At 44.7% G+C, this 57,671-nt stretch carries 53 protein-coding genes (2 of these 53 cut by a window edge); 11 read left to right on the plus strand and 42 right to left on the minus strand.

Translation table 11 applies throughout. From position 1 onward, the window contains the following. From AC5ELV_RS13665 to AC5ELV_RS13685, 5 genes are all read right to left on the minus strand, one after another. Positions 1-135 carry the 5' portion of an NfeD family membrane protein gene (locus tag AC5ELV_RS13665; RefSeq protein WP_493430639.1) on the minus strand. The gene continues 384 nt to the left of window position 1, outside the view, so 135 of the gene's 519 nt are visible here — the first part of the coding sequence; its start codon is at positions 133-135; the stop codon falls past the left edge of the window. A gap of 173 nt (positions 136-308) precedes the next feature. Continuing rightward, positions 309-1,472: an iron-containing alcohol dehydrogenase gene (locus AC5ELV_RS13670; protein WP_028542451.1), complete on the minus strand. Its 1,164-nt coding sequence runs from the start codon at positions 1,470-1,472 to the stop codon at positions 309-311. A gap of 186 nt (positions 1,473-1,658) precedes the next feature. Further along, the gene (locus tag AC5ELV_RS13675; RefSeq protein WP_493430640.1) at positions 1,659-3,302 is read right to left on the minus strand and encodes a UDP-glucose--hexose-1-phosphate uridylyltransferase; all 1,644 of its coding nucleotides are present in this window, start codon (positions 3,300-3,302) and stop codon (positions 1,659-1,661) included. Positions 3,303-3,319: 17 nt separating this feature from the next. Further along, positions 3,320-4,309, minus strand: a complete 990-nt coding sequence (gene galE, locus AC5ELV_RS13680) for a UDP-glucose 4-epimerase GalE (RefSeq protein ID WP_493430641.1) — start codon at positions 4,307-4,309, stop codon at positions 3,320-3,322. A 1-nt stretch (position 4,310) separates the two neighbouring features. Continuing rightward, a complete protein-coding gene (locus tag AC5ELV_RS13685) occupies positions 4,311-5,489 on the minus strand; it encodes a galactokinase (protein WP_493430642.1) in 1,179 nt (392 codons plus the stop codon). A gap of 220 nt (positions 5,490-5,709) precedes the next feature. Between AC5ELV_RS13685 and AC5ELV_RS13690 the strand changes: the two genes are divergently transcribed. Further along, entirely contained in the window at positions 5,710-6,576 is an 867-nt protein-coding gene (locus tag AC5ELV_RS13690) for a helix-turn-helix domain-containing protein (protein ID WP_493430643.1), read from the plus strand. Between the two features lie 224 nt (positions 6,577-6,800). Here AC5ELV_RS13690 and mgrA read toward each other — a convergent pair whose 3' ends face one another. The 4 genes from mgrA to AC5ELV_RS13710 all read right to left on the minus strand — a co-directional run bounded on the left by mgrA (position 6,801) and on the right by AC5ELV_RS13710 (position 10,212). Beyond that, a complete protein-coding gene (mgrA, locus tag AC5ELV_RS13695) occupies positions 6,801-7,799 on the minus strand; it encodes an L-glyceraldehyde 3-phosphate reductase (RefSeq protein WP_028542446.1) in 999 nt (332 codons plus the stop codon). Positions 7,800-7,883: 84 nt separating this feature from the next. Continuing rightward, positions 7,884-8,624 (minus strand): NAD-dependent protein deacylase, encoded by a 741-nt coding sequence (locus tag AC5ELV_RS13700; RefSeq protein WP_493430644.1) that lies wholly within the window; start codon positions 8,622-8,624, stop codon positions 7,884-7,886. After that, a complete protein-coding gene (locus AC5ELV_RS13705) occupies positions 8,621-9,391 on the minus strand; it encodes an HAD family hydrolase (RefSeq protein WP_493430645.1) in 771 nt (256 codons plus the stop codon). The genes AC5ELV_RS13700 and AC5ELV_RS13705 overlap by 4 nt, the downstream gene beginning before the upstream one ends. A 14-nt stretch (positions 9,392-9,405) precedes the next feature. Further along, entirely contained in the window at positions 9,406-10,212 is an 807-nt protein-coding gene (locus AC5ELV_RS13710; RefSeq protein ID WP_493430646.1) for an alpha/beta fold hydrolase, read from the minus strand. A 313-nt stretch (positions 10,213-10,525) separates the two neighbouring features. Here AC5ELV_RS13710 and AC5ELV_RS13715 point away from each other — a divergent pair, with 313 nt between their 5' ends. The 3 genes from AC5ELV_RS13715 to ilvD all read left to right on the plus strand — a co-directional run bounded on the left by AC5ELV_RS13715 (position 10,526) and on the right by ilvD (position 14,019). Beyond that, the gene (locus tag AC5ELV_RS13715; RefSeq protein ID WP_493430647.1) at positions 10,526-11,560 is read left to right on the plus strand and encodes an acyltransferase family protein; all 1,035 of its coding nucleotides are present in this window, start codon (positions 10,526-10,528) and stop codon (positions 11,558-11,560) included. A 176-nt stretch (positions 11,561-11,736) separates the two neighbouring features. Continuing rightward, positions 11,737-11,985, plus strand: coding sequence for a KGG domain-containing protein (locus AC5ELV_RS13720; protein ID WP_493430648.1), 249 nt, complete (start codon positions 11,737-11,739; stop codon positions 11,983-11,985). A gap of 345 nt (positions 11,986-12,330) precedes the next feature. Then, positions 12,331-14,019 carry a dihydroxy-acid dehydratase gene (gene ilvD, locus AC5ELV_RS13725; protein ID WP_039272868.1) on the plus strand — a complete coding sequence of 563 codons (1,689 nt, stop codon included), beginning with the start codon at positions 12,331-12,333 and terminating at the stop codon, positions 14,017-14,019. A 99-nt stretch (positions 14,020-14,118) separates the two neighbouring features. On the opposite strand, the gene AC5ELV_RS13730 is transcribed toward ilvD, so the two are convergent. After that, positions 14,119-15,504, minus strand: coding sequence for a polysaccharide deacetylase family protein (locus tag AC5ELV_RS13730; protein WP_493430649.1), 1,386 nt, complete (start codon positions 15,502-15,504; stop codon positions 14,119-14,121). Between the two features lie 178 nt (positions 15,505-15,682). Here AC5ELV_RS13730 and AC5ELV_RS13735 point away from each other — a divergent pair, with 178 nt between their 5' ends. Next, entirely contained in the window at positions 15,683-16,837 is a 1,155-nt protein-coding gene (locus AC5ELV_RS13735; protein ID WP_493430650.1) for an AI-2E family transporter, read from the plus strand. Here AC5ELV_RS13735 and AC5ELV_RS13740 read toward each other — a convergent pair. The 11 genes from AC5ELV_RS13740 to AC5ELV_RS13790 all read right to left on the minus strand — a co-directional run bounded on the left by AC5ELV_RS13740 (position 16,825) and on the right by AC5ELV_RS13790 (position 30,232). Further along, the gene (locus AC5ELV_RS13740) at positions 16,825-18,600 is read right to left on the minus strand and encodes a peptidoglycan D,D-transpeptidase FtsI family protein (RefSeq protein WP_493430651.1); all 1,776 of its coding nucleotides are present in this window, start codon (positions 18,598-18,600) and stop codon (positions 16,825-16,827) included. The genes AC5ELV_RS13735 and AC5ELV_RS13740 overlap by 13 nt on opposite strands. Before the next feature lie 239 nt (positions 18,601-18,839). After that, positions 18,840-21,086 carry a methyl-accepting chemotaxis protein gene (locus AC5ELV_RS13745; RefSeq protein WP_493430652.1) on the minus strand — a complete coding sequence of 749 codons (2,247 nt, stop codon included), beginning with the start codon at positions 21,084-21,086 and terminating at the stop codon, positions 18,840-18,842. A 224-nt stretch (positions 21,087-21,310) separates the two neighbouring features. After that, a complete protein-coding gene (locus AC5ELV_RS13750) occupies positions 21,311-22,642 on the minus strand; it encodes a peptidase U32 family protein (RefSeq protein WP_493430653.1) in 1,332 nt (443 codons plus the stop codon). 32 nt (positions 22,643-22,674) lie between these two features. Then, positions 22,675-23,604, minus strand: coding sequence for a peptidase U32 family protein (locus AC5ELV_RS13755; protein ID WP_250260671.1), 930 nt, complete (start codon positions 23,602-23,604; stop codon positions 22,675-22,677). A gap of 11 nt (positions 23,605-23,615) precedes the next feature. Further along, positions 23,616-24,644 carry an endolytic transglycosylase MltG gene (mltG, locus tag AC5ELV_RS13760; protein WP_493430712.1) on the minus strand — a complete coding sequence of 343 codons (1,029 nt, stop codon included), beginning with the start codon at positions 24,642-24,644 and terminating at the stop codon, positions 23,616-23,618. Positions 24,645-24,738: 94 nt separating this feature from the next. Further along, the gene (locus tag AC5ELV_RS13765) at positions 24,739-25,044 is read right to left on the minus strand and encodes a DUF1292 domain-containing protein (protein WP_493430654.1); all 306 of its coding nucleotides are present in this window, start codon (positions 25,042-25,044) and stop codon (positions 24,739-24,741) included. Continuing rightward, a complete protein-coding gene (locus AC5ELV_RS13770) occupies positions 25,041-25,343 on the minus strand; it encodes a DUF1292 domain-containing protein (RefSeq protein ID WP_023989904.1) in 303 nt (100 codons plus the stop codon). Before AC5ELV_RS13770 ends, AC5ELV_RS13765 begins: the two co-directional genes overlap by 4 nt. 13 nt (positions 25,344-25,356) lie before the next feature. Next, the gene (gene ruvX, locus AC5ELV_RS13775; protein WP_014282932.1) at positions 25,357-25,773 is read right to left on the minus strand and encodes a Holliday junction resolvase RuvX; all 417 of its coding nucleotides are present in this window, start codon (positions 25,771-25,773) and stop codon (positions 25,357-25,359) included. 9 nt (positions 25,774-25,782) lie between these two features. Beyond that, positions 25,783-26,043: an IreB family regulatory phosphoprotein gene (locus tag AC5ELV_RS13780; RefSeq protein WP_007431624.1), complete on the minus strand. Its 261-nt coding sequence runs from the start codon at positions 26,041-26,043 to the stop codon at positions 25,783-25,785. Between the two features lie 136 nt (positions 26,044-26,179). Further along, positions 26,180-28,813, minus strand: a complete 2,634-nt coding sequence (gene alaS, locus AC5ELV_RS13785; RefSeq protein WP_493430655.1) for an alanine--tRNA ligase — start codon at positions 28,811-28,813, stop codon at positions 26,180-26,182. 351 nt (positions 28,814-29,164) lie between these two features. After that, on the minus strand, positions 29,165-30,232 hold the full coding sequence (locus tag AC5ELV_RS13790) for an AI-2E family transporter (RefSeq protein WP_493430656.1): 1,068 nt from the start codon (positions 30,230-30,232) through the stop codon (positions 29,165-29,167). A 211-nt stretch (positions 30,233-30,443) separates the two neighbouring features. Between AC5ELV_RS13790 and AC5ELV_RS13795 the strand changes: the two genes are divergently transcribed. Then, positions 30,444-32,417: a methyl-accepting chemotaxis protein gene (locus AC5ELV_RS13795; protein ID WP_493430657.1), complete on the plus strand. Its 1,974-nt coding sequence runs from the start codon at positions 30,444-30,446 to the stop codon at positions 32,415-32,417. 164 nt (positions 32,418-32,581) lie between these two features. Here AC5ELV_RS13795 and AC5ELV_RS13800 read toward each other — a convergent pair whose 3' ends face one another. The 4 genes from AC5ELV_RS13800 to cymR all read right to left on the minus strand — a co-directional run bounded on the left by AC5ELV_RS13800 (position 32,582) and on the right by cymR (position 35,044). Further along, positions 32,582-32,794: a YrzR-like zinc ribbon domain gene (locus AC5ELV_RS13800; RefSeq protein WP_013311529.1), complete on the minus strand. Its 213-nt coding sequence runs from the start codon at positions 32,792-32,794 to the stop codon at positions 32,582-32,584. Between the two features lie 10 nt (positions 32,795-32,804). Then, positions 32,805-33,326, minus strand: coding sequence for a PRC-barrel domain-containing protein (locus tag AC5ELV_RS13805; protein ID WP_274482385.1), 522 nt, complete (start codon positions 33,324-33,326; stop codon positions 32,805-32,807). Between the two features lie 135 nt (positions 33,327-33,461). After that, the gene (locus AC5ELV_RS13810) at positions 33,462-34,613 is read right to left on the minus strand and encodes a cysteine desulfurase family protein (RefSeq protein ID WP_493430658.1); all 1,152 of its coding nucleotides are present in this window, start codon (positions 34,611-34,613) and stop codon (positions 33,462-33,464) included. Positions 34,614-34,624: 11 nt separating this feature from the next. Further along, complete coding sequence (gene cymR / locus AC5ELV_RS13815; RefSeq protein ID WP_013311532.1) at positions 34,625-35,044, minus strand: cysteine metabolism transcriptional regulator CymR; 420 nt, start codon at positions 35,042-35,044, stop codon at positions 34,625-34,627. Positions 35,045-35,348: 304 nt separating this feature from the next. Here cymR and mnmA point away from each other — a divergent pair, with 304 nt between their 5' ends. Further along, positions 35,349-36,470, plus strand: a complete 1,122-nt coding sequence (mnmA, locus tag AC5ELV_RS13820; protein WP_493430659.1) for a tRNA 2-thiouridine(34) synthase MnmA — start codon at positions 35,349-35,351, stop codon at positions 36,468-36,470. Between the two features lie 87 nt (positions 36,471-36,557). Here the strand turns inward: mnmA and AC5ELV_RS13825 are convergent, their stop codons facing one another. Both AC5ELV_RS13825 and AC5ELV_RS13830 read right to left on the minus strand, forming a co-directional pair. After that, positions 36,558-36,899: a ClbS/DfsB family four-helix bundle protein gene (locus tag AC5ELV_RS13825; RefSeq protein ID WP_493430660.1), complete on the minus strand. Its 342-nt coding sequence runs from the start codon at positions 36,897-36,899 to the stop codon at positions 36,558-36,560. 332 nt (positions 36,900-37,231) lie between these two features. After that, positions 37,232-37,363: a hypothetical protein gene (locus AC5ELV_RS13830; RefSeq protein ID WP_493430661.1), complete on the minus strand. Its 132-nt coding sequence runs from the start codon at positions 37,361-37,363 to the stop codon at positions 37,232-37,234. Positions 37,364-38,288: 925 nt separating this feature from the next. Between AC5ELV_RS13830 and AC5ELV_RS13835 the strand changes: the two genes are divergently transcribed. Together AC5ELV_RS13835 and AC5ELV_RS13840 are read left to right on the plus strand one after the other, a co-directional pair. After that, positions 38,289-38,882: a hypothetical protein gene (locus AC5ELV_RS13835; RefSeq protein ID WP_493430662.1), complete on the plus strand. Its 594-nt coding sequence runs from the start codon at positions 38,289-38,291 to the stop codon at positions 38,880-38,882. 120 nt (positions 38,883-39,002) lie between these two features. Next, positions 39,003-39,404 (plus strand): hypothetical protein, encoded by a 402-nt coding sequence (locus tag AC5ELV_RS13840; RefSeq protein WP_493430663.1) that lies wholly within the window; start codon positions 39,003-39,005, stop codon positions 39,402-39,404. A gap of 291 nt (positions 39,405-39,695) precedes the next feature. On the opposite strand, the gene AC5ELV_RS13845 is transcribed toward AC5ELV_RS13840, so the two are convergent. The 6 genes from AC5ELV_RS13845 to AC5ELV_RS13870 form a co-directional block, all read right to left on the minus strand. Continuing rightward, entirely contained in the window at positions 39,696-39,947 is a 252-nt protein-coding gene (locus tag AC5ELV_RS13845; RefSeq protein ID WP_493430664.1) for a hypothetical protein, read from the minus strand. A 13-nt stretch (positions 39,948-39,960) separates the two neighbouring features. After that, positions 39,961-41,124: a WXG100 family type VII secretion target gene (locus AC5ELV_RS13850; RefSeq protein WP_493430665.1), complete on the minus strand. Its 1,164-nt coding sequence runs from the start codon at positions 41,122-41,124 to the stop codon at positions 39,961-39,963. A gap of 501 nt (positions 41,125-41,625) precedes the next feature. Beyond that, complete coding sequence (locus AC5ELV_RS13855; protein WP_493430666.1) at positions 41,626-42,414, minus strand: LPXTG cell wall anchor domain-containing protein; 789 nt, start codon at positions 42,412-42,414, stop codon at positions 41,626-41,628. A gap of 27 nt (positions 42,415-42,441) precedes the next feature. Continuing rightward, complete coding sequence (locus tag AC5ELV_RS13860) at positions 42,442-42,852, minus strand: C39 family peptidase (protein WP_493430667.1); 411 nt, start codon at positions 42,850-42,852, stop codon at positions 42,442-42,444. 441 nt (positions 42,853-43,293) lie between these two features. Then, a complete protein-coding gene (locus tag AC5ELV_RS13865) occupies positions 43,294-44,712 on the minus strand; it encodes a transcriptional regulator (RefSeq protein ID WP_493430668.1) in 1,419 nt (472 codons plus the stop codon). A 510-nt stretch (positions 44,713-45,222) separates the two neighbouring features. Further along, on the minus strand, positions 45,223-45,555 hold the full coding sequence (locus AC5ELV_RS13870) for a hypothetical protein (RefSeq protein ID WP_493430669.1): 333 nt from the start codon (positions 45,553-45,555) through the stop codon (positions 45,223-45,225). A gap of 208 nt (positions 45,556-45,763) precedes the next feature. On the opposite strand from AC5ELV_RS13870, the gene AC5ELV_RS13875 reads away from it, so the two are divergent. Continuing rightward, positions 45,764-46,297 (plus strand): site-specific integrase, encoded by a 534-nt coding sequence (locus tag AC5ELV_RS13875; RefSeq protein WP_493430670.1) that lies wholly within the window; start codon positions 45,764-45,766, stop codon positions 46,295-46,297. Positions 46,298-46,398: 101 nt separating this feature from the next. Next, a complete protein-coding gene (locus tag AC5ELV_RS13880; RefSeq protein WP_493430671.1) occupies positions 46,399-47,229 on the plus strand; it encodes a PPK2 family polyphosphate kinase in 831 nt (276 codons plus the stop codon). 112 nt (positions 47,230-47,341) lie between these two features. On the opposite strand, the gene crcB (AC5ELV_RS13885) is transcribed toward AC5ELV_RS13880, so the two are convergent. The 9 genes from crcB (AC5ELV_RS13885) to citF form a co-directional block, all read right to left on the minus strand. Further along, positions 47,342-47,698 (minus strand): fluoride efflux transporter CrcB, encoded by a 357-nt coding sequence (gene crcB / locus AC5ELV_RS13885; protein ID WP_493430672.1) that lies wholly within the window; start codon positions 47,696-47,698, stop codon positions 47,342-47,344. Continuing rightward, a complete protein-coding gene (crcB, locus tag AC5ELV_RS13890) occupies positions 47,695-48,096 on the minus strand; it encodes a fluoride efflux transporter CrcB (RefSeq protein ID WP_493430673.1) in 402 nt (133 codons plus the stop codon). Before crcB (AC5ELV_RS13890) ends, crcB (AC5ELV_RS13885) begins: the two co-directional genes overlap by 4 nt. An 85-nt stretch (positions 48,097-48,181) precedes the next feature. Further along, on the minus strand, positions 48,182-49,492 hold the full coding sequence (locus tag AC5ELV_RS13895) for a replication-associated recombination protein A (RefSeq protein ID WP_493430674.1): 1,311 nt from the start codon (positions 49,490-49,492) through the stop codon (positions 48,182-48,184). A gap of 359 nt (positions 49,493-49,851) precedes the next feature. Continuing rightward, the gene (locus AC5ELV_RS13900) at positions 49,852-51,993 is read right to left on the minus strand and encodes a HelD family protein (RefSeq protein ID WP_493430675.1); all 2,142 of its coding nucleotides are present in this window, start codon (positions 51,991-51,993) and stop codon (positions 49,852-49,854) included. Positions 51,994-52,251: 258 nt separating this feature from the next. Continuing rightward, positions 52,252-53,145 (minus strand): triphosphoribosyl-dephospho-CoA synthase CitG, encoded by an 894-nt coding sequence (citG, locus tag AC5ELV_RS13905; protein ID WP_493430676.1) that lies wholly within the window; start codon positions 53,143-53,145, stop codon positions 52,252-52,254. 47 nt (positions 53,146-53,192) lie between these two features. Beyond that, on the minus strand, positions 53,193-53,735 hold the full coding sequence (citX, locus tag AC5ELV_RS13910; RefSeq protein WP_493430677.1) for a citrate lyase holo-[acyl-carrier protein] synthase: 543 nt from the start codon (positions 53,733-53,735) through the stop codon (positions 53,193-53,195). A gap of 1 nt (position 53,736) precedes the next feature. Beyond that, the gene (gene citC, locus AC5ELV_RS13915; protein WP_493430678.1) at positions 53,737-54,780 is read right to left on the minus strand and encodes a [citrate (pro-3S)-lyase] ligase; all 1,044 of its coding nucleotides are present in this window, start codon (positions 54,778-54,780) and stop codon (positions 53,737-53,739) included. Positions 54,781-54,896: 116 nt separating this feature from the next. Continuing rightward, entirely contained in the window at positions 54,897-56,069 is a 1,173-nt protein-coding gene (locus AC5ELV_RS13920) for an NAD(P)-dependent malic enzyme (protein ID WP_493430679.1), read from the minus strand. A 54-nt stretch (positions 56,070-56,123) separates the two neighbouring features. Then, positions 56,124-57,671: the 3' portion of a citrate lyase subunit alpha gene (gene citF / locus AC5ELV_RS13925; RefSeq protein ID WP_493430680.1), read on the minus strand. Its footprint extends 12 nt past the window's final position; only the last 1,548 of its 1,560 coding nucleotides appear in the window; the start codon falls outside the window, past its right edge — the gene reads right to left on this strand; the stop codon is at positions 56,124-56,126.

A 57,671-nucleotide genomic window follows, 5' to 3' on the forward strand; every position in this document is an offset into this window, starting at 1 on the left:
GACAGGTCTGAACCAATCGAGGCCCGGCAGTTCCAATGCACCATCCAGCCAACCACCGAGTACATCTCCAATCAGCACACTGACTACGGTAAAGATAGCGCCCCCTGCCAATAACCACCAAAATATGGTTTCCATGCGACTCCTCCTTCCATGTACCTTTTCAGTCTGGTTTCCAGTCTATAACTATGTTTACGTATTCAACCTTAAAAAGTTTCAAAATTTTCCTCCAATATCCCAATCAAACCCAAAAAAGCACGTTCGTACGTCTAATGACGCACAAACGTGCTTAAATTGATACAAATGTCGGTTTACAGAGATGCTTTGTAAATTTCGACTACATCTTCGCGATTAAGCTTGTTAAAGCCACCAAAAGATCCGAATTTCACAGCTTTATCAGCCATTACATCGATTTGGGACGCATCAATATCGTAATCAGCCAGACGGCTTGGTGCACCAATCGAGTTCCAGAAATCACGCAACGCCTGAATACCTTCCAGCGCTACTTCTTCATCACTCTTGCCTTCTGGGTTTACATGGAACACATTGACGGCCAGTTGTTTGAAGCGTTCAGGCTTCACATGCAGATTATGTTTCATCCAGTTCGGGAACAGAATAGCCAATCCTCCACCATGTGGAATATCATAAACAGCAGACACAGCATGTTCGATATTGTGAGTAGCCCAGTCGCCTGTCAGCCCCATGTTCAGGAAGCCGTTCAGCGCCATCGTACCACAATACATAATCGTTTCACGCAGCTCGTAGTTTTCCAGATCGTTGACCAGACCTGGAGCCGCATCCATGACCGTACGCAAAATCGTTTCACACCAGCCAAGTTGGACCGGAGTATTGGATTCCAAATGGAAATAATGTTCCAGCGTATGTGACATCATATCTACGATTCCGTAAACGGTTTGATTTTGTGGCAGTGAGTATGTGTTCACAGGATCAAGAATAGAAAACGCAGGGAACGCAAATACGCTGCCCCAGCCCAATTTTTCCTGTGTTTTTTCATTTGTAATAACAGAGCCCGCATTCATTTCAGAACCAGTGGCTGCCATGGTTAAAACCGTACCTAATGGCAATGCTGCCTGTGGTGCCGCTTTACGCTCTGCAAAATCCCACATGTCGCCATCATATTTTGCACCAACAGCAATGGCTTTGGAACAATCCAGCACACTACCGCCGCCTACAGCCAGAACGAGGTCGATTTGATGTGTTTTACACAATTCCACGCCTTTATGTACTGTAGATAAGCGAGGATTCGGTTCTACACCAGCCAGTTCCGTTACCTCTGCACCGATTTCACCAAGCAAACTTATTACATTATCATACAAGCCGCTGCGCTTAATGCTGCCACCGCCATATACAAGCAGTACACGTTTACCATATTTAGGAACTTCACGCTTGAGAGCCTCCAATTGTCCTTTACCGAAGATCAATTGTGTAGGATTATAAAATTCGAATGCTTTCATCGCAAACGCTCGCCTCCAATAGTTCTAAAGTTTAATGTTAAGAAACTACTCTATTATAACCTTTTCGGTTACAGGAAACAAATCTTGCTTTATTTTCAGAAAAAAAAACCACACTCCTGAGGAGCATGGTTCCATGTCATATCTTGGGAGGGTTCTCGTAGTGTAGTATGTGCTTCGCAAGCAATTTTATTCTCCCAAAATATATCCTAATTGTTTCATAAAACGAGCAAAGGCCTGCTGACCGGACGGATTCCGTTTATATACTCCTGCATGCTCTAATATTTCACTGAATTTCAGTCCAACCTCATTTTGTACGGTACGAACAGCCGTCTCCTTGTCAGGCAAACGACCGAACCGGGTATTTAACTGGTAAATCCAGTCTGCATGCTTAAACAGTGGATGTCCTTCCTGCTGCATAGCCACTGCCAGTTTTTCATCCCCACACAAAATATCTGCAATTCCATCCAGTTCATCCTTGAGCCGCCCCGGTAATATGGCAAGTCCCATAACTTCGATCAGACCGATATTTTCCTTCTTGATGTGATGCATCTCGCGGTGAGGATGGAAAATACCTTCCGGATACTCTTCACTCGTTCGGTTGTTGCGCAGTACGAGATCCATCTGATACTTGCCTTCGGCATCACGGCGCACAATCGGCGTCACGGTATTATGCGGAATCGTTTCCCCTTCCTGCTCTGTATGAGAGAGGACATCAGCTACAGGATCACTATAAGCTTTCCATGCTTCAAAAGCAGCATTTCCCGCTTCCAACAACGCCTCGGCATCTGTTGACGTAAAACGGATGACCGACATCGGCCAGTTTACAATCCCTGCTGTAACCTGCGGGAACGCTTCATTATGGTATACGCCGTCCACACCCGCTTTTTCAATTGGGAATGTATGACGACCACCCTGAAAATGATCATGGGTCAGGATCGATCCGCCGACAATCGGCAGATCCGCATTGGAGCCAATAAAATAATGCGGAAACGCTTTCGTAAAGGCCAGCAATCGGCGCAGTGTATCCTTCGTAAGCTTCATTGGTACATGATCATGATGGAACACAATGCAATGCTCGTTGTAATACACATAGGGTGAATATTGAAAAAACCACGGTTCTCCATTTAACTCCACCGGAATGATACGCAAATTTTGACGGGACGGATGATTTACTCTTCCTGCATATCCGACGTTTTCACGGCATAATTGACACTTGGGATAAACAGGCGGCGGCAAAAGCTTCGCCATCGCAATTTCCTTGGGACTTTTTTCTGGCTTGGACAAATTAATCGTGATTTCCATATCTCCGTAAGATGTCGACTGATTCCAGTACACATTGCTGGCAACCCGATCCATTCGGATATAGTTCGAATCGATGGATAATTGATAAAAGGCATCTGTCGCCGCCTCTATGCCACGTTCAGTCTCCGTTTGATGAAAGTCACGGATGACTTCAGACGGTCTTGCCATCAACAGTCCCATAATTTTGGAATCCAGCAAATCACGATACGTATCTGTGTTTTCAGGGATAAGGTCTATGGCAAAACCATAATCTATCAATACATTAAGCACAGGCTGGAGGGCTTCAGGGGCAATAATGCCCCCTGCTTCCCCACCTGAATAAGGCTCCGAAAAACCAAACTGATCCAATAGCAGATTACGGCTGTAATCTGTATCTTGCGGACCGATCAACCCCCTGTTTTGTGCGAATGCAACCAGTTGCTCCACCGCATATAGAGCCGATTGTTGTACAGTTTCGTCGATGTCATGGGCCAGATGCCGGGAATGTTCCCGGCCTTGGCCTTTATCTGCAGATTGGCGCTCGCTCATATGTCATCGTCTCCCGTCTATTCGTCGCCGTAGCCGTGAGGGTGCGACTGATGCCATCCCCATGCTCCGCTAATAATATCCTCCAGTTGGGTACGTGCTGGACTCCAGCCCAACACCGAACGAGCCTTGTCAGAAGATGCCACCAATATCGCTGGATCGCCTGCGCGGCGAGGTTCTGTCACAACTGGAATCTCGAGCCCAGTGACCTTGCGTGCTGTCTCAATTACTTCTTTCACGGAGAAGCCCTGTCCGTTGCCCAGATTGAACACGTTGCTGTCATTGCCTTCGCGCAAGTAATTTACTGCACGCACATGAGCATCCGCCAGATCACTCACGTGAATGTAATCCCGAACACATGTGCCGTCAGGTGTCGCATAATCCTCACCAAACACAGCGATGTGTGGACGCTGTTTCAAGGCGGTCTGAAGCACCAATGGAATCAGATGGCTTTCTGGTCGGTGATCTTCACCGATCTTGCCGCTCTCGTGCGCCCCAGCCGCATTAAAATACCGTAAAGACACATATTTGATGTCTAAAACTTTATCAAACCACGACATCATGCGCTCCATCATCAGCTTTGTTTCACCATACACGTTGGTTGGCTCTGTACGGTCACCCTCTTCAATCGGCACCTTTTCCGGTTCGCCGTAGGTAGCCGCAGTAGAGGAAAACACGATTCGACGCACTCCAGCATCCTTCATCGCCTCCAGCAAGCTCAGCGTGCCAAATACATTGTTGTCGTAATATTTACCAGGATTTTGCATACTTTCTCCAACCAGCGAGTTGGCTGCAAAATGGATAACTGCATCGATACTATTTTCAGAGAACAGTTTGGACAGTAATTCTTTATCTCTCAAATCCCCTTCATACAACTTGCCTCCAAGCAACGCTGCTTTGTGCCCGGTTTGCAAATTATCCAGCACCACAACCTCTTCTCCCAGATCCAACAGTTCTGCTACGGTATGTGAACCGATAAATCCAGCTCCACCTGTTACTAAAATGGCCATGTTATTCGTCCTCCTTCAGTTCTTTAACTCCGTCTCCTGCCTTGCATACATAAAAGCTGGCTTCCAGCCCTGTGCGGGTCTGATAAGCTTCGCCGACTTCCTTCACAAAACGTTCCACATCGTCCTCATGAACCAATGAAACCGTACAACCTCCAAATCCAGCTCCCGTCATACGAGCACCCAACGTGCCAGGAATGCGTCGTGCTTCTTCAACCATGACGTCCAGCTCCGTGCAGCTGACCTCATACAAATCGCGTAATGAATCATGAGAAGCATTCATTAACTGACCAAAAGCTGCAAGTTCATTCGCCGCGAGAGCATCGACAGAAGCCAACACACGAGCGTTTTCCTCCACCACATGTTGTGCCCGCCGACGCACCGTTTCGTCCGCGATGTGATGCTGAAGCTCTTCGAAACGCTTCTCGTCCAGCTGAGCGAGGTATTCCAGTGAAGGCTCCTGCTGCTGCAAAATGGACAGTGCTTCCGCACATTGACTACGACGCTCGTTGTAGGCCGAGTCCACCAAACCGCGACGCTTGTTTGTGTTGCCGATCACGAGCTTATAAGCCCCCGTAACGAATGGAACTTTGCGGTAATCCAGCGTATCGCACATCAGTAGAATTGCATGATCAGCTGCTCCGTTCGCTACAGCGAACTGGTCCATAATGCCGCAATTGACGCCAACGTAATTGTTTTCTGCCCGCTGGGACAACAAAGCGATTTCGACCGTATCTGTTTTCTGTTTTTCGATCGTAAGGAACGCGTATCCTGTGACAACCTCAATGGAAGCTGAGGAGGATAATCCAGCTCCGTTCGGTATTTCTCCGTGATAGAGCAGGTCATATCCGCTAGACGGATAAACTTCCTTATCAGCTAGCTCTACCAGCACACCCACCGGATAGTCCACCCACTCATCCGTTTTGTTGTTACCTATTTCTCCGCGAGAGATAGATACTTCATACGACAGGTTTGTCGAAGCGAAATGAATTTCATCATCATTGCGCGCACGAAGGAGTAGCGTCGTTCCGAATTCCAGCGCAGCCGGGAGTACATAACCACCGTTATAGTCGATATGCTCTCCAATCAGATTGACACGTCCAGGTGCATGAAATATCCGCAGTTCATTGCTGCTTTCACCATATTTTTCAATAAAATGTTTCTTTAATTCAGTAGAGTTCATATCCGCATCCACCTCATATACCTTTTAGTAAAGGCCCCCTGATTTCCCTGTAACATCTTAATCAGGTTGACATCTCTTATGATTTCAGTATAAATGAAAGCGTCACACAATGTAATGCATCCATGTGTTTAAGCTATGGATAAATGTGACTTGGATATGTACAATGTAAGTATACCGCATCCGCTAAACTATTCACAAATGCAGGAAGGATGACCCTATTTTGCAAGCGCATTCATATAGTTATGCTGTCGCCTCTAATCCAGTGTTTTATGAAAATAGCCCACTGCATGTGCTTTTTGCAGGAGAGAGCCAAACCAAATCCGGGCATGCCGTAGGGCCGAAAATCTATGATTACTATCTGCTTCACTTTGTAGAATCGGGCAAAGGCATCTTCCGAACGGAACAGCACACATATCAGCTTGAAGAAAACGATTTTTTCCTTATCCATCCCGGTCAGCTGGTGAGCTATACCTCTGATGAAGAGGAACCGTGGCGTTATCGTTGGTCTGCGTTTACTGGACACCATACTGAGCAGGTGGTGCAGAAGGCAGGTCTGCGTGTTCACCAGCCTGTCTTCCATGCTTCCGATCAAAGTCCCATCCCCGGTTATTTGGAACAAATGCAATTGGCCTTTTACAGCAGAAAATCTAGTTCTCATCTATCAGCCTTGGGCTATTTGTATCTGATTATGGGGGAAGCAGGCAATTACCTGAGTGACTGGACTGATCCGTCCGGGGCGGATTCGCAAATTCAACGTACAGTCAAGCAGATGGTGCAATATATGTCCACTCAGTACGCACACCCCGTTTCCATTGAGCAAATGTCTGAAGGACTTGGTTATAATCGTGCGTATTTGTCACGGATATTTAAAAAGGAAACGGGCATCTCCCCCGTCACCTATCTGCTTAAGCTAAGAATCGACAAATCACGTCAACTGCTGCGTGAGCGTCCTGAACTATCGGTAGAGCAAGTGGCCGCTTCGGTCGGACTAACCGATGCCTTATATTTCTCACGTCAATTCAAGCGTTTCTGTGGTCAGTCTCCAACCGAGTACCGGAGCAAGGTTAAGCACTACCCACAGTCGTAAAGTAGGTTTTAACAGGCGGAACAGACCTGTTACTTCGACGAAGATTGATCTTCTTTCACAGAGAGGGTAAGGGGCAGTATGGTTCCCCCTAAATTCCTACCATACTTAACAGCCCGCATCCTTCAAACGGATGCGGGCTGTTAAGTATATATTGTATAAGAGAATGCGAAATTAGACCGATGACTACAAATTAACTTTCGCCATTAGGCTATGCCGCCGTCCTGTCAGTTCCCGGCATTCAGAATCGAATCAATCCGATCCAATTCCTCCTGAGAAAAGTCCAGATTGGATAAGGTAGCAACATTTTCTTCAATTTGGCTTACCCGACTTGCCCCAATCAAGACAGAGGTCAGACGTTCGCCGCGCAGAGCCCAGGCCAGCGAGAATTGAGCCAAACTTTGTCCGCGTGCAGCAGCCATCTGATTCAGAGCGCGTACCTTGCGAAGTGTCTCTGGCGTCACATGGTTCTCATTCAGGAAAACCGATGTACTCGCTGCACGTGAATCCTCGGGAATTCCGTTCAAATATTTATTGGTTAGCAGTCCCTGCGCCAGCGGGCAAAAGGCAATGCTGCCTACCCCGTTTTCGTCCAGTACATCTTGTAATCCGTTTTCAATCCAGCGGTCGAGCAAGGAGTATTTCGGCTGATGAATCAGAAGCGGTGTTCCCAGCTCCTTCAGAATGCGAGCTGCTTCTGCTGTTTGCTCCGCACTATAATTGGACACACCCACATACAGCGCTTTGCCGGAACGTACGATATGATCCAGTGCTCCCATCGTTTCTTCCAGCGGCGTATTAGGATCAAATCGGTGAGAGTAGAATATATCGACATAGTCCAGCCCCATCCGCTTCAGGCTCTGATCCAGACTAGATATCATATACTTGCGAGATCCCCAGTCACCATAAGGCCCTGCCCACATATTGTAGCCCGCTTTGGTGGAGATGACCAACTCATCCCGGTACGGTTTCATATCACTGGCTAATACTTGTCCAAAAAATTCCTCAGCTGATCCCGCAGGAGGGCCATAGTTATTAGCTAAATCAAAATGCGTAATTCCTAGATCAAAGGAGCGGGTAATCATGCTACGGCCATTCTCCGCGTTGTTAATCCCGCCAAAATTGTGCCACAAGCCCAGCGAAATAGCGGGCAGCTTTAGACCTGATCTCCCTGTACGGTTATATTTCATACTTTCATAACGATCTTCGCCAGCTAAATAAACCATGCTATCCCAGCCTCTCTCGAAACATTGTAATGTCCATCACAACATCATCATAGCGCTTTTATCCAGGCGTTGACAAGAAAACGATTACAGACCTAATTGATGAGCAAGTTTTTCCATAACTTTACCGATTGGATCAGTGATCAAAAGATCTGCCTTATGATCATACGAGGTGGGATCTGTATTCAGCAGCACCGTATGTTTACCACGAAAATAAGTAATCAAGCCCGCAGCAGGATGTACTGTCAGCGACGTTCCTCCAATTAACAGCAGGTCAGCCTGCGAAATAGCCTGAACGGATTGAATAAGGGTATCCTGATCCAGCTCCTCCTCATATAAAACGACATCCGGTTTGATAATTCCCCCATCTATCGGACATTTGGGTACAACTTCAGAGCTGTTCATCACTTCATCTAGACTGTAGAAGCGTCCGCATTCCATACAGTGGTTGCGATGCACCGAGCCATGAAGTTCTAGTACATTCACACTACCTGCTGCCTGATGTAATCCGTCAATATTTTGTGTCACAACCGCTTTAAGACGGCTTTGCTTTTCCAATAACGCGAGGAAATGATGGCAACCGTTCGGCTCCGCATCGGGATGCAGCATTTTGCTGCGATAGAAGTCGAAGAACACCTCAGGATGCTTCACAAAAAATGAACGGCTCAGCATAACCTCAGGAGAATAAGGCAATTTCTCCTCACTTTGATACAGGCCTGCTGCCGAACGAAAATCCGGAATACCGCTTTCTGTCGATGTCCCTGCTCCGCCGAAAAAAACAATATTCTGCGATTGCTGTATCCATTCCGCTAACGTATTAACCTTCATGCTCTACGCACCTCCAGCTCTTCATAACCACGAATAACCTTATCCGCATCCAGCAAATGACCAGAACGTTCTGCTTCTGGCGCAAATCCAATAGCGAGCCGCACTCCGGCACGCTTGCCCATCTGCATATCTCCATTGCTGTCTCCGATGACTACCACGTCCACCGGCGACAATCCTAGTAACGCGCAGGCCTTTTCAGCCATTTCCGGGTCAGGCTTACCGTATGTAACCCTATCATGTCCGATAATCTCGTCAAAATAGGATGTCAGCCCCATCCACTCCAAATGCTCCTGTGCCGCCTCTGTACTGTCAGAGGTCACAACCGCCAACTTCAGCCCGGCATGGCGGCTTTGCTCAAGCAACGTCCGCAACCCTGGAAACACCTTCACTGCCCGATGTCGCCGAATATCAGCCATCGCCGTTTTATTAAAGTCGCGGACAAGTCGCACAGCCTCATTCCACGGTACACCAGCAGTATAAAGCTGCCAAGCCAGTACCCCCGTACTTTCGTCCACGGTCCCCATGGCCAGCGGGCCAGAAGGATCGTAACCGATCACACGTCCCTCCTGATCGTGAACAGTACCTAGAACGCTACCTTTTTCCACCGTAAAACCGGCACCCGCCACGGTAAGATGCTGCTCCATCATATCCAGTATAGAACGAGCCCAGGGGCCCCACAACTGAATAAAATCCAGCAACGTTCCATCTTTGTCTAATAAAATACCACGGCATGGGTACCGCTCCCCCTGCACGATCAGCTCAGACATGCAGCACACCTCCCTTACTGATTCTTAGGAGCCACATCCACGCTCTCTTTCATCCAGTCCTGTAAAGCCGTTACCGTCTGATTCCATTGCTCGACAGCGCTAATTTTCGCAGGATTATCCCCTTTTTGGGCACCATAACTGCCGAATTGGGCATGATTACCCCCTTCGACTGTAAAATACAGCGTGTTGGCTGGTAAATAAGTTCTTCCACTTTGGACATTTTCCATCTGGACGACTCCATCATCACTTCCCAGTAGAGAAATAACGGGCAGATTTTTATCCTTTAAATTTCCTTTGTTATCCGGGTAGGAGGCAAGGAAAAATATACCTTTGACCTGATCAGGATGTGCAGCTGCATATCGGGCCGCCATCACACCGCCTAACGAATGGCCTCCAATAACAAACGCTTCTTTCGGATATGCCTTTAGCACTTCATTCGCTAGATCCGGGGAGATCAATGCAAGGTTGAGTGGCATTTTTGCAATGATCACATGATGACCCTTTTCCGCCAGACGGCGTGCCAAAGGCGCATAACTTTCGGGCTTCACCAACGCCCCTGGATACAAAATGACTCCAGCTCCGCTTCTTTTTACAGGCTCAAAACCAACCCAATGTTCTTGTTCATTTACTTTCACAGCATCCGCTACTTCGGCTAATGCAGCCGTCGCCGTCTCGTCAGGCTGATAAGGCGTAAATACCTTCCATGCTCCCCACCCTGCGATCAGTACAATAACAATCAGGATGCCTAAGAGAATTTTCCATATTTTCCGAGGGCCACGTGTCCCATATGAATTGTATGATCTTCTTGTTCTTCTTCTCATTGTAAACGTTCCTTTCGCCTTTCGTACCTCGTAATTCGGTTTTTGAATATAAAATGTGCCGCTGTATTCTCAGCGTAACTATAGCCTTGTTAGGGTAACATCGTTGCACATACAGGGTCAAATCAGCATACATTTCCAGGTATTAGCCCGTCTTTGTCCGGTGTTCAAGCTTTCGCCACATAATAAGGACATGATAACGCTTACTATTGTGAATAAAATCACAATGGTAAAGTCCAGAGTATCGTACCTTGTTCCTTGTAAAGAATTATTTTTTAAATAGTTTAGTCGGCAGAAGCCGTTCGGAGGGAATCACATGACGACAAGCCATGATGTACAAGGGGAAAGCTTCTTTCTCAATTTGCGATTTCTGTTGATCATATGCGTATTTGCAGGGAATGCTTTGGAACCTCTAGTCGGTTCCCTTCATATTGCCCAACAATGGTTCAGCTGGATATTCATGTTTCATATGCCGTTGTTTGTACTCGTTACAGGCTACTTTGCCCAAACATCCTTGACCGGATCTGCAGGCCGAAAAGTTCTGCTTCAGATCGGTATGCAATATCTTATTTTTCAATCGCTCTATTCAATCTTGGATGTTGCACTCTTCCACGTTCCTCATATCCATCATTCGTTCTTTGCTCCTTATCTGCTACTCTGGTTCCTTGCCAGCCATATCTGTTGGAGACTGCTGATGCTCTCTTTTCAGAAAATACCACCTGTCCTCCAATTGGGTATATCCGTGCTGCTGGGTATCCTCGTTGGGTATCTCCCTGTGGATGGTATATGGCTGAGCGTATGCAGAACCTTTGTTTATTTGCCTTACTTTGTAGCAGGTTATCATTTGAATTATGCAGACGTTCGACGGTTCTTCACAGTTCCAGTCCGCATAATCGCTGGCGTTGTATCTTTTCTGCTTATGGTACTGGCGGGAACATCGTATTTCGGCATCCCAGCAGGCTGGCTGTATGGCAACATGACTTACGGTGAATTGGGCCATACCGAATGGTACGCAGGAATTTATCGCATCGGCATTTATGGAGTTCAATGGATAGCATCCATGGCGTTCCTAAGCTTTGTTCCAGCTGTCACAGGACGTATAACCGAGATGGGAAGACGGACACTATATGTCTTTTTACTCCATGGCTTGATCGTCCGTACCGTCGTTGCGAAGGGAGTCTACGAGTATATAGATACTCCAGTGGAAGTCATGTTAATTGTAGTGTGTGCTGCTGGTTTGTGCTGTATGTTGACCATGCCTTGGGTTCGAACTGCAACACGACCTCTGATTGAGCCGCAGGTAGAGTGGATGCTAAAGCCAGCTCCTTATCCTTTTAGACGGTCCGCGTAATCTTTTTATCCATTTTTTATTTAACATTGAATACGCGACAACCCAATTACAGACGAACATGTAAGCGAGTCTATCCCCTCTTTACTCCACTTGGAGCCTGTTTCATACAGGCGTGATGTGGTAAGTAAAGGATGCGCGCAACAAAAAACAACTTTTTTATTAAGGAGTGATTTGTAATGGCACGTAATCAAAATCAGGAGAAAATGAGTCGCGAAGAAGCAGGTCGTATGGGTGGAGAAGCTACTTCCAAGAAGCACAATAAGGAATTTTATCAGGAGATCGGTAAAAAAGGCGGGGAAGCAACCGCAAACTCTCATGATAAAGAATTTTATCAGGAAATCGGCAAAAAGGGCGGCGATGCTACAGCTGAGTCGCATGACAAAAATTTCTACAGAGACATCGGTCGTAAAGGCGGCAAAAATTAAGGTGTAGTGTCATATTCCGCCCTCCTTTAACATAAAAAAACAAGCTTGAGCCCATCTGCTTTATTGCGGTATGGGCTCTTTCATATTTTCCCTGATACACAAACCTATCAGTATATATTTCTAATAGATTCAAATTAAAACCTCTTCTAAATGCAATATATAGAGAAATAAAACTGCTCATGTCTATATATTGTTGATTACAGAACCCTTCTTGTATTTTTTCAATATCTTCATATATGTAGAAAAAAGCTCACATCTATGATAGACTCTTTAGAAAACATCTGCGCTATTACGGCGTCCATTGAACGCCATACTATTTTTATACTTTGGGGGGAAACCAGCATCATGACAGCTAAGACGAAAATGCGTTCCGATATGATTAAAAAAGGCTTTGACCGCGCTCCTCACCGCAGCTTGCTGCGCGCAGCGGGTGTCAAGGAAGAAGATTTTGACAAACCGTTTATTGCGGTATGTAACTCGTATATTGATATCGTACCGGGCCACGTCCATCTGCAGGAATTTGGCAAAATTGTCAAGCAAGCCATTCGTGACGCAGGCGGTGTACCTTTTGAGTTTAACACCATCGGTGTAGATGACGGCATTGCCATGGGCCACATCGGTATGCGTTATTCTCTGCCAAGCCGCGAAATTATAGCTGACTCTCTGGAAACTGTCGTGTCCGCTCACTGGTTTGACGGCATGGTTTGTATTCCTAACTGTGATAAAATTACCCCTGGCATGATGATGGGCGCATTGCGCGTTAACATTCCAACTATTTTCGTCAGTGGCGGTCCTATGAAAGCTGGTAAAGACAAGAACGGACGCTCTATTTCCCTGACCTCCGTCTTCGAAGGCGTAGGTGCATATCAGGCTGGTAAAATCGACGATCAAAGCTTGCTTGAATTAGAACAATATGGCTGTCCGACATGTGGCTCCTGTTCAGGGATGTTCACAGCGAATTCCATGAACTGTCTCGCGGAAGCGATGGGTCTGGCTATGCCGGGTAACGGCACCATTCTCGCAGTAGCAGAAGAACGTAAAGAATTCGTTAAACAATCTGCGCGCCAATTGATGGAATTGATTAAGCTGGATCTTAAACCACGTGATATCGTAACTAAAGAAGCTATTGATAATGCATTTGCATTGGATATGGCAATGGGCGGTTCCACAAATACAGTATTGCATACATTGGCACTTGCCCATGAAGCAGAAGTTGACTACCCTATCGAACGTATTAATGAAGTCGCAAACCGCGTACCTCATTTGTCCAAATTGGCACCTGCTTCTGACTATCATATTGAGGATGTTCATAATGCAGGCGGCGTAAGCGCAGTGCTGAATGAATTGTTGAAGAAACCGGGCGCACTGCATGGAGACTGTATAACTGTAACCGGAAAAACCATTCGTGAAAACGTAGAGGGACAGGAAATTCTGGATACTAACGTCATCCACAAACTGGACAACCCTTATTCCGAACGTGGCGGTCTGGCTGTGTTATTCGGTAATCTGGCACCGCAAGGCTCCATCATTAAAGTCGGTGCAGTTGATCCTTCGGTTGGTGGTTATCACAAAGGTCCTGCTATCTGCTTTGATTCACAGGAAGATGCACTGGCAGGTATCGCCAACGGTAAAATTAATGAAGGACACGTGGTTGTTATCCGTTATGAAGGTCCAAAGGGTGGACCTGGTATGCCTGAAATGCTCGCTCCAACTTCACAAATCGTGGGTATGGGACTTGGTGCCAAGGTGGGCCTGATTACTGACGGACGCTTCTCAGGTGCTTCTCGTGGTATCTCCATCGGTCATATTTCCCCCGAAGCTGCAGAAGGCGGACCTATCGCTTTTGTTGAGGACGGCGATATCATTGAGCTGGACTTGAACAATCGTAAGATTGAGCTCCAGATTACGGACGAAGAATTCGAACGTCGTCGCGCCAACTGGAAAGGCTTTGAGCCGAAGGTGAAAACGGGCTACCTGGCGCGTTATTCCAAGCTGGTGACGAACGCAAGTAACGGCGGAATTATGAAAATCTAAATGCTTTGCCAAGATAGGATTACTTTATGAACAGCTAAAAATCCTCTCGATCCCTAACAAAGGATCGAGAGGATTTTTTATTTGGTCATTGGGGTTAGTCTATTCAGTCATTTCGCTGTTGAGTGTATGGACATCATATCTGTGAGCTGTTTGCTCAGGAGCTTTGTCTAAGCGGGGTGAGTCTTCCTGATAAAAACGATCAAACAAGGTATCCATTGGCATCACAATCAGTTTCGGTACCATTACATCTTTTTTTTCACTCAATTGCTCTGAACCTGAAGGATGGATAACACGAAATAACAGCTTTAGATATACAGTGGACACATGCTTAAACAGTCCTTTGGGAAGCTCTCGAACTTGAAATCCCAACTTCTCTGGTCCCCGATGAATCATACTTACTGCATAGATCGCCTTTACATCCTTCATTTCAGAATCATGTACAATGCGTTGGGTCAGATCAGGAAGTTGTTTTTTTACAATCCGAATTAATTGAATAGCTAGATGTACCATCGACTTTGCCGTCGAACCCAATTGAAACAACTTTTTATTATCAAAATGAAGTTCGATTACCAGGTCCCCTTTTTCTAGCCACCTGCTGTTCTCCATATTTACATTTGGCCCATGATAGATACGGCGACGATAATAAAAGATCGTATCCTCCTGGCTTACGGGACGAAGACGAAACAAAACATGAAATAGACGCTCATACTGAAGCCATCCACATACCAGCGTTCTTTTAAACCAACCCGTAGTGGACATCTCTGAGGTGGTAGGCTGATTGACAGACTGACGGCAAAACAATGTATCCACCCGTACACTACGTAATTCTCGTTCTTGGGCGACCCTCAGTAGCTTCTCCAGTGCGATTAGCATATTCTGGGGCGCTTCCACGTCTGCCCCCAATGTCGTACCACAGTCATGGAGCAGCATCACCTCGCCACCCCTTAGCTTTTTGAGCATTCTCTCCGCCAATTGTTTCGCTCCTATGCTTGCCTTCCAGTCCCCGAACATGGAGGACCATAATACGATTCGACGACCATTGGTGTTGGAAATATCAAAAAAGTTCACTATCCCCCAAGGTGGGCGATAAAAGGTCGTTCCCTCGCCAGTTACTCGACGAATGACTGACTCTGTCTGGGCAATTTGTCTTCTGACGGTAACAGGCCGCATAAGCCAATTCGATTTGTGCACATAATTATGAATACCGATTAGATGACCTTCATCATGCATGCGTTTCAGAAGCTCAGGGTGTTTTTCTGCATTCATCCCAACAACAAAAAAAGTAGCTTTGGCATCAAAACGCTTCAGTAAATCAAGCAACTGTGATGTATACACTGGATCAGGACCATCATCAAAGGTGAGCGCATATTCTTGCTCACTTTTGCCGCGCCTGAACACCCGGAAACCAAATATACGACTAACCAGCGCTGGAATAAAAGCATAAAAAGTTGAAATGTAAAACATCCATAACAGCAAAGTCTGCACGTTTTATCCCCACTTTTCTATTCTGAACTCCCCAGCAGGCTTCCTGAGGAAAACTCACTTACTTATATGTTATCACAATGACGTAAACATGCCGAGATTTCGCTATTGCATATGGTCAGCATCGAGGTCAAATTTAGTGTACAATAAATAAAAATCTAAAAGGAGTCGTTGTATACATATGCTTCCATTGTACAAAAAATATTGGCGTACCGTTTTTGATATCGGTTTGATCGTATTAACCGTGTATTTAATTATGTTCGTATCCAGCAAACTGTATCAACTAGCCGCACCTGTGTTTCTTTCGTTCGTCGTGTTCTGGTGTATTGAACCTGCTGCCCGTTATTTTCATCGGAAAGGAATGAAAAAACCTTTTGCCTCCGCACTCTCCGTATTGCTATTTATCATCCTTTTACTTGCTATTTTTTTCGGATTGGGTCTGATTCTGGTTACGCAATTTACGAAAGTTGCGCAAAACCTTCCACAATATACTCAGATTATCCAAGCGGAATTCACGCGATATCTTCATCTTTCTCAAGATAAAATCGCTGCTTTACCTCCAGGTGTTACCGAACGTGTGAATGAATATTTTGCGACTGCCACCACCATTGCTACGAAATGGGCACAGCTAGGATTAACCTTTTTCATACAGTTCCTCAGTTCTTTCACTGTTTTTATGGGCAACTTTGCCATTGCAATCATTTTAGCGTTCTTTTTAAGTATGGAAATTAATCTTTGGAAGGGCATTGCTCGTAGTAAAACACCCAAGACACTAAAAACGGCTTACCTTTTTCTAAAAAATCACGTACTTAAAGCTATCTCCGCTTTTCTCAAGGCTCAAGCTCTACTGGTAGGGATTACCTTTGTTCTCGTATTTATAGGTTTACTCATTTTGCAAGTGGATAATGCCCTCTCATTGGCGCTCGTGGCAGCTTTGTTTGATATCCTGCCCTTGTTGGGTGTGCCTGTTATTTTTATTCCGTGGGCAGTGTATCTGTTCATCACAGGCAATACCGGCCTGGCTGTAGGCCTGCTTATTGTCATGGCTGTCACGGTTATCGTCCGCCAGCTGGCAGAGCCTAAAATCACTGGTAATTCCATCGGTGTTTCATCTGCCTATCTGATGCTTTCCTTTGCCATTATATCGTTGTCCATCTTTGGACTGGCCGGTTTAATCCTGTCTCCAATTCTGATCATTTTGCTCAAGGAATTGTGGCAGCAAGGCTATCTGCAGAAATGGATTCGGTTTCCGACAGAGGAATTTGACGAGCCTCCATTTATCGTTAAAATCCAGGAGGAGGATCGTGAAGCTACTCGTGGTACTCAGGAGGATTGAGCTAACAGATCCATCACTTGACCAAACAGTGCTGTAGCTTGATTTGCAGAATGTGTTGAAGCATTTTGCACAAGGACGGCGACCGCATAGCGAGGCCGCTCTATCGGACCATACCCTATAAACCACTGGTGATTTATAGGGTGACCGTTCTTTAAAGATTGGGCCGTACCCGATTTGCCGGCCAAATTCCATGATTTATTACGCAAGGAGGCACCAGTTCCCTGTGTCACAACCTTTTCCATTGCTTCACGAAGCGTGCGAGCCGTCGATGTGTGAATCGAGCGGCTGCCCTCGGGTGAAGGTGCAGCATGAGTAGGTAATTCCAGTAAGGTGCTACCGTCTGCATAACTGATGCGTTTGACGAGGCGCGGTGCATGTACTTGACCATCATGCAGCAAGGTGACGATGAGATTGGCAGCTTGGAGAGGCGTCACCAGCACATCGCGCTGACCGATAGCTGTCTGTACACGTACGCCCGGATCAAAAGCGTTCGTATGGGAGCCGAATACGGCTCCCTTTTCTTCATGATCCAGCGGTCTGAATTGAGGTAGCCCTGCAAGATTTTGCTCTTGCCAGCCCACAGTTCGGCTCAATCCCAGTGCAGAGGCTGTGGCCTGAATTTGCTCAGGATGAAGCCGTTCGCCGAGATGAGCGAACACACTATTACAGGATACGGCAAGCCCTTCCTCCAGGTTCAGGGTACCGTGTCCTTCTTTTTTCCAGCAAGCCAAACCGTACTTGCCATAAGTTCCATGACAATGGAATTGTTCCTGCGGTTGGACAACACCTGATTCAAGTGCAGCAGCAGCCGTAACCAACTTAAAAATGGAACCGGGCGTTATCGCCTTGAGAGCACGATTAGACCAGTCTGTTTTTTTCTGTGGATCAACATGCCCGGGATTATAAAAAGGGCGAGACACCATCGCCAGTACATCCGCGTTGCCTGCATCGAGCACTACCACCGCCCCTTCTGCCAAATGACTAGATTCCGTCAGCTTTTCAATCTGTTCCTGTATAGGTAGATCAATTGTAGTCTGCACTTGTAAAGGATAGTGACCATTGGATGGAGCATTGACACGCAGCGGTACATGAGTCAATGGACGACGCTGTGCATCTACAAATCGGGAGACGAACGTTTCACCGACGCCGCTCAGCAGCGGCTCCAGCGTTCTTTCCAGCCCGGCGGCCCCCATCGGCAGTCCACTTGCTCGATCGGCACGTTCATACAAAAAGCCAAGCCATTGCCTGCCATTGGGCAAATCCCTGTAACGTTTCGCATAAGGTACAAGCTCAATAAGCGAAGGGGCTAACTTCAGCAGCTTGCCTGCTTCATGCGGATTGATTTGTACGGGCTCTCCGCGCCCATCTCGCCATATGAGCGGGGATTGCAGCCCTTTCCATCTTGTCAGTAGTTGCTTTTTACTCGTACGCAGTAGCTCGGCCAGTTCTTCGCCGTGTAAAGCCGCTTTGCCATCTACATCGGGAAAAAGTACTGGCGCCCATACTACTCCGCCAGTCAAGGGTTGCCCATGCCGGTCCGTAAACTGTCCACGTCCAGAGTCGATAGAAATGCCCTCCTGTCGCTGACGTGCTGACATTTCCTTAAGCGAATGCCCCCCATAAACGGACATATGAATGCCCGCTGTCCCCTGAATCCAAGCCAATCGGAATAATAAAATCAGCAGTAGTGCCATCACCCCCAAGGCCATATATGCAATTCGACGTTTTCGAATGAAACTGCTACCACGCCTCGGCACACCCATCCTCCTTTCATCTTTTTTCCAGTAGTATGTCCTGTAGTTGAAAAAGAAACCCACTCAACTTTTAACGTGAATGGGTTTCCGAATTTATTTGTATCTTGTGATGTCTACTTCTGGGCCCCAATCTAAAATCTCGTCTAACGAATAAAAAACCGTAATGAGATTTTTAAGCACAACCACTAATAAAAAGTACAAAACCACGGAGATCAGTGACAACCCTGATTCCCATGGTTTTGTTATATCTACACCGTAAACCGCGAAAGCTGTTCCTTCAAGTTCACTGATACTCCTTCCAGCTTATCCGACAAACCTACCAGTTGATTACCAATATTGGCCTGTTCAGTGCTGAGCGAAGCGACTTCCTGTGAAGTGGCCGAGGATTGCTCAGCTACCGCGCTTACATTGGTCATTGCCTCGGACAAAGTGGTCTGCGATTCACTCAGATGATGAATGGAGGCGGTGACCGTTCCCAACCGAAGCGCGAACTCTCCCATTTGCTGCTGCACCGATTGGAAAATGTCCGTTGTTTCCTGCACGGCTCCCATCTGCTCCCGGAACAACGGGTACACCTCAGATAATGCCTGTACCGTTTCATTCATCTCATTGACAATGTTATTAGTAATACCCGTAGCTGTGCGAATAGCTTGACGTGATTGTTCAGCCAACTGCCGAACCTCATTTGCTACCACCATAAAACCACGCCCAGCCGTCCCCGCTCGTGCTGCTTCAATCGTTGCATTCAGTGATAGAATGTTCGTTTGTTTAGCAATATCCTGTAATACGTCCAGCACCTTAAAGACATCGGAAGTTGTCTTCTTCAGTTCATCTACTTTGCCTACCAAAGCATGCGTAGTTTCTTCCGTAACCTTAGTCTTGCTCAATAGATTTTTCAGTTGAACTGTCCCTTGCTCACTGGATTGTTCAACTTCTTGTGCGACCAGACTCATTTCATGATTGGAAGCCATCACCGTATCCATTTGCTGAGATATATTTCCGGTTAGTCCGCTGCCACGTTCAGCCTCTGTTGCCAAACTGGCGGCGCCATGAGCAATTTCTTCCGTTGCTGCTGCAATTTCTTTGGCTGAAATGGCTGTCTTCTTCGAGGCATCGCCTAGTTCCGTCGCTGTATTCAGAACCTCCTGAGCTGAGGCATTCGTCTGCTCTACCAGCAATGTAATTTGCTCCATCATGATATCAAAGCTTTCTGACAACTGCCCAATTTCATCCTGAGCCTTATAGTTCGTTCGAATTTGCAAGTTGCCTTTGGCGCCTTCGACCATTAAATCCTTCAGGTGTGTCAATGGACGAGCCACGAGGCGCACGATCCACAGGCCAATGAACAATGCAATGAGTGCAGCCACTGCAGCAAATATCCAGGTCGTGGTTAGAATCCCCTTAGCGTCTCTCACCAGCTCAGATACAGGTACTACACCCACGAGAATCCATTTGGAAGTTCCCAGCGTATTATGAACCGCAAGCACATTTTGCTCTTTGCCATCTGCAACCTGCTCCATAATTTGATTTCCTTCAACCCCTTCAAGCTTGGAAACGTAATCCAGCTTTGTCTTTCCTCCTGCCAAGCTCTCATTGTTAGAACCTACAAACTCACCCTTGTCTGTCACAAGGCTAATCATACTGCCTGAGCCCAAATTAACACCTTTCAACTCGTCCTCCACCGCACTGGACTTTAAATCCATAACCAGAACGTAAGTCCCTCCCAACCCGGACATACTGTTCATGGAGCGTGCTAGGCGAAAGGTCTTGCTGCCATTGTCATTCACCTGCGTAGGTTGCCAAACAATTCCCTTGTTTTTCAAAATATCCTTAAACCATGCTTCCTGCCGTACATCCTTTTGTGTTCCGGTGCCCATAGCAGCAAACTTGGTATCTTCCGGGTACAGGTACAATGAATCAATCGCTTTATTCGTAAAAGCAATATTCGTTAATTTCTTGTTTACTTCGCCCATAGCAACAAAAGATGCAAAAGGATTTTTATCTTGCTTTACAGCCTTTTGCAACTGATCACTTAATTCAGTATCGAAAAATACCTGTGTCGATGTGTCTTGAAAGCGCTCTAGAATAATGTCAAGCTTTTCTGAAGTTTGCTGAACGGTCTGCTGATAAGCCGTAGCTGCATTTTGCTCAATCGTGCTTTTAGCCTTGTAGTATGAGAGCATCCCCAAGCTGACCACAAATAACATAATTGCCGCAAAAAAGATCAGAAACAACTTCATTCCAACCGAACGTATCGGATTATAGTTTTTGACCAAATGCATGAAATCTTTACTGTACCTTTCCGGCTTAAGTAAACGCTTTAAATTGTGTGTACCCTTACGAATCGCCTTAGCTAACCAGGGGGCAACCTTCGAAGACACCGCAACCGTTTGTTCCCCTTTATCCGTTGCTTTACTACCTTTCAAACCTTGCATTTGATCCGTTTTCTTGGGTTGCCTTTTTACTGTATTCCCCTCTTTTTTCCGTAAACCCATTTCTCTCACCTACCACCATATAATTAGTTTCTAATTCCACGTCATCCATTATGTATCTATTATCTATATAACTTCTATCGGAACTATTCGACAAGGAATGTAGCTTTCCTTTGAGTATCAACTAAATTTTGTGAAACTTTTTTCCTAGAAAACTATTCAAAAAAAAGCCCCTCCAACCGATAGGAGAGGCTTTTGATTCTTTTCGTCTGTGACTTAAGGCTTATTTACTTCTTTTTACGCATCATATCAAAATACGATACGGGCTGATCTACCTTCATTCTAATTCGTTGAAGCGGGTGACGAGCAGCATCTAATTCGTTGCCTTCCTCATCCCAGATCGTTCCGACCGTTTGTTTAAAGAATGTTCCGTTCGGACCGAAAAATTCAATTTCATGACCGGGTTTAAAATGGTTCCGTTGTTGAATGGTTGCGATGCCACTCGCGGCATCGTAGTCCATGACCAGTCCAGCAAAATCATAAGGGACTGCTTTTTCTTCCGGCTCATAAATATGATCCTCATGATCCGGTGTATCGTAGAAAAATCCTGTATTCAGCGGACGATTGGCTGCCTTGTTAATTTCTTCAATCCATTCTGGTTTGAGCACATAATTTTCAGGATCAGCCATATAGGAATCAATCGCTTGACGATAGACATTCACGACCGTAGCCACATAGTGGATGGACTTCATACGTCCCTCTACTTTAAAACTGTCTACCCCTACATCAATCAGATCAGGGACATTTTCAATCATACACAGATCCTTGGAACCCATAGAAAAAGCATTATCGCTCTCTTCAAACAGTGGAAGCTGGTTAACACCGAGCTGGAACTGTTTCAGTGCATTGCTGTCCTGTGCCTCTTCCTCAGATATCCAAACTTCACCTGGGCGTGCATCCTCAAACAAATCGTATTTCCAGCGGCAAGACTGACAACATCCCCCACGATTGGAATCACGGTCTGTAAAGTGATTGGACAACACGCAGCGGCCAGAAAATGAAGAGCACATCGCACCATGGACAAAAGCTTCGATTTCGATATCCACATACTTTTTAATTTCTTCGATTTCCTCCAGACTGGTCTCACGCCCCAGTACTACACGCGGTAGTCCTTCGTTTTTCCAAAACTTTACTGCTTGCCAGTTCAGCGTGGACTGCTGTGTGCTCAAATGCACTTCCAATCCAGGAACAGCACGCAATGCCACGGATACAATAGCCGGATCAGCGACGATAACGGCATGAATTCCTGCCTCGTACAGATTGCGCAAGTATTCCTCGATTCCGGCAATATCTTCATTGTGGGCATAAATATTGGTGGCCACAAGCACCTTAGCACCATACTTATTGGCAAATTCTACACCTTCGCGCATTTCTTCAAAACTGAAATTATCGGCGTTAGATCGCAGACCATATTTTTGTCCACCAATATATACAGCATCCGCGCCATAGTGAACGGCAAACTTCAACTTTTCCAGATTTCCGGCAGGAGCCAACAGCTCCGGCTTATCCAGACGATTCCGTTTACCTATATATTTTCTCGTTTTGGTTATCGTCCCCACGACGTTCCCCCCTCTGTGAATTCATTTTAAAATTAATAAACCTGCTCTTTATAGAAAAATCCGAAGGAAAGTTCCCGTTCCGGATCTTGAAGACGGCGAACTTCATCCAGCCAGCTTTCATCATAAGCATAAGCATCCGGGTCAGCTGTATAACTATCTATTGCTTTACGATAAGCACGAACAACCGCCTCATTGTAAGCCGTAGGTTTCAATAAGCCCTCGATCTTAAAGCTATGCACGCCCGCCTCCATTAGAATATGCAGGTCCTCCATGATGCAAAAATCATCCGAACTCATAATATGTGTCCCATTTATATCCTCGTAAATAGGGAACTTCTCTTCCTTCCGCTCTGCTTCAATCAGAAACAAGCCGCGCCCTCTGCCCAAATCGCCTTCTACATTACGTCCCTGGTGCAGCATATAACTTTGAACAAGCTTACGCTTGGAGTGATAAATATTGGTCATACCATGTACCTGAACCTGTGCTTCTATGTTCAACTTTGGTATCATTTCGGTAATTTCATCCATACTGAGCTCACGAGCCAAAATGACCCGGGAAGCCCCCTTTTCACCCCAATAGTTAGCGGTTGCGAAGTTGGTAGAGATCATCTCACCGTTCCAGAACAGCTTAAGATGCGGAGCATACTCCTTCACGGCCATGAGCACTGCGGGATCATTAAACTCAATGGCATCTATGCCGCATCCAGCTAGGGTCTGCACATATTCGGGAAGGAGCGGCAATAGCTCGTTCGTCATCAAATTCGTCATGGATACATATACCTGCGCTGTATGCTTGCGTGCCTCTTCCACCACTTCACGGATTTGGTCAGGGGTAAAATGTCCCGGTAGCCGCATTCCAAAGCGGTCATCTCCAATAAGTAGTGCAGTAGCTCCAGCCTCTAGCATATGGCGGGCATCCTCCGGCGAGCTGGCAGTTGCCAGTAGTTCGGGTTTGTAAGCCATAGGCTCACCTCCTAATTTGTCTTACGGTTACTTAACTGAATGTTATGCAAATGTTCTTTATACGTTTTGGCAAACAAATGTCCATGTGTTCCGTCTTTTTTGGTCACATAAAATAAATAATCTGTAGCTTTCGGCTGCAAAGCCGCTATCACTGAGTTTAGACTGGGACTTGCAATCGGTCCTGGTGGAAGTCCCTGATGCATATACGTATTATAAGGGCTTTCCACAGCCAAATCCTTGTAATACAGCCGTTCTTTTTGCTTGTCCAGCATATATTGAACCGTAGCATCAATTTCCAGCTTCTTATCCTGTTTGAGCCGGTTATAAATGACGCCAGCTACTACAGACCGCTCATCTTCCACAACCACTTCGCGCTCTACGAGAGAAGCAACTGTCAGCAGTTGATGCAGTGTTTCACCCCGCTGTTTCAGCTTGGCGTCCAAATCGGAAACAGTTTCCAACCGCTTTTGTGTCTGTTCTAGCATCACCTGTATAATATCTTCGGCCGTACTACCCTTTTTCAGTTCATAGGTTTCCGGGAAAAGATAACCCTCCAGCGCATAGCGAAGCCCCGCCTGCTTTGGAATGTCCCGCACCAGCGCGACGTCAAAAGCGGACGGATCGTTGGCCAGCTGCAAAAATTGCTGCCGATCTGCCAGTCCTTCTTTTTGCAGCTTATCAGCCATCTGCCTAATCGTAAAACCTTCCGGGATTGTAAAACGAATCATTTCCTCTTTGACAACATCTCCAGCCGATAACTTAGTAATCAACTGATCAAAGGTTGCGCCAGGCTGCGCCTCATATTTTCCGGCCTGAAATGCGCTTCCTTGCTGTTTGAATTTTACATAAGCCTTAAACACGAGCGCATTACGTATAAGTCCCTTTTGCTCCAGCGTATCTGCAATTGCCGATGTTCCTGTTCCCTGCACCACCGTAAAAGCAACGGGTTGTGTTTGGGGCTGAACAGGCTGCATGGCATTCCAAATATAGAGGGCTGCCCCTCCTGCTATAATGATAAGCAGTAGAAACAACGTAAACATCCTCGTCCTTCGCTTCACACCCACCCAACTCCTTCACAGCCAAAAAGGGCGGACTGGTCCGCCCTTTCAGGTTTGATCTCATCGTTATCCAGACTTACAGTTCTTCCGGCAACGTACATTCGTCGTACAGCTCGGAAATATCTTCCCACTCATCATCATCTTCAATGGTGGTGATGGAGATTTCGCCGTCTGTGGATGAGCTTACATGATAAAGTTCATATTCGCCAACAGCAGCCCCGGGTCTGCGCAATACGGCGTACCGTTGCTCACCTACCTTGAACTCTGCTTCCAATTCCATGCGCATCGCATGGCCCTGTTCATCCTGCAGCTCTACATCGCCGTCGAACGTTTCCTTCAAATCAGAGGTCCAACTCAGGTCTTCACGTGAATAGATCGTCATTTCCCGTCTTCCTCTTCATCTTCTTCTACAAATGTATTAAAGGTCTCTTCGACGATTTCCCATTCGGCATCGTCTTGGATCACAAACAATTTAATATCATCGCCTTCTTCCTCGTAACGGAAGGCGTACACATCGGACTCATCAGCTTCAGGGTCCACTGGCGCAACCATCATGTACTTCGCTTCGGAACCATCTACCTCAAACTTCATAATGACCTCGAACTCTTCCTCGTTGCCCTCGTCATCGGCAATATAAATAATTTCCGGCTCTTCTTCCATACCCACTTGATTTTCAGCCATTACGAAATCCCCCTCACCTTGTACTGTGTGCGTCCAAATAGTTTTGCAAGATCAGGCTTGCGGCCAGTTTATCTACCACCTGCTTGCGTTTTTTTCGGCTGACGTCGGCCTCCAGAAGCGTACGCTCCGCCGAACGCGTCGTCAGCCGTTCATCCCAAAGGTGAACGGGTAAACCCAGTAACTCCTTGAGTCGGTTCGCAAACTCGATACAAATCTCACCGCGTGGACCCACGGTTCCGTTCATGTTTTTCGGCAAGCCTACAACAACCTCGCCGACCTCATTGTCACGAACCAAATTTGCAATTTTACCGAACTCGCTGTCGTCACCGCGTCGTTCTATGACTTCCAATCCTTGGGCGGTCCAGCCGAAGGCATCACTTACGGCGACCCCAATTCGGCGATCCCCGTAATCCAATCCCATTACTTTCATGCCTGTCTCCTAACGGTGCTTGGCGAGATAGAAACGAACCAACTCTTCAATCAACTCATCGCGCTCTTTTTTACGTACCAAGCTTCTGGCATTATTATGCCGTGGCACATAAGCCGGATCACCGGATAGCAAATAGCCGACGATTTGATTGATCGGATTGTATTCTTTTTCTACCAACGCATCATATACGGTCAACAAAATCTCCTGAGCAGAAGCTTCCTTCTCATCTGCCTTGACATTAAATTTGACCGTTTTGTCCATGGAATCCATTGTTGACACCTCGCTTCCACAAAACATGTGTACATGTTTATGCCAGCTTATTCTTTTACATCATACCATAAGCAAAGCCCTACAAGGAAATATCTAAGCCCGTTTTTTCCCAAAAATCCGCAAAAATTATCGAACTTTATCCTTGTGAGGCTGCCGACACCAGTTCATGCGCACGTTGAAGTGCTTCGTCCAGCTTGCTGGCATCCTTACCACCGGCTTGCGCCATGTCAGGTCGTCCGCCACCACCGCCACCGCATACGGCAGCAATTTCTTTCACGAGCTTGCCTGCATGAAGTCCAGCCTTGGTATGCTCTGCCGGAACTGCTACGACAAAATTAACTTTGTCGTCCATTGCAGCGCCGAGCACCAGCACAGCAGCCGGAAGCTTCCCTTTCAGTTCATCGGCAATCGCACGCAACGCGTCCATGCTGGAAGCCTGCACGCGTGCAGCCAACAGCTGCACCCCGCCTGCTTGCACGACCTGATCAGTCAGCTGGCCCGCCTCAATAACGCTCAGCTTGCTTTGCAGCGATTCATTTTCACGACTGAGGTCTTTAATTTGTTGCTGCAAAGATTCGATACGTTTTGGCACCTCGGACAGCTTGGATTTTACAAGCCCAGCCGACACCTTCAACAGTTCTAATTGACCTTCCATATATTCAAAGCCAAAACGTCCGGTCACCGCTTCAATACGACGTACACCTGATCCAATGCCGCTCTCGCTGACAAGCTTGAACAGGCCAATTTGCGAAGTATTGCTGACATGACAGCCACCGCACAGTTCAATGCTGTAATCGCCTACTTTAACGACCCGTACGATATCTCCATATTTTTCACCGAACAGCGCCATTGCTCCGAGAGCCTTGGCTTCATCAATCGGTTTCAGTTCAATATTAACGTCCAGTTGGCTCCAGATGGCACGGTTTACACGCAGTTCAATATCCGCCAGCTCTTCTGGTGTAATGCTTCCAAAATGGGAGAAATCAAAACGCAGACGCCCAGGCTCTACCAAAGAACCCGCCTGATTGACATGGTCACCCAGCACTTCTTTAAGCGCTTTGTGAAGCAAATGCGTAGCCGTATGGTTTTTCTCAATTTCTCCACGTGAAGCTTGATCCACTTCAGCTTTCACCGTATCGCCAACGTTCAGCTCACCGGCTTCTACAACAACCTGATGCACATGCTGACCTTGTGGCGCCTTAAACAGTCCTTCAACCTTCGCGGTTACCGTACCTCCACGCAGCAAGCCTTGGTCACTGACTTGTCCTCCGCTTTCGGCATAGAAAGGAGTCACATCCAGCACGACCTGGCAAGACTGCCCTTCACTAACAGTGTCCACCAGTACATCTTCATATACAATCGCCACAATTTTAGACTCAGTTACGAGGTCATTATATCCAACAAATTCACTTTTAACCGCCAGATCGGACAAAGCTCCGCCCTGAATCTTCATGCTGGCGCTGTCCTGATGTGCATCACGGGCGCGTTTGCGTTGCTCCTGCATCGCTTCATCAAAGCCTTCACGGTCTACTTTCAAGCCCTGCTCGTCTGCATAATCCTCTGTGAGATCGAATGGGAACCCGTACGTATCATACAGTTTGAAGGCATCTGCTCCGCTAATGACATTGCGACCTTCTGCCTTCGCCTGAGCACTAATATCGGACAAAATTGCCAATCCATCTGTCAGTGTTTCATGGAAGCGTTCCTCTTCCGTTTTGATCACTTTGATGATGAAATCACGCTTGTCCACCACCTCAGGGTAATACACACCCATGACATCCCCAACGGTATCCACCAGCTCAAACATAAATGGACGGTTCATGCCCAGCATTTTGCCATAGCGCACAGCCCGGCGCAGCAAACGGCGGATCACGTAACCGCGTCCTTCATTAGAAGGCAGCACACCGTCACCAATCGCAAAAGCTACGGTACGAACATGGTCAGCAATAACCTTAAGAGCCACATCACTGTCAACATGTTCGTTATATTTTACTCCTGCCATCGCCGCTGTTTTTTGGATTAGTGGCTGGAAGATATCCGTATCAAAGTTGGAATCCACATTTTGCAAAATGGATGCAAAACGCTCCAATCCAGCCCCTGTATCAATATTTTTGTTTGGAAGCGGCGTATAGCTACCGTCTTTGTTATGGTTGAATTGTGAGAATACGAGGTTCCACACTTCCAGATAACGCTCATTTTCTCCCCCCGGATACATTTCAGGGTCCGTCATATCACTGCCGTAGGCTTCGCCACGATCATAAAAGATTTCCGTACAAGGTCCACAAGGACCTTCACCGATATCCCAGAAGTTATCTTCCAGTTTGATGATACGTTCGGCAGGAAGTCCAACTTTTTCGTTCCACAGCTTGTACGCTTCCTCATCCTCAGGATACACAGTTACAGCCAGACGTTCCGGATCAAAACCAATCCATTTTGGATCTGTCAGAAACTCCCATGCCCATGTAATGGCTTCTTCCTTAAAATAGTCACCAATGGAAAAGTTACCGAGCATTTCGAAAAAGGTGTGATGGCGGCGCGTTTTACCGACATTCTCAATGTCGTTCGTCCGAATACATTTTTGCGAATTGGCGATACGTGGGTTTTCTGGCTTCACACGTCCGTCAAAATAAGGCTTAAGCGGTGCCATACCCGCATTAATCCATAGCAGGGAAGGATCTTTATGTGGAACAAGCGGCGCGCTTGGTTCAATCACATGTCCCTTGCTTTCAAAAAACTCCAGCCATTTGGAGCGGATTTCACTAGCTTTCATATAAGTAGCCTCCTAATTATGGTGTCACTGGTTCCTGGCACAGGCCATAAAAAAACAGAAAAACGCCCCTGAACGGATCAGGGACGATTGTATCGCGGTACCACCCTGGTTAACGCCGTCCCCTCTGTACGAAATGCCCATGCGCAAGCTGCACACCAACATTTGCTTAACGGACGATCGATCGCCTTGTTTTCACTGGTAACGGGAGCATCCCGGCGGGTTCAGCCCGCACTTCGAAATGAGCTTTCCCTACTGGATAAACACATTTAAACATACTCAACTCAGTATATCCGTGTCATTTAGCCGTGTCAACGCGATTTCAGACAAGATACATACGGTATATGAACAAAATCAGATTGTTTTTCGCTTCACGTAATAAGCAAAAAAATGCTGGAGTCCTACCTTTAAAACCGCCATTACGGGAACCGCTAAAATCAAGCCGGTAATTCCCGCAATTTCCCCACCTACTAGCAGAGCGAAAATAATGGCTATCGGATGCAGATGCAACGTTCGTCCCACCACCTGGGGAGAAATTACATTGCTCTCCAACACTTGAATACAGGTGTTAACGACCACGACCAAAAGCACCATTTTTAAAGAGACCGTAGAAGCCATAACTACTGCCGGAGCGGCTCCCAAAAAGGGGCCCAAATACGGAACGATGTTAAAAACCGCAACCACTCCTGCCAGCAACAGCGCATAAGGCATGCCAATGAGCATATAGCCGAGATAAGCCATCACTCCAATAATGACGCATACCAGTAATTGTCCTCTGACATAGTTGCCAAGCGCCTGATCAATTTCCTTAAGTACCGTTACAATCGCCTTGCGACGAGAACGCGGGAGGTAAGACACAATCGTCCGCTCGAACACATCAAAATCCTTCAAAATATAAAAAATGAGGAACGGTACAATGAACACATTGAACAGCATGTTGATCATCCCGCCGATGTTATCCATAAAGGTAGAAATCCCTGTTGCCATCCGATTCTCTAATTGGAAAAACCATTGATTCATACCCGTTCGCACCCCTTGGGGCAAAATACCACTATCCATATTCGTCATTAATCCCTGTGCATGCATGGTCAGCTCGGGTAGATGCTCATTCAGCTCATCCAGTTGTTCAATGAACATTGGAATCAGGTTCATCAGAATCACAACGAGACTGGCCAAAAACACAGCATAAATGAGCAGCACAGCTACACTTCGAGGCACCTTGCGACCGCCCAGCATACTGACAACGGGATTAAGTACATAGGAGATGATCATCGCTACCGCAAACGGAGCAATGATTGTTTTCAGAAATTCATACAAATGCATAAACAAAGGTCGCAGCAGCCAGATAAAATATAGAATGACAAGTCCCAGCAACGTCCAAATTCCGTACCGGAACAGTCTACTTTTCGTTAATTGCTCCATTTCGTGCCCCCTTACCGGACTAGCCTCCTTTAAGTATATGCCTGTACCTCTACTTTAATCCTTCCCGCGAGTCTGGAATGCCCCATAGATTACCATTGTAAAAAATTGATGAAAACGGATGAAAACAATTAACAATGTCATTCCATCTGACGATATAAGTACAAAGCACTACTTTAAGTTTTCACATTTCTGAAACATCGGGGGTCGTTACATGAACTTAAAAATCAAGCTTATTCTCCTTTTCACTTGCATTGTTATCGTTGCAGCTGGGCCATTGTCGATCATTAGCATGACAAGCGTTAAAAATCAGGCTAATCATGATATCCAAGAGCTTATGAACAGCAAAACCTCCGAAACCGTCAATCAGCTCGACGGGTGGATAGGTGGTAATGCCAAAATTATTGAAACATTGGCTGCAGGTCTGGAATCCAGCGATATTTCATCAGATGCCAAAGCCGTATCTCTGAAAGCAGCTTTTCAAAACTATAAAGATCAAAATATTTCTAATATTTATGCGGGCTTTGAAGATGGATCTTACTGGGATGGATCCGGCTGGTTTGAAGCAGGTTATGATCCTCGCGCTCGTCCGTGGTACAAGGACGCCAAAACCAAGGGAGAAATGTATTATTCCTCACCTTACACTGATGCAGGCAGCAATGACTTCACCATTTCCATTGCTAAACCTCTCAAGAATTCCAACGGCTCTATCACCGGGGTAGTCAGTGAGGATATTATGCTCAACGATATGACAAAAATGATTAAAAGCATAGATCTGAACGGATTAGGCTACGCATTTTTGATTGACCAAAATGGAGCCGTGATCGCGCACCCAGACAACAAACTGGCTGGTAAAGATCTCAAGGACAACCCCGAGTTGGGTTCATCAACCGCGGCCTTACTGAGCGCAGCTTCGGGAAAAACAGACTATAGCTACAATGGTAGTGACCGTCAGCTTTATTTTAAAAAGATGCCTAGCACAGGCTGGATTGTAGGGTTGTCTATTTCCAAAGATATTGCTTTTCAGGAGTATTACTCCACTCGTAATACGTTGATTATTACGGTTGCTATCATCTTGGTCGTCGCTATGCTGCTAGCAATCTGGGCGGCAAACAACTTTATTAAGCCGATTCGCAGACTCCAAGCGAATGTCAAACGTATAGCTGAGGGCGATATGACCGCTCGTGTGGATATTAAGGGTAAAGATGAAATTGCCAGCCTGGGGACAGATTTTAATATCATGTCTGATAATCTCTCTCACCTGCTGCGCAAGGTATCAGATACTGCGGGCGATGTCAGCTCAGCTTCCCATGATATGCATCAGCATGCTAAGGATACTGAAACTATTGCGTCACAAATCTCCAGTGCAGTTCAGGAGCTTGCCCAAGGAGCGAGCGATCAAGCTGAGGCTGTATATTCCGGCTCTGAGAAGCTGACTCACATGACAGGCTCCATCGACCAGATTGGCGAAAGTGTCAAACGGACCCAAACTGCCGTGTTTGAAACAGATTCTGCCGTGCTTGCAGGGTATGAAACAGCAGAACGTCAAGCGAAACTGGCCGCCGAGTCCAGACAAACAACGACTGCGGCAGGAGAAGCCGTAGATTCGCTCGCGCTGAAAACTCAGGATATTGAGCGGCTGGCCGGGGCCATCCACGATATCGCCGCACAAACAAACCTGCTGGCCCTCAATGCATCTATCGAAGCAGCACGGGCCGGGGAACACGGACGAGGTTTTGCCGTCGTCGCGGGAGAAGTGAGAAAACTGGCTGAGCAAGCGGGCAGTTCCAGTGACAGTATCATGAGTAAGCTGGAAGAAATTAAAATTGCAGGAGTACAAAGCGCAGAGGAAATGAAGAAGGCTCTTGCTGTAACTGTAGAACAGGAGCATGCTGCCATTGCAACAAGACAGGCGTTTGAATCCATTCGTGGGGCTTCTCAGCATATGCTTGCCCAAATTGAGGACGTTACCGCCGCTACAGATCATCTCCGTGTGAATGCTGGACATATTTCCGATGTCATTTCCAGCGTTGTCGCTGTTTCTGAGCAAAGTGCAGCATCTACAGAGGAAGTAGCTTCTTCCGTGCAAGAACAAGGTCATGCCATGAACAATATTGCCGACCTTTCTGCCAAACTTGATTCTCATGCAGATCTTTTATTGGAAGAGGTCAAACGCTTTAAATTGTAGAACTAACCATCTTCACAAAAACGGTATACAAAAGAGGGTGTCCCCAGCCAATATGGCCGTTCTGGGCACCCTCTTCGTTGTTTTTTATCAAGCATTATCCAACCTACTAAGCGTATGTAGATCACACCTCTTAGCAAGCAGCCTGTCCACTTTCAGTGTCAAGCTTAGGAAGAAGCATGAATTTGCGGCAAGTCCTGTTGTGCCATCTCATCTCCAAAGAATAGGTCGTCCAGCGAACTGAGCGTTCCATCCTCTTCCACTTGGTAGACAGACATTTTTTCACCATTCACCTGAAGTTCGATAAAGCATCCCCAGCAATAAAATTGATGGGAGCCGATTTTGCCGATATCTTTGGAATTACAATTCGGACATCTCAATAAACTCACCCTATCCATTAACAGAATATATGGCTTTTTCCAGACGCTGCTCGCTTAACGGGGGAACCATAACAGCATTTTCCCCGATGGACATATCTTCGGTGCAGGGCAGCCATTTCCGCCCTTCTATAATATCCGATACAAAACCATCGCTGATTTCCAAGCCTATTATGTTATTGCCCATTTCCTGGTCAAAATAAACATCCGAGATGTGCCCGAGCATAAGCCCTTCCTCTGTTAGCACGGATAGATCCTTCAGTTTACCGGGTCCAAGCAAGTACGTATGTTGTATATCATGGGCCTCCGTTTTACGCACAGCCTGCTGATTGCGAATCATGATCGCATCCTCACCGTAAGCAACGATGTCATCCCAAGCAACCATTTTCACGTGAGAAGAAAAAAGTCCTTTTCCTTCCAACTCGATCCCTGAGATTCGCCAATCCGCTGTCACCATAAAGTCATGTATTTTACCAATCTGCTTCCCGTCCTCCACATCGAAAACGGCAAGTCCGATCATATCTTGAAGCTTCATATATAGGGTACCTCCTCATTCTGCAATCTGAACGAAGGTGCGGTCCTTTTCCTACATGCCTGTCAGACCTTGCTTCCGTTCATGCAATGAAATGGAAAACCGCCCCTCCCTTCTTATTAAAATGCGGAGAAATCCCTAGTACCTAGTACGCAGCCGCTTCCATATGGTTTCAATTTTCTTGGCCGTGTATTCCATTTCTTCCGTAGTATTACCCAAACCGAAGCTAAATCGAATCGCTGAATGTAAAACATCTTCAGGAAGATCCATCGCCTGCAATACATGCGATAGCTCTAGAGATCCGGAAGTACAGGCTGATCCGCTTGCTGCTGCGATTCCTTCCATGTCAAGGTTCATCAGCATGGTCTCTGTACCAATGGCCGGAAAGCTAACATTGAGAACATTAGGTAAAGAATGGTCAGGGTCACCGTTAATTACAAAATTTTGGCTACCCAGAGTGTCTTCCAACCCTTTAAGCAACGTCTGACGAAGAACCGTATCGTGCGCCCTACGCTCCTCAATGGAAGCATTAGCAAGAGTTGCGGCTTTAGCCAGACCCGCAATACCGGCGATGTTTTCTGTTCCGGCACGGCGTTTCTTTTCCTGAAGTCCCCCATGCATTAGCGGCTGAATGCGTGTACCTTGGCGGATATACAATGCTCCAACCCCTTGCGGTCCGTTAATCTTATGGCCCGACACACTCAGTAAGTCAATCGGAAGGTTCCGGCAGTCGATGGATATATGACCGAAAGCTTGAACCGCATCTACATGGAATACAATGCCATGTTCTCTCGCAATCTGTCCTACTTCTAAGATCGGCTGAATGACGCCCACCTCATTGTTGGCATACATCATACTGATCAAAAAAGTGTCCGGTCGAATGGCAGCCTCGATATCCGCAGGGTTCACGCGTCCAAAACCGTTGACCGGGACATAAGTTACCTCATACCCCGCTTTTTCCAGCTCATCACAAGCATGAAGCACTGCGTGATGTTCAATAGCGGTTGTAATCACATGCCCGGAAGTACGGCCGTCTGCCGTAGCCGTCCCAAACAGGGCCAGATTATCACTTTCTGTCCCTCCGCTCGTAAAAATAATTTCTTCAGGCTTGCAGCCCAAAGAGGCCGCAACGGCATCCCGAGCAGCGCTGACGGTGCGCTTGGCATCGCGGCCAAAGGCATGAACGCTCGAAGCGTTGCCGAATTGGCCAGTCATGATGTCCATCATAGTCTGCGCAACCTCAGGATGCATAGGAGTCGATGCGGCATGATCCAGATAAATTCTGTTCATGTTAATCCACCTCAGATATAGAACATGTAATTATCCAACTCATCATGTTCTTGGTATGTGATCAAGTCCTTAAGTGTAGTAGAATCCAACACTTCAGCAATGCTGTCACGAATTCGCAGCCAGAGCTGACGTTTTGCCGGATCGTCTTCTTCCGTGAAATCGACCGGAGAAATCGGACCTTCCAGTACACGAATGATGTCTCCCGCTGTTACTCCTGCCGGTTCATTCGCCAAAATATAACCGCCGTAAGCACCACGGATACTTTTTACCAAACCTGCATTACGCAAAGGCGCGATGAGCTGTTCCAGATAATGCTCTGACAGCTGATTTTTTTCGGCAATACTTTTCAAAGAAGTTGGACCTTCGCCAAACCTGGCTGCAAGTTCCATCATAATGGTCAGGCCGTAACGACCTTTCGTTGATATTTTCAATTGTGCCACCTCACTTATAGTAACAATTCCGTTAAACACGCGGAATAACTGGTGTTGTAAACCTCTCTATTCCGATCCTAACCCTCAGCTTATGTTAACATATTAGGGCAGGTAAAGGGAAACATTACGGTAACAATCTTAAAAAAAGTTGCTTTCGGGCGATTTGGAACAGCTTTAGCCCATTTTATGTAGCTTTCTTCCATCGTTCGCCGTGTCGTTTGATCGTCCAAACATCGTATCTTATTATCGTTTATGTTACAATAGGTGGGTTCTACAACAATATTGAAAGAATTGGGTGATGACCATGGCTAAAGCCAATCATGAAACCCGTGTCGTCGTCGGGATGTCCGGTGGCGTCGACTCATCCGTTACCGCGCTGCTGCTGAAGGAGCAGGGCTATGACGTAATCGGCATCTTCATGAAAAACTGGGATGACACGGATGAATTTGGCCGTTGTACGGCTGAGGAGGATGCGGAGGATGTGCGCCGTGTCTGTGAACAAATCGACATTCCTTACTATACCGTCAATTTTGAAAAAGAATACTTCGATAAAGTATTCTCCTATTTTCTTGATGAATATAAAGCTGGACGCACACCCAACCCGGATGTCATGTGTAACCGTGAAATTAAATTCGGCGAGTTTCTAAATAAAGCGCTGGATTTGGGAGCAGATTATGTTGCTACTGGACATTATGCACGGGTTGTGGAAGAAGACGGCCACTTTACTTTGCTGCGAGGTGTGGATAGCAACAAGGATCAGACTTATTTCCTGAATGCATTAAGCCAAACACAGTTGTCCCGAGCAATGTTTCCCATCGGTCATCTGCCGAAACCAGAAGTGCGTAAAATTGCGGAAGCTGCGGGACTGTATACGGCCAAGAAGAAAGACAGCACAGGCGTATGCTTTATCGGCGAGCGTAATTTCAAGGAGTTTCTGAGTGGGTATCTGCCTGCAAAAGGTGGAGATATGGTGGATATCGCTACTGGTGAAATCAAAGGACGCCACGATGGTCTGATGTACTATACACTGGGTCAACGACAAGGCTTGGGCATTGGCGGCTCGGGTTCAGGCGAACCATGGTTCGTAGCGGATAAGGATCTGGAGAAGAATATTCTGTATGTGGTACAGGGTGATCGTCACCACAGCCTGTATTCTACCAGCCTGATTGCAACAGACGTGAACTGGATCGAAGGCGCAGATACTCGTCCGTCCGGCGAATTCCGTTGCACTGCCAAGTTCCGTTATCGCCAACCTGATCAGCAGGTAACTTTACAATGGCTTGCCGATGGAACCGTGCATGTCATATTCGATGTACATCAGAAGGCCATTACGCCTGGACAAGCTGTTGTATTTTATGATGGGGAACGCTGTCTGGGTGGCGGAACCATTGATAAGGTTGAAAAACTTCAGCCTGAAACAGTTTAAATGAGTGACCATTTTGCATTGAACAGCCGTAATAAAAAAGTCGTCTCTCCTGATTTGGGAGAGCGACTTTTTTTCTGTTACATGTTTTTAGCCCATGACTCGAAGGGAATTGACGATCTGCTCTTTATGATGTCTGTCATGCTGGACAAACATTTCTTGTAAAAAGGTTTCCAAAGTGTACAGGCTATTAGGAATTGGACGCATAAAAGCCGATTCTGACACCATTTGGAGTTTCACAATCATTCGCCTACGCTCTGCAATAGCTTCATTTAACAAATCATTTGTTTTCATATTTCTACCGAACGCTACAGATGAGTTGTTGAATGCCTGTACATCGGGATGTTCTTTGAGCGTGACTTGTTCCTTATCGATTATCTGTATAAGCGTTTTGGTAAAACTTTTGTCCCAGCCCATAATATGACTGACCATATCTTGAATCGATCATGTACCTGCTATGGGTTCACAAAGTAACTCATCTGAGTACGGAGATAAAGCAGCAAGAAATGCAATCCATCCTTCTAAATCTTCAGAAATCTCAGCTATCGTCGCCAAGTGAATTCCTCCTAATAATATATAAGTAACTTTTGATAACATCCTGATTTGGGTATATGATGTAGACAAGATCAATTAGTACTTCTCATCTAGTCTCATTAAATATCAAAAAACCTTATTGCACAAGGTTTATACATTGCTATAAGTGGATGATTAGATTATGTATTTTGCGAAAAACGGTTTTGCTACTCTCAATTGCCGACCTATCTTCATAACTGGAAAATTGCCTGAATCAATTCGTTGTAGGCCACTGCCTGACCTACCATAAGTATTTCCTGAATGTCGGTTACATCTAGTAATGGTGGATATGACACTAAAGCTTTTAACACCTCTTCTTGCATATGTATTAATTCCCTCCTGTTTCAGCTCTGCTCATTTGCATATCTATATCTCTCGTTCTAAGCCTTCCTAACTTGCTACCCACACTCTAATGCCAATTTTATAAACTATCCATTGAACATTAACCAGATAAATCCGTAGATTAAAGACATTAGCCCTATAATGCCCAACAAGCAAAAAAGTAAAAGCATAAGAACAAATTTTTTACCTTCCATGATAACCACCTCATTAAAGAATATAAAACAGGTAGAAGAAGTCGGCTACAATCCAATCAACTTTACATAGAAAGAAGAATACTATAGATTGTTGTATCCAAACATGCTAACCAATCAAGCACATCACCTCCTTTTATCTCTTAGAATTAATGTACTAATTGACTTTGTTCGCCTTCAACTGGGAATTTGATATTAGTTAACTTTACCACTATTTCTATCAATTTATTTACAATATTGGCGTCATGATCATCTCGATTTTTATATGAATTATTTATGATTGAAAGGTACGGATAGAGCGCTCTCCCCCTAACATTCATACCATCAGTTTTGTACAGTTCAAAATCCACTTTTTCTTGTTGATATGCCCGTTTATTTCCAAACTTCATATGTACGATCTTCATAGGTAAGCATAGACCAAAGCATATCATAAAATCCTCTGACTTCTTCGTTCGTTAATGAATAGGACTCCGTAATGTCTCTATACTCCTGTTGTTTAAAGTGGTTTACTGAACTAAAATTCACAATGTTTTAACCACGGTTGATTTCTCATACTCTTTGATAAACTTGCATTTAACAACCATTTTTCTGTAATTTTCATAATCATATATACAATTATTTGCTTATTAATCTAAAATTTGACTTATCTCATTTTTAAGGATATGATTACCAATGAGATTGGCCAATCTACTAACTTATTGATGAGGTGTTTTTTTTGTTCAATAAAATCAGGACAATTAAAGTTATTGCTCTTTCTATGGTTTTAACTCTCAGTTTGAATCCAATAATTGCAAGTGCCTCAACATCAATCGTTCAAGACCAAACAGTCAACACCCAACAACCAACAACTAGCGATCCCTATGAAGAAGGTTTGCGAGAGTTTAAAAATAGTCAAAACAATTTAGCACCCAAAACTGATAGAGTTCAACCTACCGTCATTGGCCCACTAATCAGAGCTGTTTTCAGAGTGCTTGCTCAAAGTGCTGATGATGTTGTAGTAACTGCCACGAAAAAGAACGTTACAACAACTCTAAAAAATCATGCTATTAAACAAGCCGTAGCTCGCGGAGTTACAGAAGTTGCATTAGATAATCTATTATCAGAAATTTCTTCTGGTATGAATGCCATAGAAAAATTTGACGATCACATAGGTAACTCAAGAATTATGTATGACCCAAACAGCAAACTTACAGTGGTTTTATCTAAATTTAGCAACATTGTTATAACAACCTATTATGATACCGCTAATTCGAAAGACCAGCGTGTAAAAGACGGACGGTGGGTTCGCTCTTTATTTAAGTTTGAATAAAATGAAATAGTACCTCTCAGTATATAAGCATCTTATTAAACTTGGCGTAATACGATAAAATGTAAAACGGCATTTTACTATTATTACGCCGAGTTTCTATATCAAAAAGGAGGAAAAACAGTGGCTATCTTGAGAGATCACTTTAACAATAACAAACTTTTAGAATTGCAAATTATTTCACGCGATAAAAGACTAGATCAAGGGTGTCAATTGTTGGTTACTTTCGATGATACGGGAAGTAATACGCCTGTTGAGTTTGGATGGACTAACGAAACATTAAATAAATTCATAGAAATGCTTGATAAATTCCCCATGGAGCTTTATGATGGATATTTTTCTCATTATGATGAATCATTCGAGTGGAAATGGTATTATGAACAAGCTACTGACTTGTATTTGGTAATTATTTTTCTTTCAGGTTGGATTCCAACTTTAAAGGTTAGTGCTGAAGAATTAAGAAGATTCGGTGCCCAAGTTGTTAGTGATATTGATCATGCTCCTGACATCAATTATAAAGTATAAATTTTGGGGGTTGTAATATACCGCTTTGAATCCACAAATCCTCTCTAACTTTAGAGGATTCTCTACATAGCAAAGGCTGGCCGTGCGATTCCAACTCGCACCTAGATTAAATCATGATCACTGTTGACTTTAACAACAGTTTTCAGAAACCTTATACGTTAGATTTAGATTAGAACTGATACAAGGAGCAATACAATATTGGTCCGAAATTACATATTATGAGAAAAGCTCACTCCCATTTTTCACATTAGAGAAGTAAGCTTAATTCAGAATAAGTATTTTGAATCTACTTTATGATTCGAATGTCATTTTATCGGGAAATATACCACCTTCTTTAACGAAACAACGTGCCATCCGTTGTGCAGCCCTATCAAAATAAAATTTATTTGAATGACTCAGATCTGGTAAAGGTTCAATTTCAGAGAACAACTTAGTCTCTTTGTTCAATTGAATTTTCCCCATAATGTGTTCATTTGGGCCATATCTATAAATAACTACATTCTCATCCTCATGTTCTTTAAAAAGTAAAACAAATGCTCCCATTATAAAATCTCCTCTATTCTATTTCCCATGGACGACCCGACCTTACCGCAGCTTTATGAGCAGTCTCATAGTCTGTTTTAAATATACCCTCAAATCTGGATTCAAACAATTCATGATTAAGCAAATCCATATCTTTTTCTGTTTGTAATCCTTTTTGTAATCTATCCCATGCTTGAGCTATTTCGTAATCAGAATGAAATCTGCCGTAACCACTTGACTTTATATGTTCATTTATGAAAACGTGTTCTTTGATTCTTTGAACTCTACTTTCCTTCATTCCAGAATTTTCAGCTATTGCTCTTACATCACTATCAGACGCTCTGATTTGATCATACATCTCATCTGCTTCAGCTTCTCTACGAAAATATTCATCAATTGAAAGATCGTTTCTTCCACCTGTTTGTACTTCTGTTTTAGGTTCAGATTCTATTGAATTACGCAATTTCGAATTCGTATTATTCTTCGGAATCTCATACTTAATGGATGATTTCAAACCAATTTTAGGCTTGATTACTGAACTAACTCCTCCAAATAGTCCAGCTGTACCGATCATATTAGCCCAGTGTTCCTTTGACCAGGCATTGTTTGGATTAAATGTTCCCTGAATCATACCCGTTACTCCAAATGTACCGAAATTAAGCATGTCATTCCATGAATCGTTTTGTTTAGCTGCCCGTTCCATATACCCTTGATACATTCCCTTTGGAATGCCATACGACATATAATCTAAGAAGCTCCAAACCGAATCAAACTTTTTCTCATAGCGTACTGAATTAGCGTCTACAAAATCCTGACCTAGTTCAGTTAAGCTATCTACTGATTTCTGGAATGCATTTCGTGTATCTGGAGCAGAAACAGCACATGAATTCGGTGGAGGCGGTAAACAACTTGTGTCAATATTACCTGCTTCCATTAGATCGGCTAATCTAAATTTATCTGCATGATGGCGTAGTTCTTTAGCAATGGAGTCCGTAAGTGTAACAAAGTCATTCATATTCTTTTGAGAGGTCTGGAAGGAATAGTAAAAGTGCTCCTTTGTTATACCCTCCCACAACTGCCCCATAGATGAAATTTGTTGTACTAGGTTACTATTCATTTGAGTTGCCGTTTGCAGTGCTAACTCAAACTGCTTGGAGACAGTCATAAGCTGCTCAGATGTCACTTTAATAGTTGTCATAGTTTACCTCTGTTTGAGTTCGTTATGACATAATAACACTATTCAAATTTATGGAAAACCATCTTAATTCCTAATTGTTATGTGAAATAAGACACCTTTGTGCCTACGTCTAAATGCTTAAAATGTACCATGATCCTCAATCATATCATGTAGGAATGAGCGTTGGGAATTTCTATAGTTATGTAGCTGTAGTTTCGTGATACAAAGTTTTTGTGCAATATCCTCCTGTGTTTTTGCCAGAGCAAAATAATTTTGGTCTGCCTGTTTTGATACATACTGATTCCCTCTGTTACCTCCATTTTCAATACCTTAAATCCTCTCCAATTCGACAATACATTTAGCGAGTTTTCGCCATACATACTAAAAAGGCTAGACGGATAATCCTATCTAGCCACCAACAAAACTTCATTATCTGAATTGAATTTAAATAGATGATTCCAGCCCACCAAACCGTCTAATTCTGTCAAAACTATTACACGGTTTATTGTGTACAAGATTAATCTATACCTTTTTTCTTCTCTTAATTACGAAAATAATGCCACCAATAATTGCTAAACCGGCAATAGAAAATAGTGACACTTTTTCTGTGCTGATTTTGCTTGTAATGACCTGCGAAGTAGTCGAGTTTAGATTAGATGGACTACCTCCAGAGATCTGTTCATCTGAATCATTTTTTTCAGCAGCTTCTTGTCGAGCCTTCTCATTGGCAGATAGAAACTCTACAAACTCCTGTAGATTGTATACTTTCATTGGCTTAAAGTCCATGTATACGCTCTCTCTAAGAGGAACCACAACTTCCTTCCCATCTATATCAGAAATTAGAACAACCGTAGCCAGTCGATCATCATATATCAGTTTGCTGCTTTCATCGTAGCCAATCAATTTCTTTGCTTCTTCGAATTGACTCGGAAACTCAAGATCACTATAAGCTGATCGTATTCTTTTCCCATCTTCTGAAAAAACAATACCGTTATTTTGTTGTCCACTTTTTATGGAAAATAAGTACCCTTTAGATTTTAAAATGTCATTAGCTCTATCTGTATTCCCTGATCTAACAGCTTTAGAATTAACAGTGTAAACCTTAAAACCTTCATCAAGAGTTAAATTTTCCGCTTCTTTAGTAGTTGTTATTTTAAATCCTGTATTCTTTCTAATATCATCTTTGAAATTCCCCAAATCCTTTTCAATAGATTGCTCAACTTCTTGCGGAACCTCATTTGCCGCTAAGACCGTTATAGGAAACAACAATAAGATACAAGAAAACGCAATTCCAATTATTTTTTTATACATTTTATCAGTCCTCCTTAGTTCTCGCTTTTAATCAACATAAATTTCGTTTATAGTGCTATACCAACTAAAATCTCTATTATTAACAAATCCATCATAGTAATCTATTTTATCCATCTTCTCACCAACGGCAGGGTCTTTGTAATATACTTTTTGAAATCCTAAATTTGTATTATCCGAATATCCATTTATTAGATACATATGTCCAAGATCAGAGTCGTCCTTCCACACGATATGTGCTAATTGCGGTTGATTTCTTTTTATTTGAGAGATAATAGTTCCAAAGGGTATCGGCTCTTTATCGATTGTAGAGCTCAACCCCCCATATGCTAACGCGCTTTTTACTTCCTTATCCGAGCCTCCCTTATTTACGAGGCTACCTTTAATATATTTTACGATTTGAGATTGAGTTTTATTTCCACCTAAATGTTCTATAGCCATCTGTGTAAGTGTTAAAATATTAACAATTTTAATAAAACAGTATCCTGCTGCTTCCTTAATTACGCAACGTTGAAGGTATCACCATCCTTTGACGTAAACCCTCGTCCCTTATCGTAATGTACCTCCTTATTCAAATCCTCATTTTAGTTAATAGTGGATAAGTTCACAAAAAACAGTTTGAAAGAATTGCTGAATGAATCATAAAAAAGACCTACTTTAGTTGTAGGTCTTGGAATAGAACATTTTTTAATAATAGATTTTTGAGATTCCCCCACGGTGACCTGTTGGTTCGCAATTAGACCCTTTTTAGAAGTGTAGTAATAAAAAAACTTTTTCATTTAAATTTTGATTAGCATTTAAGCTCCTCCATGTGTTGCAAAGATTTGAAATCCTCCATTATGACTGTCCAAATAAATAGGTACAGTTAAAGTAAACAAAAAACTACTCGCTACGATCAGCATTACCACTTTTTTCAACATTGTTTAACCACACCTTTTCAATGAGATTGTAAAACTCTGTTTTAGTTTCAGTTACTGCATGGACTTTGAAACGCACGAACAACCCCATACAATTTATAAAATACGTTTCATTATTTAGTATATGCGCTTTTACCATTGCACAAAACAACTGATTAAAACCATCGTTGTACATCCCTTGATTTAAATAATAATAAGCCAATTCATATCCGCACAGTGCCGAGTAGTCTGGTATCACTTGCTGGGTATACATGTCATCTGATGATGGTCGCTGAGAAAAAGACGCAATCTCAGTTTCAAATCGTTTAAGTATATCATTTACATCTAGCTTATAACGGTTAGCTGCTGTCATAATGTTAAGTAATTGAGTGACCCTATCTTCTTGAATTGCATCAGATGATTCATCAATGTAGTTTAAATATTCATGAAGCACACTTATATCACCAGATAAAAGCCTATATGCAAGCATATTAGCTTGTGACCAGCGTTTAAACAAACCAATCCAGTGCTGGGTATCCTCATCAGTCTCTCTAACCCAATCTAAATTGGAATAAGCATTTGTACAATGTAATGCCCTCTCATAATCACCCTGTTCTTCACATGCATTAGCACAGAGCAAATCTGCATAAGCGATGTACACAAATAGGGGACGACTTAGCTTATCGCTAGATTCGGTCTGTTCTCGGCTGTTCTGTTGATGTTTCAGTGTATATTGTATTTCAGCTTTAGCTCTCATTTTCCTCGCTATCTCATCAACCTTGTCCCATTTGCGTAAAGACCTATACACGTTTGCTAAATCCTTCAATGCATCAAGCTGGTCTATTTCATCTAGGCGCTCTACAAAAGCTTCAAATATAGCAGATGCCCTGAGGTTACGGCTTTGATCGTCTCCAATCTGAATTTTAAATATGCGATATTGACAGACGGCTAAGCGTTCAGAATGTTGGTACTTTTCCGCTTCAGCTACACTCTCATAGAGCAGTTGCGCAGCAGCATGTCGTCCCTGTGCGAATAACGTTTCGGCAATTTCAAATAGTTTCGTTGAATAGAGCAGATTGTCCATGATGGCTTCCACCACTCGACGGATCGTATTCAACTTGTCCAACTCCGCACAACGATACAAAAACGGCTCGATTCGTCTCATATTCGGAGGTGTGTCGATGATGTAGTTTTCTATAAACAAATCATAAAAGTGGTCTTCTGGTAAACCCATACCCTCAGTCATTAGATCGAGCTGGTTAACAGACATAGATTTATTGCCTGATACTATGCTACTTATTATTCCCCTATTCATCCCTGTAATTTGTCCAAATTGCGATAAGGTTAAGCCTTCTTGTTTTAGATATTGTTCCAATTCTGCTCTAATCGTGGGTGTAATTTTCATCGATAAACCACCCTTTCAGCGTGAACTCACTATATGATGCATAGTTAAATAAATTATGTACTTGTGAAACAAATAGTAGACTATTTCGTTTTATCGCTCATGATTGTACCATCTTTTGGCACAAAATCATATACCTTTCATATATGTGCTTAAAATACCTTATAGGATAGTTTGCAATGATTTTATGATTAAGGGTATCGTCTTTATGTTGATGTATAATTTATTTGGAAAATCATAATACAACTGATCCAATACAAAGTTACCTCATTGAATAGCATGTACGTATTCCCTTGTAATTTATTTATGAATTTACCCTAGATTCAATGTATAACATATAAGCAACATTAACGATATTCGGGATGGTATCGAGTAAAAAATGACCTGAGTATGGGAGTGGAAGTGCTGTTAGAAAAGACTTGGCTAAATTGAGCATAATAAAAAGGGCAACCGAAGTCGCCCTAGATATTCCAATTATACAACTTAACTTTTCAAATGCTTTAGTACACAAATTTATTTACTGTCTTCTTCCTTGATGTAAGTAGCGTCATATTGAATGATTGCTTTAGTTTCATCAGTAGTCTTTGAAACATCGTATACTACTTCATCTTGATTGAATTTATCTTCATCATGGAGAGTTTGCGGTTTTTTTATAAATAATCCATCTTTAGTATAAATTTTATCAGGATGATAAAGTTCTTCTAATACATTATCAGGGACTTTTGCTTTTGTAACGCCCTTCATTTCTTCAGAAGTATCGTCACTAGCAAAAACACTATTACTAATAACTACAGCAAACGTAACAGTAAGGGCAACCAACCCCAAAAATTTTAATTTAGCCTTCACTTCTTCCCTCACCCTTCATAAACACTTGGAGAATTGACCTCTACAGACATAAATGGAGTAATGAATCGTTTAAAAAAGAAAGAGAGAATGGCAAGCCATATGCAGATTCATATGTTCAAAGGATTTTCAATATTATGGTGTACAGTTTGAATTATGCAGTTAAAATGATTTGATAAAAGAAAGCCCAATAAACAGGAGTAAATGTATTATGGTAACTCAAACATTAGAGAGCGATGCAAAAAGGATTAAGGAAGGAGCCAAGACTACCTCAAGTGTTCGTTCAATTGATATATCAGATGAAGTAATTGAAGTATTGAAGAAACAACATGAAAGAGTCTTTATGGAAAAAGAACTGGCTGGAGAAATGTATGTAGACAGTGATCTGGTGTGTTGCACAAATATTGGAAAGAGAGTTTTTCCAAACACAATTACAAGGCTGATGAAAAAAAAGATAAAAGAATTAGAATTACCGTATATTAGATTCCATGACCTTAGACATACATCGGCTTCATTAACGTTATCCATTGGGGTTCATCCAAAAGTTGTTTCTGAAAGATTAGGACATAGCAGTGTAACTATAACTTTGGATACTTATTCACATTTATTGAAAAACATGCAGTCAGATGCAGCAGTAGGATTAAGTAATTTACTGAGTAAAAAAGAAGAAGCAAAACCACTAGAAATTGAAGAAAAATTTTGTGGCCAAAAGCGTGACCAGAAAGTCGAAAATGTAGCCGTTTAGACCAAGAAAAACAAAGATACATAAGGAACTTTTGATAACATCCTGATTTGGGTATATGATGTAGACAAGATTATACTTCAATTGAAAAGGAGCGTGCCTTTATGTCTGATTCATTAGGAATGCTGACACCGGGTAAAAAAGTTTCTTTGAAAGAATGGGACCCCAAGGATACGAAGAATATCAAAAATAAAGAAGAAATCCGACAGGAAACAGATCAATTGAAGGAACGCTTCGCGGAATTACAAAGCAAATTATTTACAGAGAAAAAACAATCCGTTTTGTTTGTATTTCAGGGTATGGATTGCAGCGGCAAAGATGGCGTCATCAAACAGGTATTTTCCAACCTTAACCCTGCGGGGGTAACTGTCCACAGCTTTAAATCACCTACGGCTGAGGAATTAAGTCATGATTTCTTGTGGCGTGCTCATAGCGTTACCCCAGGACGTGGATATATTGCAGCATTTAACCGTTCTTATTATGAGGATGTGCTGATTACACGTGTTCACGGACAGATATCCGATAAGCAGGCCAAACGGAATATTAAGCATATCAAGCATTTTGAACAGTTGTTGCTGGATAATGGTGTAAAGGTGGTTAAAATCTTTTTACATATTTCAAAGCAATTTCAGTTAGAAAAGCTGATCGACCGAATTGAAAAGCCTCACAAAAACTGGAAACTTGATCCAAGTGATTTGCAGGAACGAAAATTTTGGAAGCAGTATACCCAGTATTATGAGGATGTACTAGAGCTAAGTGCTACCAAACAAGCTCCTTGGTATGTCGTTCCTTCAGACAACCGTTGGTATAGGGATTATACTGTGCTACGGATTGCCGTTCAATCGCTGGAGGAAATGAAGTTGTCTGATCCTGAACCAAGACCTGAACTTGAATCCCTTTTACCTGAATTGTACAAAGAACGAGATAAAAAATAGCTGTAGGTACAGCACTAAGCTTCCAAAACCGTATCACGGCTGAAAATGCCTTGAGTCGGGATTGGAAGCTTTTTATTGCATTTTTACGTGTTATCTCGAAAATGTATAAAGCTTAACTGACTCTGTACCCGATAGCCGCAGCTACAACTCCTACCACGACAGAGGACAGTACATACGTAGCCATGCGTCGGTATTCTTTACGCTCCATCAGTTGAAGAGATTCATAGCCGAATGTGGAAAAGGTGGTGTAGCCGCCACAAAAACCTGTTCCTAGCAGCATCCAGAGTGCAGGAGACAAATGGTTTTGCGTAAACTCGCCATATAGCCAGCCTAGCAGTAATGAACCGCTGATGTTAATGATCCACGTCCCCCACGGGAATACGGTACTGAACTTCTTTCCCGCCCACATGCCGAGCCCGTATCTCGCCAGTGTACCTATAATCCCGCCTGCCGCCGCCCACCAGATCATAAGCGTTCCTCCTTGGGAGCAGCCTGCGTCATTTTTGTACCTAGACGGATACCTGTCCATGTCAAAAACAGCCCTCCGCCTACGCTAAGAAGCAGGTACAACATAGCCGTCAGCATACGATCATGAACCGTGAGGCGTACAGCATCTACTGCAAAAGTGGAAAAGGTGGTAAATCCCCCTGTAAAGCCTGTTCCGATGGCAAGTCGCAATCGCGGCTTGATCCGCCATGATCGCAAGGTTACCGTAAAGAACCAGCCAAGAAACAGGCAGCCGATCCAATTGATTAGCAGCACACCAAGTGGAAAATCCGCACCCGCCGCAGGCAACAGCGATTGCAGGCCATAACGGGTAGAGGTTCCAAGCGCTCCGCCCGCGGCAACGAATAGCACGTCTTTCATCTTTTTATCCCCTTCTTCGCTCTTGCACGATCATGGTGTAACGTGACGATATCGTACACACTCTGTATATGAAGTCGCACATATATTAAGACTGTGAATCCCGCCAGCGCTGGTTTTGCCTGATTTTGGACTCATTCCCCTGCTCAGTGGCCTGATAGAAGGTTTGGTCTGCTATCGAATCGGGCAAATATTGCTGCTTCACATAATGATTCGGATAATTATGCGGATATTGATAACCAACATGACCGAGCTTTTCCGAGCCTTTGTAGTGTGCGTCACGCAAATGGAGTGGCACCTCGGCCGATTTGATATCGTCCATAGCCGACATGGCCCGTGAAATCGCCGTATATACGGCATTCGATTTGGGGCTTTCCACAGCGAACAAAATGGCCTGTGCAATGTTCAGCTTGGCCTCAGGCCAGCCGTTATTGCGATAAGCTTCAAGCGCACTCACCGCTTGTACCATTGCCTGCGGGTTCGCCAGGCCAATGTCCTCACTGCTCGCCGCGATGAGGCGGCGGATAAAGGTCATCGGGTCCATGCCGAGCTTTTCTACGGCATATAGGAACCAGAACAGGGCCGCGTCGCTGGAGCCGCGAATGCTTTTGTGAAAGGCCGACAGCACGTCATACTGCGTGGACTCGTCTGCCTTGACAATTGGGCGGCGGATGGATTCCTCTGCGACTTCCAGTGTCACGTGAATCGTGCCGTCTGCCAGCGGAGGCGTCGTGAGCGCCGCCAGTTCCAGCGCGTTCAAAGCGCGGCGGATATCGCCGTTCGCCATGGACGCGATGTGAGCCAGTGCAGCTTCATCTACCTGAAGCTGCATGTAACCGAGCCCTTTGTCCGCATCACTCAAAGCGCGGCGCATAGCAGCCAGCGAATGCTCCTGCGTTAGCGCTTCAAGCTGGAACAACGTAGAACGGCTCATTAAAGCGCCGTTGACGTAGTGAAAGGGATTTTCAGTCGTGGCGCCAATAAACACGATCGTGCCCTTTTCCACCGCAGGCAGCAGTGCATCCTGACGCGAACTGTTAAAACGATGTACCTCGTCGAGAAACAGAATGGTCTTTTTGCCATACATCGATTTATTCGTTTGTGCACGGTCAATGACTTCTCTTACGTCTTTCACAGATGCTTCTACAGCATTCAGACGTACAAAATCGCCTTGCGTGTGTTGCGAGATGATATGTGCCAGCGTTGTTTTGCCGCACCCCGGTGGTCCGTACAACAAAATAGAAGAAACCTGATCTGCCTCTATGGCTCTTCGCAGCAGCTTACCCGGACCCACAACATGCTCCTGTCCAATATATTCATCCAGCGAAGTCGGACGCAAGCGATCCGCAAGCAACCGATTGCTTGACGTTGACTCTTGGGAATATGAAAATAAGTCCATTTCATTCACTTCCTTATGGTTTATGAACGAACACTTTCTCTTTTTCTTAGAAAACATACTATATTAGGTTCGCTCATACGGTTGAAAAACATGAAAATTCAAGTCATCTATAATCTGATACGGTGTAAACCGCCTTTTATTCTATCATATCCGTTAACAAGTTGCAGATAGCATGGTCATGGCACGGCTGTAGATCTACAAGTCAGTCGCCTACAAAAAAGAAAGAACAGCCTTAGACGAAAGATAAATTTCGTGGCTGTTCTTCGACTGGCATAACTTCATAATTTCCATCACTAAGATAAACAGTAAACAAAAAGGAATACAGCAACTTAGGCGATACTTTACAACGCTTTTTCTGCTTACTCCGTCTGTGCTTGTACGTAACTAGGAAGTGAGCCATCATGCAATAGCCACAGCTCATGCAGCGCACGGGTACATCCTACATACAGCAGCTTGGCATCCCATGCCCGTTCTCCATAATGCTCATGGTCAGCATCCGCCACAATAACTGCATCGAACTCCAGACCTTTGGACAGGTACACAGGCAGTACCGACAAACCGCCTTCATATTGCTTTTTACCACCGTCAATCAAATTCACGTCCAACCCCGCGCTTGTGAAAACCTCATGCAGTTCCACAGCCTCTTTTAAGGTACGTGTCAGCACAGAAACAGTACGATACTCCTTGGAGGACAGCTCTTTTAGAGCGGTGAGCAAACTCTGGTCACGCACCGATGAGTCATAAGATATCGTACGCACCGGATCACCACTACGAAATACCGGAACTGCCGTAATTCCGCCGCGAACTCCCTGCTCCAAAATTGTGTTTGCAAATTCTATAATTTCCAAGGTTGATCTGTAGCTCCGCGTAAGTGCAAAATACCCGGTATGTTCCTGCGCAAAAAGAGAACTCATTTCCTCCCACGCATGTACACCACGGTATTCATGAATGCCCTGCGATAAATCGCCCAATATCGTAAAAGAATGCCCCTTCACGAACAAATCCAGCAATGCGATATGAAAAGGTGAAAAATCCTGAGCTTCATCAATGACCACATGGTCAAAACGTTGAGATGACTCTACCTCATGAATCAGCACGTGAAGATACACTAACGCAGTCAGATCTTCTTCACGGATAATCTGTTTTCGCAGGTCCGACTGTGTGGTCTTAAAAATAGCAGTCGGCAGAGAAGTCTTCATCTCCGTAGCCGTATCTGCGGGCAACCCTTTAGCTGCTTGAAAAAGCTGCTTGTAGAGCGTTAGTGCGTCGTATTGTGGCCATTTTTTAGCATATGCCTTTTCCCTTGCCCCTGCCTTTTTCTTGCGTTCCTTGAGCGCTGCCGCCGAAGGCGACTTTTTCAGCTCCATTTCAATCCAGCGGTGCACTCTTGCCAGCACACGCTCCTTCCGCTTCGCGAGCGGATAAGGCTTATATTCCTCATTAAACCAATTCAAAATCTCAGCTTGTGGCAGCACCGCTCCATCCCATGGTGAAAAATCCCCCTCGGGCACGGAGATGGGCTCCAGTCGTTCAACAAAAGCTTGAAGCAACTCCATAAAATGAACCGAACCCTTGAATCTTCCCGGCGCCTCATCCATGGATTCCTTTCTCAGACTACCACTCTCAAACCAATAAGATAATGTTTCGGCAGGATCAGCCAATGGTAAATCCAACCCCAACAAGTCCAGTGCCCAGTCAGCAAATGTACTTTGCTGAATATTTCCGACTCCCAGTTCTGGAAGTACATCTGAAATATAGTCAAGAAACATATGGTTTGGTGCGAAAATTACCATTTTGTCCGCTGATACCTGATCCTTGTATTGATACAGCAAAAATGCGAGACGATGCAGCGCTACCGTCGTCTTGCCACTACCCGCTACCCCCTGAATAACGAGGGCTGTATTTTTAGCCGCGCGGATGATCTGATCCTGCTCCACCTGAATGGTAGATACGATATCCCGTAAACGGTTATCCTTGTTTTCTCCCAAACGATAAACGAGAAACTCATCGGAAACAGCCGGCTCGTCGCTTTCACGATTATACGTATCGGCTACCCGTTCCAGGATTCTTTTCCGAATGACAACGTTGCGCTTCAGATAGACCAAACCCTCAATGGTTCCCTCGGGAGCTTCGTAGGAGGCGGTTTCTTCACCACCTGTAAACGAATAGAACAAACTGGCAATCGGTGCACGCCAATCAATCACCAGCGGATACGCTGACGTTTCTTCACGCTCCACTCCAATTTTACCGATATAAAGTGGCTTTCGCTGCCCTCTACCACGCTCGTCAAAATCCATACGCCCAAAATAAGGCTCCTGCGAGCTTTTGGCCAAAGCCTGACGTTTTTCCTCCCGTGCCGATTCCAGCACTTGCTCCGTAAAATCATGCCCGGTGTACACCGGCGTATTGCGAAGCCGTTCCAATCTCCGATCAATTTCCTCCATAGCAAGCGACAGCCTGTGCTGTTCTTCTTGATAGGCACTTTGAAACTCATTCTCCATTTCAGTTACCTCCTAAGAATATCAAGTCTCGATTTCTGCATCCGCATTCACTTGCTCCGACACAAAAAAGGAAAGTAAGCGTAACATATTTAACCATAAAAATCCAACCTTATTTCCTTATATGCAGGTTTTCATATATGAAAGACCTCAAGGCTCACTTCTACACAGCTTCATTCACAATTATCTCTTTTCATAAAAAAATCCCTCTTACAGCAGTAGGTTTTTACGAATTAACCTGTCTGTTGTGAGGGGGACATATCACTTTGGGGTTGCAGGTGGCGTTAGACATAAATATTCCAACATGATTGTGACTGCCAGTAAATCAGCGGAACCACCCGGACTAACATTTTTTTGCACAAAGTCATCGTTCATTTGATGAATCATGGCGACACCTCTCTCTGACAAGACACCGCCCGCCTCTAGCGCCTGCTTGGCATATTGCTGGACATAGGTTAGCATCTCCCTATCGTGTCTACCAACGACATTCGTATCTTCGTTGACAACCATCAGTTGTAACAGGGTTTGAACACAGATATCATTCACATGGTATCGTTGCGATGACTTCAACTCACGATAGACGGGCAGAGCATACTCTCGCACGGTGGGAAAGCCTGCTTCCACCTCGCCACGTATGCCCGTCATGCCCCACTCTTTATATAACCGTTCGCCGACCGTTAAGCCTGTTGATTTTTTTAGGGATGCAAGCTCACTCGCACATAAACCTTTGGTCATCTGAGCAATGGTCTCACAAATGACTTGTTCATCCAGCCTGCTAGCAGCTGCTCGTGTCGTACAACAATACGCGGCGGCGGCACAAATAATTCCTAGCGAAAAAATAAGACCTTTATGTGTGTTCACCCCGCCTGTTGCGGCAAACATAGCCTGTTCGGCTTCCTGTCCCAAGGGGCGTAGATTCGCAAATAGTATACGGAGATCCTCTCCATGAAAGGAACCACCCGCCTTTGTACATCTTTCAAAATAGCCGGAAAGTGCGGCCGCACTAGACATAAACGTAAAGAAGTCCATATCCTTGTGAGCACCACGATTAAACCGATCTACCAGTCCCGGCTTTGGACTGGCGGAGACCTCTGTTAGCAGCGCAAGGACAGCCTGTTGACCAAGGCTTTCACATAATAAGCGTGTTGCAATCATACATACTAACAACCTTCTTCTCTGGATTTTTTAATGAGGATGAACGATCATGCTCGTTTGACTACTTGTTGCTTTCGCGTATAACTGTCCACCAATGCTTTGATAGCTTCCAGCAATTCGGGAAGTGCATGTGCTCTACTCCGTCCACAACCATGCGCAGCCTGCTCGCACATGAGACATTTTCGCTTGCCCAAGCCAAGTTCATCTCTGGAGATTGCCCTTCCATTGGGTCCAATTACATCCAGATCCAGTAATCTTCCTAGTGGATGCCCATCTTCAATCGCGATGACCAACTTTTTCAATATTCGCGCGTCTGCCTGAACGGCAACATATGCTTCTGGGCCTGTCAGCAGATCATACGTTTCACTGTGCAGCGGTGTCATTTGGTTCACCGCCAGCTGACTCATCAAGATACGATAGCCTTCATGAAAAACGTATTTACTAGTTGGAGAGGACTTCTGTGGTCCCGGGATATTGATCGTCATGCTGATCAGAGGTACCGTGTACCTGCTGATCAGTTGTCTTTGTCTATCTGCCCGGTTTTCGCGTGCCTGTAGCATTTCTTCAAGGGTAACCTCATATGAGTACATGTTATGACATCTCCCTGATACGCCTGATGATTTCTCCAGCTTCCATTGACAATAAAAATTGATAGGTCGTGTACGGTACAAGCTGCTTCACTTTATCCATTTGACCCAGACGGATATATTTACGGACCGCAGAGGCGCTGATTGCCTCCCCTTCCCATAGCAGTCGCGGTATTTCCTCTACGTCGATTCCAACGGAAGGCAGTAATGTTTTCATGATCGTGTTGTACCTGCGGGTCAAGTCACAGCTTGGCTCCTGACCGATATACCGTTTTTGAATATTTAGCAACGGAGCTATATACTGGCTAAATATTTTTAAATCTAGTAATATATGCGTACTTGCTGCCTCTTCATCATTTTTGAGAAAGTAAGAAGGAAACGTTGCGCCCGAGATGATATAGTCTTTGCCTTTGTGCAAGACCACATTGGCCAAATGTCTCACGCCTTCTTCCACTAGTCTGTATCTGAAATCTGATGGAAAAATGGATTGGTCCTCCCAGACTATAAAAAGATGTACCTTTTCCCAAACCGCTGCTGCATGCTCGATTAAATGCAGATGTCCAAGTGTGAATGGATTACAGTTCATGACAATCGCAGCCGAAGGCACGAGATCGCCCGATTCCTGCAAAAGCTCTTGCTGATACTGCTGGACACCATCCCATCGGTTTTCCAACAAGACAGCCTTGGAGGATTCCTCCACGATTGGATAAAAGCCGAGATCCTTAAAAATTTGTTTATTTACAGGTTTTGTATAAATAAACAAGTGAGCCCTTCCCCGCCTGTATTCTTCATTTACTAAATGGCTAACGATTTGTGCCGATAGCCCCTGGTCTTTATAAGCTTCATCCACAGCAATGCACTTTAGTACACTGCCTGAAAAGGAACCTGTAGCGGCAATGTCACTGCCATCTATAATTTCCAGCGTATATTCAATTTGATGGTCTATTCTAAGACCTTGGCGCTTGAGGAAATCGCGAAGCTTTCTTTGAGCGTCTTCAGAGGTTGGATTTAAAATCTCTTCACGCAAATGTTCCATCCACATAGCCATAATGATCACCGTTTTTCTGCATGGAAGTCAGAATAAACAGAATGACGCATCCCACACTCTGTAAGCGAAAGGATAGGATGCACATCCTGTTTATTTGTTCTGAAAAGACAATGTCTTTATTTTCTTACAACACCGCTTTGTTCTGCGACGATTTTTACTGCTTTACTAACTGCTGCACTTACTCTTTTGTCAATCGAATCTGGAACGATATAGGTATCATCAAGCTCCTCATCTGTTACCAGATCTGCGATGCTTCTGGCTGCCGCTAATTTCATTTCCATCGTGATGTCCGTGGCTTTGGCATCAAACGCGCCTCTGAAAATACCGGGGAATGCCAGCAGGTTATTGATTTGGTTGTGAAAATCCGATCTGCCGGTCGCAACAATTCTTGCTCCACCTTTGTGTGCTTCCTCCGGCAAAATTTCTGGAATCGGATTGGCAAGGGCAAAAATGATGCTTTCATTGCTCATGGTTTGCACCATTTCTTTTGTCATCACATCGGCAACCGATAAGCCGATAAAGATGTCCTTGCCTTTGATGACTTCTGCAAGGCTGCCTGTTTCTTTATCACGATTCGTCAGCTTGGCGATTTGCTGCTGAGGTTCATTGAGAGAGGTGTCGCCTTCGACCAAGGCACCATTAATATCGCAGAGAACCATACGCTTCGCTCCTGCAACAAGCAATAGCTTGGCGGTGGCAATTCCCGAAGCTCCTGCTCCATTGATGAGGATGCGCACATCCTCCATTTTTTTGCCCACAAGTTTCAAGGCATTATATAACCCTGCAAGCACAGCAACTGCCGTTCCATGCTGATCATCATGATAAACCGGAATGTTCAGTTTTTCTTTTAATTTGTCTTCAATATAGAAGCATTCTGGCGCCTTGATGTCTTCAAGATGAATGCCTCCAAAACCTGGGGCAATCACTTCAACCGTGCGCACAAACTCGTCTGGATCAGTGCTGTCGATACAGATAGGGAACGCATTCACCCCACCAAATTCTTTGAGCAACAAGGCCTTGCCCTCAATGACAGGCAGACCTGCCTCAGGGCCAATATCCCCCAGACCCAGCACGGCTGTCCCATTCGTCAGAATCGCCACGGTGCTCCCTTTAATCGTGTATTCATAGGCTTTGCTCTTATCTTTGGCGATTTCCTTGCATGGCTCGGCAACGCCAGGTGTATAAGCTATCGCTAAATCCTGTTTACTTACGACCGGTACTGTCCCTACAATCTCCAGCTTACCGTTTCTTACGCGGTGTGCCTGTAAGGCGGTTTCTTTTATACTCATAAGTTTGTTTGTACTGAGCAGCTGCTCAATACTTCCTCCTCTTGGTTTATAATTTTAGCGTCCTTGTTTCACTTGACGAATGACATCAATTACAGAACCATCACGATATTTGATAACACCCACAATTTTATCTTCCCATTGAATCGGCTCTGGTTTGCCGACAATCCGCGTAGCCTTCTCTTGCAACTCTTCGATCGTGAAGACAGGGAGCTTGGCGGCTTTGAAGCTAGCCAGGAGATCTTGACGGAGAGGGTTCACAGCGATGCCCTGATCGGTAACCAGTACGTCAACCGTATGACCTGGTGTGATAATGGTATTTACACGATCAAGAATGGCTGGCATTCTTCCGCGAATCAGCGGAGCGACGATGATGGATACTGCAGCGCCTGCGGCAGTGTCGCAGTGTCCCCCGGAAGCTCCACGGATGACCCCATCGGACCCAGTAATTACGTTCACATTAAAATTCAGATCAATCTCCAGCGCACTCAGCACAACAACATCCAGTTGGTGAGCAGCACAGCCTATATTTTCAGGGCTTGCATAATATTCCGCACAAATTTGTTGATGGAATTTGTTCTTTGTCAACGATTCTACGGCACGCAGGTCGAAGCTCTGCACGTCCAAAAGCTTTTCAATCAATCCTTCTTCATGCAGGTCAACGATTTGTTGGGTAATACCACCCAGCGCAAAGCTTGCCTTGATATTGGCGGCAAGCATTTTTTTCCGCAGAAATCTAGTAGTTGCAAGCGCAGCACCCCCGGAGCCGGTTTGCAATGAGAATCCATCCACGAAATATCCGGATGCTTCAATCACATCTGCCGCGTTTTTGGCAATTAACAGCTCCTTCGGATTCTTCGTGTAACGGGTAGCCCCTGAGACAATCCCCTTCTGATCACCGATGCGATCCACGACGACCACATAATCCACTTGGGTTTCAGGAATGGCGAATGGAGTGTTCGGATAGGAGACCAAATTGTCAGTGATCATCACAACATTGCGCGCATACTGTGCATCTACCATGGCATAACCCAGGGAGCCGCATGCCGATGGAGCTTCGTTTACGCTGGAAATTCCGTTTGCATTGCCGTATGCATCGCAAGAAGGAGCGCCCAAAAAGGCTACGTCAATCGGGCATTCACCTGATGCAATCGCTCTTGCGCGACCACCGTGAGAGTTAATTGTCACTGGAATATCAAACCATCCGTAGGAATATGCCTGAGCCAGCTCGCCTCTAAGGCCACTGGTCTCGATTCTGCGGATGACACCGTTTCGCACATGCTCTACCAACGGCGCATGAATATCCGTCAAGGAGCTGGCTGCCAGGACAAGATCACGAATACCCATTTTGGCGATTTTATCCATAACCATATTCACGATAAAGTCCCCGTTGCGGAAATGGTGGTGGAACGAGATCGTCATTCCATTACGCAAGCCTGTAGCTTCAATGGCTTTCTCCATCGAATCAACGATTTTGTTTTTGGCAGGATTTCGCTGGCGGTCTTTTAACCGCTCTGTATTTTTAAATTGCCCGTAAGTCGATTTGCGATCAAAGGGAGTTATCGCATCAAATCCCTCAATAGCTAGAGGAATTTCTCTCCCAGC

It is taken from the genome of Paenibacillus sp. NMA1017, from assembly GCF_058895805.1.

Excerpts from the sequence above, each read along its gene's own strand:
- AC5ELV_RS13670 (WP_028542451.1), bottom strand. The coding sequence starts at position 1,472 with ATGAAAGCATTCGAATTTTATAATCCTACACAATTGATCTTCGGTAAA.
- AC5ELV_RS13675 (WP_493430640.1), bottom strand. The coding sequence starts at position 3,302 with ATGAGCGAGCGCCAATCTGCAGATAAAGGCCAAGGCCGGGAACATTCC.
- galE (WP_493430641.1), bottom strand. The coding sequence starts at position 4,309 with ATGGCCATTTTAGTAACAGGTGGAGCTGGATTTATCGGTTCACATACC.
- AC5ELV_RS13685 (WP_493430642.1), bottom strand. The coding sequence starts at position 5,489 with ATGAACTCTACTGAATTAAAGAAACATTTTATTGAAAAATATGGTGAA.
- mgrA (WP_028542446.1), bottom strand. The coding sequence starts at position 7,799 with ATGGTTTATTTAGCTGGCGAAGATCGTTATGAAAGTATGAAATATAAC.
- AC5ELV_RS13700 (WP_493430644.1), bottom strand. The coding sequence starts at position 8,624 with ATGAAGGTTAATACGTTAGCGGAATGGATACAGCAATCGCAGAATATT.
- AC5ELV_RS13705 (WP_493430645.1), bottom strand. The coding sequence starts at position 9,391 with ATGTCTGAGCTGATCGTGCAGGGGGAGCGGTACCCATGCCGTGGTATT.
- AC5ELV_RS13710 (WP_493430646.1), bottom strand. The coding sequence starts at position 10,212 with ATGAGAAGAAGAACAAGAAGATCATACAATTCATATGGGACACGTGGC.
- AC5ELV_RS13715 (WP_493430647.1), top strand. The coding sequence starts at position 10,526 with ATGACGACAAGCCATGATGTACAAGGGGAAAGCTTCTTTCTCAATTTG.
- AC5ELV_RS13720 (WP_493430648.1), top strand. The coding sequence starts at position 11,737 with ATGGCACGTAATCAAAATCAGGAGAAAATGAGTCGCGAAGAAGCAGGT.
- ilvD (WP_039272868.1), top strand. The coding sequence starts at position 12,331 with ATGACAGCTAAGACGAAAATGCGTTCCGATATGATTAAAAAAGGCTTT.
- AC5ELV_RS13735 (WP_493430650.1), top strand. The coding sequence starts at position 15,683 with ATGCTTCCATTGTACAAAAAATATTGGCGTACCGTTTTTGATATCGGT.
- AC5ELV_RS13740 (WP_493430651.1), bottom strand. The coding sequence starts at position 18,600 with ATGGGTGTGCCGAGGCGTGGTAGCAGTTTCATTCGAAAACGTCGAATT.
- AC5ELV_RS13745 (WP_493430652.1), bottom strand. The coding sequence starts at position 21,086 with ATGGGTTTACGGAAAAAAGAGGGGAATACAGTAAAAAGGCAACCCAAG.
- AC5ELV_RS13755 (WP_250260671.1), bottom strand. The coding sequence starts at position 23,604 with ATGGCTTACAAACCCGAACTACTGGCAACTGCCAGCTCGCCGGAGGAT.
- mltG (WP_493430712.1), bottom strand. The coding sequence starts at position 24,644 with ATGTTTACGTTGTTTCTACTGCTTATCATTATAGCAGGAGGGGCAGCC.
- AC5ELV_RS13765 (WP_493430654.1), bottom strand. The coding sequence starts at position 25,044 with ATGACGATCTATTCACGTGAAGACCTGAGTTGGACCTCTGATTTGAAG.
- AC5ELV_RS13770 (WP_023989904.1), bottom strand. The coding sequence starts at position 25,343 with ATGGCTGAAAATCAAGTGGGTATGGAAGAAGAGCCGGAAATTATTTAT.
- ruvX (WP_014282932.1), bottom strand. The coding sequence starts at position 25,773 with ATGAAAGTAATGGGATTGGATTACGGGGATCGCCGAATTGGGGTCGCC.
- AC5ELV_RS13780 (WP_007431624.1), bottom strand. The coding sequence starts at position 26,043 with ATGGATTCCATGGACAAAACGGTCAAATTTAATGTCAAGGCAGATGAG.
- alaS (WP_493430655.1), bottom strand. The coding sequence starts at position 28,813 with ATGAAAGCTAGTGAAATCCGCTCCAAATGGCTGGAGTTTTTTGAAAGC.
- AC5ELV_RS13790 (WP_493430656.1), bottom strand. The coding sequence starts at position 30,232 with ATGGAGCAATTAACGAAAAGTAGACTGTTCCGGTACGGAATTTGGACG.
- AC5ELV_RS13795 (WP_493430657.1), top strand. The coding sequence starts at position 30,444 with ATGAACTTAAAAATCAAGCTTATTCTCCTTTTCACTTGCATTGTTATC.
- AC5ELV_RS13805 (WP_274482385.1), bottom strand. The coding sequence starts at position 33,326 with ATGAAGCTTCAAGATATGATCGGACTTGCCGTTTTCGATGTGGAGGAC.
- AC5ELV_RS13810 (WP_493430658.1), bottom strand. The coding sequence starts at position 34,613 with ATGAACAGAATTTATCTGGATCATGCCGCATCGACTCCTATGCATCCT.
- mnmA (WP_493430659.1), top strand. The coding sequence starts at position 35,349 with ATGGCTAAAGCCAATCATGAAACCCGTGTCGTCGTCGGGATGTCCGGT.
- AC5ELV_RS13825 (WP_493430660.1), bottom strand. The coding sequence starts at position 36,899 with ATGGTCAGTCATATTATGGGCTGGGACAAAAGTTTTACCAAAACGCTT.
- AC5ELV_RS13830 (WP_493430661.1), bottom strand. The coding sequence starts at position 37,363 with ATGCAAGAAGAGGTGTTAAAAGCTTTAGTGTCATATCCACCATTACTA.
- AC5ELV_RS13845 (WP_493430664.1), bottom strand. The coding sequence starts at position 39,947 with ATGGGAGCATTTGTTTTACTTTTTAAAGAACATGAGGATGAGAATGTA.
- AC5ELV_RS13850 (WP_493430665.1), bottom strand. The coding sequence starts at position 41,124 with ATGACAACTATTAAAGTGACATCTGAGCAGCTTATGACTGTCTCCAAG.
- AC5ELV_RS13855 (WP_493430666.1), bottom strand. The coding sequence starts at position 42,414 with ATGTATAAAAAAATAATTGGAATTGCGTTTTCTTGTATCTTATTGTTG.
- AC5ELV_RS13860 (WP_493430667.1), bottom strand. The coding sequence starts at position 42,852 with ATGGCTATAGAACATTTAGGTGGAAATAAAACTCAATCTCAAATCGTA.
- AC5ELV_RS13865 (WP_493430668.1), bottom strand. The coding sequence starts at position 44,712 with ATGAAAATTACACCCACGATTAGAGCAGAATTGGAACAATATCTAAAA.
- AC5ELV_RS13875 (WP_493430670.1), top strand. The coding sequence starts at position 45,764 with ATGGTAACTCAAACATTAGAGAGCGATGCAAAAAGGATTAAGGAAGGA.
- AC5ELV_RS13880 (WP_493430671.1), top strand. The coding sequence starts at position 46,399 with ATGTCTGATTCATTAGGAATGCTGACACCGGGTAAAAAAGTTTCTTTG.
- crcB (WP_493430672.1), bottom strand. The coding sequence starts at position 47,698 with ATGATCTGGTGGGCGGCGGCAGGCGGGATTATAGGTACACTGGCGAGA.
- crcB (WP_493430673.1), bottom strand. The coding sequence starts at position 48,096 with ATGAAAGACGTGCTATTCGTTGCCGCGGGCGGAGCGCTTGGAACCTCT.
- AC5ELV_RS13895 (WP_493430674.1), bottom strand. The coding sequence starts at position 49,492 with ATGGACTTATTTTCATATTCCCAAGAGTCAACGTCAAGCAATCGGTTG.
- AC5ELV_RS13900 (WP_493430675.1), bottom strand. The coding sequence starts at position 51,993 with ATGGAGAATGAGTTTCAAAGTGCCTATCAAGAAGAACAGCACAGGCTG.
- citG (WP_493430676.1), bottom strand. The coding sequence starts at position 53,145 with ATGATTGCAACACGCTTATTATGTGAAAGCCTTGGTCAACAGGCTGTC.
- citX (WP_493430677.1), bottom strand. The coding sequence starts at position 53,735 with ATGTACTCATATGAGGTTACCCTTGAAGAAATGCTACAGGCACGCGAA.
- citC (WP_493430678.1), bottom strand. The coding sequence starts at position 54,780 with ATGGCTATGTGGATGGAACATTTGCGTGAAGAGATTTTAAATCCAACC.
- AC5ELV_RS13920 (WP_493430679.1), bottom strand. The coding sequence starts at position 56,069 with ATGAGTATAAAAGAAACCGCCTTACAGGCACACCGCGTAAGAAACGGT.